Origin of the sequence: Halococcus sediminicola (genome assembly GCF_000755245.1) — an archaeon.
Classification (GTDB): Archaea; Halobacteriota; Halobacteria; order Halobacteriales; family Halococcaceae; genus Halococcus; species Halococcus sediminicola.
In genome coordinates this window covers 51,822-106,904 of sequence record NZ_BBMP01000026.1, presented here as the reverse complement: position 1 = coordinate 106,904, position 55,083 = coordinate 51,822, and the positions used below count along the sequence as shown (strand labels likewise).

Genomic DNA, 55,083 nt, shown 5'->3' with positions numbered 1-55,083 from the left:
GCAGGCAAAAAAGCCGCTTTCGTCCTTCTCGCTGCGGCATCAATCGTCGCCGTGATATACTTCGCAACGGTTGTTGGGGTCTCGGTTCTTCTGGTCGAGGCAGGTTCGTTCAGTGCGGCACTTGCCACTCACCTCTTCGATGTCGGTTTGGTCCATTCATACACGGGATAGCCGTCGATGTGGGTTTCATATCATACGTTCCGCACCGAGAGAACGACGACGACCAGACAGACCGCCACCGCGACCGCCGTCGCTCCCAACAGAACCGGCCAGAGAAATTCGGCCAGTAGAGGGCCACTCCTCTGGGCCACGCTCGTCGTTCGGTCGATGACCGTCGAGGTCGCGCTTGCGATGACGCCGCCGAAGGCCGCGACCACCACGAACAGCAACTGGAGCACCGTCGCGTAGCGTTTCCATCGCGGTTCGTCGGAATCGAACGTGTCGCCGAAGCGTCCCCTGAGTCGCGAGAGCAGCGCCGTGGCGGATGTGTCGCCGTCGCCCATTCTATCTTCCTTCGTGATAACAGAACTAAACAGTATGGGTCGCCCACGCGCCCCACGCCGAACCGACGCGCCCATGCCGCCGCGTATCCCCGAATCGGTATGATCGCCGACCTCGTGGCCGCGCTTCGCGCCGAGGCCCGACGGGCCAACGAGCGCCGCGCGCTGGTGCTCGCGGGCGAGCGCGCGGCGTGCTACGCCGGAGCGCGGGAGGCGCTCGACGGGGCCGGCATCGAGCGCGGAGCGACGACGCTCGTCGCCGACGACGGCGAACGACTCGACTGCGAGCGCGTCACGCCGAAACGCGCCGATACGCTTCTCGGCCGAACTCGGGAGGCGGTCGTGCTCGACTGTCACGACGACTGCCGCCCGAACGCAATCGGGCGCACGGTGGGAGCGGTCGATGGCGGCGGCCTGCTCGTGTTGCTCGTGCCGACACTCGACGAGTGGCCCGCTCGGCGCGACGATTTCGACGCGACGCTCGCCGTGCCTCCCTACGATATCGAATCAGTAACCGGCAACTTCCGCGAGCGGCTGGTCGCCACCCTTCGAGCACACCGAGGCATCGCCATCGTCGACGTCGATTCTCGAACTATCGAGTGCGACGGTCTGACCGACCCGCCACCGCGTGAGCAGCGGATGACTCCCGCTCCACCGGACGAACACGAATTTCCACGAGCAGCCTACGAGGCCTGTCTGACGGCCGACCAGACCGCAGCCGTCCGTGCTTTCGAGAGCCTTCGAGAACAGGACACCGCGCTCGTAGTCGAGGCCGACCGAGGACGGGGAAAATCGAGCGCCGCCGGGCTGGCCGCCGGGGCGCTGGCGGCCGAGGGAACGCGTGTGCTCGTGACCGCCCCCGCCTACCGCAGCGCCGGACCGGCCTTCGAGCGCGCGCGAGAGTTGCTCGACGGTCTCGACGCGCTCGCCGGCGTGGATCAGGACGACGCTCCACAGCACCTCGACACTCTGGGCGGTGGAGCGGTGCGCTTCGCCGAGCCGGCGGTCGCCGTCGAGCAGACCGGATGGGCGGACGTCGTTGTCGTCGACGAGGCCGCCGCGCTCCCCGTCGGCCGGCTCGCGGAATTTCTCGACGCGCCGGCGGTCGCGTTCGTCACGACCGTTCACGGCTACGAGGGAGCCGGCCGCGGGTTCTCAGTGCGCTTTCGCGACCACCTCGCCGACAGCGATTTCTCGGTGGTCGAAGCGCGCCTCGACGACCCCATCAGATACGCCGCTGGCGACCCGATCGAGGTATGGGCGTTCCGCGCGCTCGCGCTCGATGCGCGCCCGCCCGTCGCGCCGCTGGTCGCGGCTGCCACGCCCGAAACCGTCGCGTACGCACAGTTGGACCCTGCCGAGTTGCGCGCCGACGAACACCGCCTGCGCGAGGCGTTCGGGCTGCTCGTCGCCGCCCACTACCGGACGGAACCGAACGACCTCGCGCGCCTGCTCGACGCGCCGAACGTCTCGGTCCACGCGCTCCTGCACGAGGGCCACGTCGGCTCGGTCGCGCTACTCGCGCGCGAGGGTGGGCTTCCGGAGGACCTGCGCCGGGAGGTGTACGAGGGCAGTCGCATCAAGGGCCATCTCCTTCCGGACGTGCTCACGAGTCAGCTCCGCGACGAGCGGGCGGGAGTCACCATGGGCCAGCGCGTGCTCCGCATCGCTACCCACCCCGCCGCCCGCTCGCGCGGTCTCGGCTCGCGGCTCCTCGACGAGCTTCGCGACGGCGTCGACGCCGACTGGCTCGGCGTCGGCTACGGCGCGACGCCCGAACTCGTCCGCTTTTGGCATCGCAATGATTTTTCGACGATCTATCTCGCAACCACGCGCAGCGAGCGCAGCGGCGAGCACTCCGCGCTGATGCTCGCGCCGCTCTCAAAAGCAGGAAAGAAGCTCCGCGACCGCCACGCGCGCCGGTTCGTCGAGCGAGTGGGTGGAGCGCTGTCGGACCCGCTCGCCGACCTCGCGCCCGACGTGGTGCGGGCGGCGCTCGCCGCGACCGACGCCACCGCCAATCTCGATCTCTCCGACCACGAGTGGCACGTCGCCGCCAGCGCCGCCTACGGGCCGAGTCTCGCGGAGATTCATCCGCATGTGTTCCGCGCGCTCGCACTCCGCCACCTCACCGACCCGAACAGCACCCTCCCCGCCCGCGCCGAGCGCCTGCTCGTCATGCGCGTGTTGCAGGGCCGTCCCACCGAGGACGTGGCCGACGCACTCGGCTATCACTCGACGGGCGTGTGCATGCGCGCGCTCGGTGACGCATACAAACCGCTGGTCGAGCGCTACGGGAATAGAGCGGCCAGCGAGGAGCGCGTTCGGTACGTTGAGGACACGGATTAGCCGACCGCACGAGTCAGAAGCCACGCGAGACCGATGGCCGCGAGCGCCCCGAGGAGATTGGCGAGCGCGTTCGCGGCCGCCGCTGTCAGATCGTCCTCCTCGATCAATCGTACGGTCTCGAACGAGAACGACGAGAAGGTCGTGAAGGAGCCACAGGCACCGGTCCCCACGAGCAGTATCACCTCTTCGCCCGCACCCACGAACGTCACCAGCCCGAGCGCGAAACTTCCAATGATATTGACCGCGAGCGTTCCCACGGGATACTCACCCTCAAAGCGCTGGCTCACGTAGGCCCGACAGAGCGCGCCGAGCGCGCCGCCCATGCCGACGAGGTGGGCCGGGTCGAGCGCGGTCATCGACTCCCCCCATCGACGCGCCGGGCGAGCACGCGGCCGGCGAGCACGCCCGAAAAGCCGAGCGCGTAGGTCACGAGTACGTTCGCCAGCATCCAGATCGGTGAATCGAGTAGCGCCGTCTGGAGCGCAAAGGTGCTGTAGGTCGTCAGCGAGGAGAGGAAGCCGGTCGTGAGAACCAGTCGCGCTCGTTCGGTGACGATGTTCGAATACAGCGCCTCGTAGAGGAGGAATCCGAGCGCGAAGCTCCCGGCGACGTTCACGAGGAGCGTTCCGCCCGCGCCCGGAAGCACTCTGGCGACGAAATAGCGCAGGTTCGACCCCGCGAACCCGCCGATGGCGACTAATACTACTGCTTCGAGCGTGCGGAGTGGGTGATCGGACATGGCGGTGCCGGAGCGGTACGATGTGGCGAAACCGCACTGCGAGCGGTCGCTACCGGGCGTGCGCTCCCGCCGTATTTAACCCCGTCAGTCCCGCACGCGGCGTATGGTCGATATCGTCGTTCTCGTGGCGATCGGATTGGCCGTCCTCGGCGTCGTCGGTAGCGTCGTGCCGCTGGTGCCGGGGACGCTGACCTCGCTGGTCGGCATCTACCTCTACTGGTGGTGGAGTGGCTATGCGGAGCCGGGCTCGGTGTTGCTCGCCGCGCTCACGATATTGGGCATGCTCGCGCTCGCCGCCGACTATTTCGGCGGGGCGGTGTCGGCGCGCGCGGGCGGCGCGTCGACGGTTACGACGCTGCTCGCGGCGCTCGTCGGCATCGTCCTCTTCTTCGTCGCCGGCCCGCTCGGCATCGTCCTCGGCGTCGCCGGCACCGTGTTCGTCGTCGAGTTCTACCGCCATCGCGACCCCGAACGGAGCCTGCGGGCGGCGCTCTACGCTGCCGTCGGGGTGCTCGCCTCGACGGTCGTCCAACTGCTCGTGACGGTGACGATGCTCGTCGCGCTCGTGGTCGTCATTCTCCTCTGAGGACAACAGTTGTATGGGCTGGCTTCAAACGGCGAATATGGCCGCGTGTGCTGAGGACGGCTGTGAACGGCCGGCGGCGGTCAGATTGCACGTTCCGTGGGACGCGAACCGAGAGGTCTGTACGGCCCACGCCCGCGCGCTCGTCCAGCAGGACGGAATCGTCGCCGAGCCGCTTTCGGGCGCGGGCGAGAACTGGGAGTGAGTTAGGGTTCGAGCGCTGTCATCACCTCGTCGATGTACTCACCCTCGTACTTGTAGTGGTCCTCACGGACCGCCTCGATCTCGCCACCGTGGGCCTCGAAGAAATCGATTGCGTCCTCGTTGGTCGAAGGGATCGAGTTGTAGAGTTTTTCGTATCCTTTCTCCTCGGCCCAGTCCAACCCGCGGTCGAGCAGGTGGCCGCCGATGCCGTGGCCCTGATACTCCTCCAGCACCCCGAGCGTGAGTTCGGCCGTATGGGAGAGTTTCTCCAGTTCGGGGGATTCGAGATGGATCCAACCCACTACCTCGTCACTGACGGTGGCGACGAAGAACATCCGCGAGCGCACGGGAGAGCTCTGGACGACGGTCTCCTCGTGGTCGATAATGTCGGCGACGCTTTCGGCCACCGTATAGGTCTTGCCGCCGGCGACCTGTCGGATCACCCCGACGAGTCCCGATCGGTCGGTCTCGATGGCCGGTCGGATGGTGAACGACAGTCCCTCGGCGTCGAAGGTTTCCTCGTCGGCCTCGTCGCTGCCCTCGAAGGTCGCCCGGAGTCGCCCGCCGCGCTCCTCAACCAACCCGTCGCGCTTCAGGATGGCGACGTGGTGGCGAAAGCCGCTCGGATCGAGCCGGAGCGACTCACGGACTTCCTCGGCGCTGATCGGACCGTCGCTGTTCTCGATACACTGATAGATGCTCTTGCGGTCCTCATGGGTGAACTCGAACGCCTCCGATACTTGCATGGCCGTCGGTAGCACACCACGTTACTTAACTGTTGACCGCGATTTCGGATATTTGATACGAACGCCGGGTTCCGATACGGGCGGTGAACGGAGCACGGCCGCCGGCTCGTGGGGGTTGCCGGCCTCTGAAAGGGAGTCACTGAAACGGCTGACGGCATACCTTCGGATACAATGAGTGACGCGGCAGCCGCCGACTCCGACGACGTCTCGACGGAACTCGACCGCAACATCGGCCTCTTAGGGGCGCTCGCCATCGGCATCGGGACGATGATCGCCGCGGGCATCTTCGTGCTCTCGGGCCTCGCGGTCTCGAACGTCGGTACGGCGGCCATCCTCTCGTTCGTCCTCGCGGCGCTCATCGCCGCGCTCACCGCGGCAGCCTACGCCGAGTTCTCCTCGGTATACTTCGAGAGCGGCGGCGGCTACATGTACGTCTTCGAGACGTTCAAATCCAACTGGACGTACATCATGGGCTGGACGATGATCGTCGGTTACCCGGCGAGCGCGGCGTTCTATCTGGCGAGTTTCTCCGATTGGTTCTACCGATTCATCTACCCGTTAGTAGGAATCCCGCAGTCGATCCCGTACTGGCTGCCGGGGGTCGCGGTGCTCGGTCTCCTCGTGTTCATCAACAGCCGGGGGAGCGAGGAGTCGAGCCAGTTCCAGATCGTCGTCACCGCGGCCAAGCTCCTGTTGTTGGTGCTGTTTCTCTACGGCGGACTCCAGGCGTTCCAGGCCGACGTCGTGGTGACGTCGTTCGCGGACAACGTCGGCAACATCGTCGGCATCGGCTCGACGAGCGCGCTCGTGTTCATCACGTTCGTCGGTTTCTCGGCGATCGCGACCAACGCCGACGAGATCAAGGAGCCCGGAACGACCATTCCGCGCGCGCTCTACATCAGCATGCTCGTCGTCATCGGCTTCTACGCGCTGGTCGTCGTCGTCATCGTCGTCGCGATCAACGACGGCCAGTTCCTCTCGTTTCTGGCGTCGAACACCGACCTCGGCGGGCTGAGTCCGACACAGTACGTCGCCCAGAACGGCGAGGTCTCGATGGCGTACGCCGCCCAGTACTACCTCGGCTCCGCCGGCTTCTACGTCATCATCGGCGGCGCGCTGTTCTCGATGATCAGCGCGGCCAACGCCACCATCCTCGCCGGCTCGCGAGTGAAGCTCGCGCTCGCCCGCCGGGGCCACCTGCCCAAACAGTTCGAGGAGCTCCACCCCGACTACGGTACCCCCTACAAGTCGGTGTTGCTCACCGGCGGGTTCATTTTAGTGTTCATCCTGCTGTTCACGTTCGTCTTCGGCGAAGCACCGGGCAGCGGCGAGGCGAGCGCCATTCACGCGCTGGCTGGCTTCCCCCTGTTCGGCGTGCATCTCGGTCTCGAAGGCGTCACGAGCGTCGCCAACGTCCTGTTACTCGCTGGGTTCGCGGTCGTCAACGTCGCGCTGATCGCCTCCCGACGGAAGTTCCCCGACCTCGACCGTGGGTTCACGGTCCCGCTCGTCCCGTGGGTCCCGGCGCTCGGGGCGGTGTTGAACGTCGTCCTGATGGCGAGTCTCGGCCTTCGAACCGTGATCTTCGGACTCATCGTGGAGGGGATCGGCGTCGCCTTCTGGCTCGCGTGGAAGGGACGCTCGCCGTCGACCGAGGAGATCGAACGCGAGACACCCACAGTAGTCTCCCAGCGGAGTCCGACCGACCGCGACGAACAGGTGCTCGTGCCGATCGCCAACCCCGAGAACGTCGACCAGCTCCTCCGGACGGCTGCCGACGTCGCCGCCGACCGGGGTGCGGAGGTGCTCGCGATGAGCGTGGTCGAGGTGCCGGAACAGACGCCGCTGTCGCGCGGCAGCGAGTACGTCGACGAGGAGCGCGAGGTGCTCCGGCGAGCCCTGAACACGAGGGCCGACGGCGGGGCGGACACGGGTCCCGAAATAGAGGTCGATGCCGACGAGAGCGACGACCTCCACGGGACGATCGAGGCCCACGACACCGAGGTCCCGATCAGCGCGACGATCCGCATCAGCCACGACGTCGAATCGGCCATCCTCAACACTATCACACAGTACGATACGGATGCCGTGCTCATGGGCTGGGGATCACGAGGGTCGCGCCGCCGCGAAATCGTCTTCGGCAGCGTCGTCGACACGATAGCGGCCGAGGCCGACTGCGACGTCCTCGTCGAGCGCCTCGGTTCGGATGCGACCGGCGACCTCGAGTCGGTGTTGCTGCCGACCGCCGGCGGCCCACACGCCGACCTCAGCGCCGAGATATGCCGGGCGGTCTGTCGGGCAACGGGTGCGCACGCGGAGGTGTTTCGGGTCGTCCCACCGAACGGCGACGCCGACGACGCACGCGAGCGCGCCGAGGAGACCGCGACGCGCCTCGAAGAGCACGGCGTCACGGTCGAGACCACCGTCGTCGAGGACGACGACGTGCTCGACGCCATCACCGACCGGTCGGGTGCACACGACATGACCGTCATCGGCGCGACCCGCGAGGGCGTGCTCCAGCAGTTCGTCTTCGGTGCGATTCCCGAGGAGGTGGCGCGCGCGGCCGAGGACACGGTACTGATAGCGAAACGCAACGAAGGGCTATCCTCACGGGCCCGCTACTCGCTTCGCCGATGGTTCCAGTAGACGACGTCCGGGGCGACGAACGCCCGGTACACGACGAGCGCGCCGAGCGCGAGCGCGACGAACTCACCATCGCGTACGCCCACCATCGGCGCGTCGAGGAACTGGTCGACATCGTGCGCTACTGTCTCGAAGCCATCAGTCTGGAGTTCGACCGCTGGGGCGAGCCACACGTCAGCGGTCCCGGCTTCTATCTGGCCGTCGTTTCGGGCACTTCGGTCGAGGAGTACGCCGATCCGATGGGGGCGAACCGCTGGCCGGTCGAGCGCTGTGCGAGCGTCTTCGGCGACATCGAGGCGTTCCACACGGCGGCGAGGGCGACCGCTCAGCGCATGGACGGCGCGGTCGTCGCGAGCATCGACGGCGTGCTCCAAGAACGGATGGTCCGACTCAAAGACCCCAGTCGAGCGGCGCTCGAAGAGCGAAACGGCGGTCCGATGGCCTACGCCGACTGGATGGGGTCGCGCCACATGAGCGCGCTCGACACCTCGCTGCGCGACGACGTGGTCGCAACCGTCACGCTCAGCGAGGAGAACGGTCGCGTGACGGTCTTCATCGACGGCGCGTTCGACGACTACGACCGAACGGAACTCGGCGGGCGCTGGCGCGCACGGGACTGAGATCAGGACTCGCGCGGCGGCACCTGCGTCAGTAGCTGTGCGGTGTCGCGGATGTTGTGCGTCTCGATGAGGACTTCGGCGGCCTTCCTGATGGTCGTGTCGGGGTCCATCGTGACCCCGTAACACTGCGTGTACAGCGCGAGCCAGTCGTTCGTCGCGCGGTGAAACTTCTCCAACTCCGCGCCCGAAAACTCGACGTCCCAGTCGGCCGTTCGGGCTTCGAGATACAGCGCCACCAGCGGCCCGAGACCTTCCCGAAGAAATCCCATCGCGCGCTCCTCGTCCGGGGGGTTCGAGGGTGGGTCGAACGTCTCTCGATCGTTGGCGGCCCGCGCGGCGAGGGTCTCGATTCGGTCCCGATAGCCCGACGTCATCTATCCGTCGCGGAACTCGACGCCCTTCCCGCCACGGGGATGTTCCCACTGCGTGTCGGCGACGACGGCGCAGGTACCACACTCGACGCAGGGCTGGGTGTCGAGGCTCACGACGCGCTTTTCGTCGCCGTTCGATTGGACGGTCTCCTCGCGATAGCAGCCGCCGCCGAAGTCCGCGGCGCTCACCGGACAGGCCGTCACGGCCGCGCCGCTCGCTTCGAAGGAGTTGTCGTCAAGCGTGATATGTGGGTTGCCCACGTCGGTGTCGTAGGTCAACTCACCGATGCGCTCTTCGAGACTCGGGGGTTCGATATCGTTCACGGCGTCGATTTCCGTTCCGAGCGTTTCGGCGATGGCAGTGGGTAAGGAGACGTACGGCGTCTTCGTGTCGGGCATCATCGTCGCCAGATACGGCGAGCCGTAGGCCCGCCCGAGCAGGCCGCCCCTGTCGGCGACGCGCATGCCGACGTGCCCGAGCGAGGAATCGAGTGCGCGCTCGGCGATGCGGGTGGCCGTGTCGTTCTCGCCGACCGCGCTCGCCACCTCGTAGCGGGTGGGGCGGAGTTTGCCCATCACGCCCTCGTCGTGCAGGCGCTGCTCGTAGCGCTTGCCCGCCGAGTCGGGCTTTCCGCGCGAGCGCGCCTCGACGAACGCCTCCGCGGCGAGTGCACCGGCCGTCACCGCATGGTTCATCCCCTTGATGATGGGGCCCTGTGCCTGCATCTGCCCGGCCGCATCTCCCACCAGGACGAGTCGGCCCTCGTGGGGCGAGGGGTTGGCGGCCTTCTTCGAGTCGGGGACGAGTTTGGCCGAATACTCCCGTTCGTCGTACTCGTCACCGAGCCACTGGGCGAGCAGCGGGTGCGTCAGAAGTGCGTCGAGCAGGTCCTGGACCTCCGCGCCCTCCGCGACGATGCTGTCGAGGTGGAAGACGTTCCCGATCGAGAGGGAATCTTCGTTGGTGTAGAGGAAGCCCCCGCCACGAACATCGTCGTAGAGGTCGCCCGAGAAGAGGTGCGCCTCGCCTTCGTCCTCGGCGATGTCGAAGCGCTCGTCGATGACGTCGCCGGGCATGTCGACGACCGCTTTGACACCCTGGAACCACTCGTCAGGTTCCTCCCAGTCCATCAACCCCGCCTCCCGGGCGAGTTCGGAGTTCACGCCGTCGGCGGCCACGACGAAGTCGGCTCTGATGGGGTCGAGTTCCTCGCAGGTGACGCCAACGATCTCGCCGTTCTCTCGCAGCAACCCATCGACCGTCACTTCAGTGAGCAGGCCACCGCCAGTCTCGCGGGTGAGTTCGTGGACCTGCTCTGCCATCCACGAGTCCATCTTCCGGCGCAGGACTGCATCGGCCCACTCGGTGTCCTGCTCGTGACCCCGTGTGATGTCGAAGGTCTTGACCTTCTCGCCGGCGATGTTGTGGATGTAGTAGTCCGTCACCGGGCGTTCGGTCGCGTGTTCGCGAAAGCCCGGTAGGAGCCCATCGATGGTGTACGGTGCGGACTCCTCGGCGTAGATGAGTCCCCCCGAAACGTTCTTCGCGCCGGCATCGACGCCGCGCTCCAGTACCACGGTTTCGACGCCGTTGCGTGCGAGCGTCGCGGCCGCCGCCGCGCCGCCCGGTCCCGCGCCGACCACCACCGCCTCGTAGTGTTCGTAGTTCTCAGTCATCGTTGTTCCCTCCATCGGCCGCGATCTCGTCGCTGCTCAGTTCGCCCGCCTTCAGCGCCGCCGTGAGTTCCGGAAGTACCTCGAAGAGGTCGCCCTCGACGAAGTAATCCGAGAAGTCCCGGATGCGCGCGTCGGGGTCGGTGTTGATGGCGACGATAGTGCCCGAGTTGTCCATCCCGACTTTGTGCTGGACGGCCCCCGAAATCCCAGCGGCGATGTAGAGATCGGGTTCAACGACCTGTCCGGTCTCGCCGATCTGGCGCTCCTCGGCGGTGTAGCGCTCGACGTGGCCGTCGAACTCGTACGAACCGGTGACGATCCCACGCGAGACGCCGAGTCCGGCGTCGTCGAAGGTTTCGGTGAGTTCGATGCCGAGTTCCATCCCCTCGGTGGGATCGTCGCCGATGCCCCGGCCCATCGCCACCACCACGTCGTGACCGGTGAGGTCGACGCCCTCGTCCAGTCGGTCGTGGTCGGTCACGGAGACTCGAAGCCACTCCTCGTCCAGTTCGAGGTCGTGTTCGATCACTTCACCTTCCCGGTCGTGATCGGGCTCCGGCAGGTCGAAACTCCCCGGGATCACCGACGCGCCCTGTGGGTGAAATTCTCTCGTCGGGTTGTCGAGACAGAGGATGGTCGAATACTCGAACCCCGAGAAGTCCGGGCGCTTCATGTGGAGCACGCGCTCGAACTCCTTTTTCGCGCCCGGCCGACCCGTCTTCGCGGGGTTCGAGATCATCGCCTCCTCGATGTAGAGGTCAGAACAGTCCGAGGCCAGCCCCGAATCGAGTTCGCCCTGTGCGAGCGCCGAGAGGTCTCGCCCGTTGTTCGTCGCCGGAAACACCGTATAGCGGGGTTCGTCGTAGTCGCGCCAGTCGACCTCCGCTTCGCTCCCGCGGCTCTCGCCGGGGGTCGCACCCGCGCGCGCCATGTCACAGAACAGTTCGGTGTAGGGTTTGTGCTGGAATCTATCCAATCTGTCGTCTTCGTGATACACCACCACGTCAGCCCCGTAGGCGATGACGTCCGCGGCGTGTTTTTCGACGTCGCTACCGATGAGGACGGCCACCACACGCTCGTCGGCGCCGGAAGACTCGCTCTGCTCGTCTTCCGAGCCTCCGCTCGCTTCGCTCGCGGAGACCCCGTAGTCGTCGTTGTAGGTATCCATCAACTCGCGGGCCTTCCCGAGCATCTCCTTCGAGACGTCGATGAGGTCGCCCGCCTGTGTCTCACAGTAGACCCACATGTCCCGATAAATACCATCCTCGAGCGCTTTGACGTACTGTTTGTCCGCCGTCGGGTGGTCGAGGTCAGGGTGTTTCTCTTCAGGGGGTATGACCTCGATTTCCTCGGGTTCCTCATTTTCCTGCACCGACTCGATGCGTTTTTGAATCAGGTTCGTCGCCGCACTCCGGCCCTCGCCGCCCTGTTCGGCGTCGAGAACGTCTTGCAAGCGCTCGATGTCGTCGATGCCCTGGAGGGCGTTGCCGAGTTCGGCCGTCGAGAGGTCGGTCGGGTCGATGTCGTCGTCCTCGTCGGCGTCGCTTTCGCTCACCTTCTCGATGCGACTTTCGACGAGCGTTTTGACGTTGTCCCTGTTCTCACCGCTTTGTTCGGCGTCGAGAATCGCCTCAAGTTCGGCGGGGTCGTCGATGTCTTTGATCGCCGGACCGAACTCCGCGATGTCGTACTCACCCGGATCGAGGGCGAGGTCTCCGGTCTCGTCCGCACTGCCTTCCCCTTCGTCCGCTTCGCCCTCGATTTCGTCGGCCGACTCGCGATACTCGCCTTCAGTTTCGGTCCCTTCCTCGATTGCCGTGTCCTCGTCGGTGCTCACCGCGCGCATCCGGGCGCGAATCGCCTCTTGGGCCGATTGTCGCTGCTCGCCGTCCTTTTCGGCGTCGAGCAACCCTTCGAGTTCGCGCGGGCTGTCGATGTTCGCCAACTCGTCCTGCAACTGTTCGACAGTGTGCTCGCCGGGGTCGATATCATCAGTCATGAGTCAGTCACCCGCCGCCCCTGTTCGCCCGCCTGCGAACGGTTCCATCGCGTCGAACACCTCGCCCATCCCCTCGCCATCACCGGGATCGACCATCGTCGCCTCGCGCTCGGCGGGCGCTTTCGGAATCGGGTCGACCGACGAAACGATGGTCGGCGAGCCGTCCAGCCCGATGTAGTCCGGGTCGAGGTTCAGGTCCTCGTGGTTCCACGTCGTCATGAGTTCCTCGTGGTTTTCGGCGCGTTCTTTCGTCTCCGCTCGGAGGTCCTTCAGGGTGAGTCGATGGGCGGCCTTCCGATAGGTGGGTTCGAATTCGGGATCGGCGACGATGAACGCCGGCATCGGCGCTTCGACGGTTTCGATCTCCTCGATGTCGCCCTCGACGAGTCGTTTCGCCCGCACCGTCTCTTCATCCTCGTCGACGTCGAGCGCGACCACGTGCGTGATGATGGGCCAGTCGAGACACCAGCACGCCTGCGGACCCGTGTGGCCGGTCTCGCCGTCGGCGGTCTTGAAGCCCGCAAAGACGAGATCGGGGGTTTCGTCGAGTTTCTGCAATCCCGTGGCGAGCGTGATGGCCGTCGCCCACGTGTCCGAGGCCGCGAGTTCGCGGTCCGAGAGGAGATAGAGGTCGTCGGCGTAGACCGATTCCATCGCCTCGCCGAGCACGTCACCGTAGCCCGGTGGTCCCATGCTCATCACGCTCAACTGGCCTCCGTGACGGACCTTCGTCTGGAGCGCCGTCCGCAGCGCGTGTTTGTCGTTCGGGTTCATCACCGTCGGGGTGTTGCCCCGTTCGAGATGACCGTCCTCGTCGAACGCTACCTGTCCCTCGCGGAAATCGGGTACGCCTTTGGTCAGAACGACTGAATGCATTGGTAGTGGGTCACCTGTGTGGCTCTCTCTGGCATAGGCTCGCGCCGACTATTATTGTATTGGTCTTCCGTGTATTTTTGCCGGTATCGGGCTACGTTCGGCCCGCCCGACCCGCATCGACGTCGATGGCGTCCACCGGACAGACGTCGACACAGAGCATGCAGTCGATACACTGGGCCTCGTGGGTCGGGTCGGCCTTGATCTCGCTTTCGGGGTGGTCGGGCGAATCGACCCACTCGAAGACGTCCACCGGGCAGTCCTCCAGGCACGCGCCGTCGGCGATGCAGATGTCGAAATCCACCGCGACGTGGGTCCCATGAATCCCCAACTGCTCGGGTTCCTCGACGGGACCCCAAACGTCGTGGCCCTCGTGTTCGTCCACCGTCTCGCGGTTCTGTTCGAATTCAGGGTCTATGGCCATCGCTATCGAAGCCCACGACAGGAGTCTACTTAAATCTTCGACCGAACACGGTCGCCCGGCTGGAAACGGACGCGTGTTCAGGGATGGGCGTAGTACGCGACGGTCTCGCCCTCTTCCTGTCGGTCGATACGGGCGAAGCCGACGCGCTCGAACTGCACCATTTCGTCGGAGTTCCGCTCGGCGATGCCGGGTTCGGCACGACCCTCGACGTCGCCATCCATCGTTCGTAAGCGGACTCTGCGGTTGTCGTCGGCCGGCACCCAGTGTACCACGGGCACGCCCTCCTCGCGGACGACATCGATGTCGGTGCCGACGAATTCGAAAGCGTCGCGCGTGTGGCGCACACAGCCGTATCCCTTTAGCCAGACGCGCTGGCCGTTCGCGGGCACGTCGCCGGGTTCGACCAGCACCGCCCCTTCGACCGGAATCTCGCGGACGCCGCGCTCCTCGTGGTTGGGATGGACCGGCGGTTCACCCATCTCCGGACCGCCCATCACCACCTTCTCGACCCCATCCCGAACGAAGAAGGCGCGGTCGGTTTCCTCGTCGATGCGCTCGCGGTTTTCGGCGTAGACCGCACTCATCGCCAGATCGACGTTGCTCGTCGAGGTTCCCAGCGATACCATCGCCGCGGTGATGGCATCCCCTCGAATCCCGCGCCGGCGGAGGCTGGCGACGGTCGGCGCGCGCGGGTCGTCCCAGCCGTCGAGTTCGCCCGCCTCGATGAGTTCCTTGATGGTCGAGGTACTCATCTTCACGTCGTAGGCGTCGAGTTGGATGTGGCCCCAGTGGACGACTTCGGGATACGCCCAGTCGAAGTAGTCATAGAGGAACCGCTGGCGCTTGGCGGAGTCTTGGAGGTCGATACCCCGAATGATATGTGTTATACCGAACAGGTGGTCGTCGATACCCGACTGAAAATCCAGAAGGGGCCAGCAGCGGTACTCGCTGGCTTCTTCTCTGGGGTGCGGCGTATCGACCATCCGGAAGGCGACCCAGTCCCGGAGTGCGGGGTTCTTGTGCTCGATGTCGGTGCGCACCCGCAGGACCATCTCACCGGCGTCGTACTCGCCGGCGACCATCGCGTCGAACTCCTCGCGCGTCGTTTCGGGCGCTTTCCCCCGATGGGGACAGACCTCGCCCGCGTTCTTCAGTTCGGAGAACTCGCCGGCCGGACACGAACAGGTGTACGCGCCACCCAACGCGATGAGTTCGCGTGCGTGCTCGTAGTAGGTCTCCATCCGGTCGGAGGCCCGCACCACTTCGTCGGGTTCGAAGCCGAGATAGTCGATGGCCTCAGTGATGGCGTCGTAGGCAGCGAGGTCGGGGCGTTTGGTCTCGGGATCCGTATCGTCGAATCGGCAGCACATCCAGCCGTCGTACCGGTCCTTGTAGGTGCCGATGACGGCGGGCATGCGGGCGCTACCGAGATGCCACGGACCATTGGGATTGGGTGCCAGCCGCATCCGGACCTCGCCCTCCTCGGCATCCGGCAGGTCCGGTAGGGGGTGGTCGTCGCCCGCGTCGTCGGTTTCGAGGTCGGCGAGCAGGTCGGGTGCGAGCGCTTCAAGGCGTTTTTGGCGGCCCTCGGCGTCGAGTTCGTTCACCTGCGCGACGACGGGGGCGACCACGCCCGGCACCTCGTCGCCGTGTTTCTGGAAGTCGGGATTCTCGCCCATGAGTGGCCCGATGACCGCACCCACGTCGGCCTCCTCGTCGTGTTTGACCGCGTTGAGCAGGGCGTGGCGCTCGGCCTCGTGTTCGATGCGCTCGCGGAGGTCCTCGTTCATTGGTGGTGGCTCAGTCGCCGGCGATGAAAACCCGTCGGGTTTCGGTGGCTCGCGGCGGTGGTGCGGGTGCGGTGGCGGTTGCGGCGCTATGCGGAAGAGTTAGCATCCGCGCGAACAGAGTGAGCGCGGTTCACCGCTCGCGCGGTTTGCGAGCGGGAAGTTTTTAGCGTAGCTTTTTGCAAGGAGTAGTGGCCGACCACAGGGAGGCCACCCGACGCAGTAAAAAGGTACTTAGGCGACGTTATAGCCCTTGTCGCGGAGGAAGTCCTCGATGCGACCCGTGTGGTTGCCCTGGAGTTCGATGGCGTCGTCCTCGATGGTGCCACCACAGGCGAACTTCGATTTCAGGTCCGACGACAAACTGCTCATATCGACGTCCTGTGGGTCGAACCCTTCGACTATCGTTACCTCTTTTCCGTATCTACGCTCGTCGATGCGGATGGTGATCTGCTGGGACTCTCTCGCGACGTCTTCGCAGACGCAGAGTTCCTGGGGCAGGCCGCACGTCGAGCAGACTTCCGACATTACACTGGGATATACGAGATGGCCATATTAAATACTGTCGGGACCACGCTCGCGCGAACGCCGAAAGCGGCCGATGACGGGGGTGCGCTCGGCACGAAGCCTCTCGACCAGCGCCCGCGCCTCGTCGGCGTCCGCCTCGCTCACCGTGCCGCCGTAGTGGGCGCGCTCGAAGATTTCGCCGACTCGTCGGGCGCGCTCGTCGGCTCCGATGGCGGCGAGATACTCCCGCGGGGTTTCGCCGTTCCGTCGGGGACGGTGCTCGTCGGCGAGCAGGTATTCGAGACGCTCGAACGCTCCCTCGACCGTCGCGGTCGGCGACCCGCTCGGCCAGTAGCGCAGCCAGAGCGCGCGGTAGCACCGTTCGTCAAGCCCGAGCCGGCGTGCGCCCGCCACGAGACCGGCGAGCGCGACGAGCGCGAACGCCACCTGCTCGCGCGAGGGTGACGGGAGTTCCGGAAGCGAGGGCGATTCGTCGGCCGGCGATCCGCCCGCACTCGACCCTCCAGCCGGCGTCGTCGTGGAGTCGTTCGTGGCCTCGGCACCCTCCTGTTCGGCGAGTCGTTCGACGCCGCGGGCGTCGGCCGATTCGCTGGCGTTCGCCCCTGTCGCACCGTCGCTTTCGTCGGCGGACGTCGGTTCGGGCGTCGGCGTCCACTCGTCGCCCGCCGATCGGTTGGTGTCGACGTTCGATTCGTTGCCCGCACGTGCGTTTTCGAGGTTGCTCCGCTCGACGGCCGATCGGGGTCCGGCCGGCGTCGGGTCGAAGCGCACCCAGCCGGTCTCGGGGAAGTACACCTCGACCCACGCGTGGCTGTCGAGACCGCGGACCACCCGCTCGTCGGGCGAAACGCGCTGTCCCGGCGTATAGCCCGTCACGAACCGCGCCGGAATACCTTGAGTTCGCAACATCGTCGCCATCGTCGTCGCGTAGTAGGTGCAGTAGCCCGCGCTCATCTCGAAGAGATACGAGTCGGCGATGGTTCCGTCGGGCCGGCTGACGTTGAGCGAGTAGTTCTTCGAGCCTTCGAGCCAGCGCTCGATGGTCCGCGCCGTCTCGTAGGGGCTTTCAGCGTTCGCGGTGAGTCGGTCTGTCCGGCGTGTGACGCGCTCGGGCGTGCTCTCGGGCAACTGTGTGTACCGGCTCCGAAGACCCTCGGGATAGTCCTGCTCGGCCGCGCGCAGTTCGTCGGCCGTCCAGTTCGGACGCTGGCTCTCGACGGTGTAGGTCGTCCCGTTGTCCAACCGACCGCCGGGCTGGAGACCGTCGAGCGCGCTCACGCGGGCGTTCTCGGCCGGGGCACCCGAGAGGCCGGTGGGTTTCCACGCGGCGGGCATGATCGAAAGTGGCGTCTCGACCGTGTAGTTCTGGGTGAGCCGTGTCGCGTCGCCGGGCGGGCCGGCGAGCGAGCCGTTGTACGGCCGGTCGTCGCCGGTTCTGACCCATCCCTGTCCGGTGTAGCGGTCGTAGCTCGCCACACGCCAGTAGTCGCCACGGCTGCTCTCGACGGTGAACCTGACTTTCGGCGAGAGCGATATCGATCCTTGCACACTCACCTCGTCGTCGCCCGCGAGCAGTCCCGCCTCGATGGACTCGGTACCGCCGCCGCCCGAGGATTCGAGCGGGTCGGCGGCACCGCCGGGGACGACGCTCACGAGCGGCGCGAGCACGACCATCGCCGCGAGCACGACGACGAGCGTCTCGGCCTGTCCGACGGACCCCCCGTGGCGTTCGAGGTCGCCGAAACCGATCACACCGGCGGCCCCGACCGCGCCGACGAGCACCACCACCGGACCCGCATCGCCGGTGAGGACGAAAAACGAGAGTGCCACACCGCCGACGAGCGCGCTGGCCACGTAGCGCCGCCGGAGTGCGAGATACCACGTCAGGAACGTCGGCGCGGGCGCGAAGCCGACCGCCCAGACACCCGCCTCCGCGATGCGGAGTATCGAAAGCCCGGTCAAGAGCGCGGTCACGTCCGCACGCACGACGTCGAACGACTGGAGGAGTAGTTCGCCGTTCGGCACCGCCTGCACGTAGCTCCAGAGACCGACCGTGAGCAATCCGGCGGCGAGGACGGGCGCAAGGAACGCCGGCAGGAAGCGCGCCAGCAGCGTCGCCGCGAGCAGGCTGCCGGCGACGAACAGGGTTAGTCTGTCGGTGCCGCCGGCGACGTCCGTGACGTGTCCGAGTACCGAGAGATACGACGCCATCAGCAGCGCCGCCGCGCCGAGGGCGAGCGCGCGCCGCGAGCCGTCGCCGACCCACGACCGACGCACCGTGCTCACGACCGCACCCCGCCGGTCGCGCCGCCGTCGGCCACGGCGCTCGATCCCCCGACCACGTGCTCGAACGGTAACTCACGGTCCTCGACGGTGAGTCGCGTACCGCGGTCGTCGGCGAGCACGCGGACGTCGGCCGCGCGCCCGACGCGGCCCGCCCCCGTCCGCGCGAGCGCGCTCAGCACCCGCTCGCGCTGTGGTTCGCCGCCGGCGCGCTCGATTTCACCGTCCGGGTAGTACAACGAAACGGCGAGACCGGCATCGAGCAGCGAGACGGCGACGCTCGCGGCCGCGCTCGCCATCGCGTCGGCGTGGCCGGCGGTCGCTTCGGCGGCGATACTCACTCCAGTGAGTTCGCGTGTGCCGTCGAACTCCATCACCACGAGGTCGTCGCGCTTCGCGCTCGACTTCCAGTGCACGTCCCGAAGGCTGTCGCCGGGGACGTACTCGCGGAGTTCGTCGAAGCGCTCGCGCTGGTCGGTGTGTTCGACGGGACCGCCGAGAACGCCCCCACTTGCGAGGTCCTCGATCGGGGGATAGACGAGCACGGGCGTGCGTTTCGGGTACTCGAAGGTCTTGGAGAGCAGTCCGAACACGTCCGTCACCGTGAGCGCGAGCGGGCCGAGTCGGTGTTCGCCGCGAGCTTCGAGTTCGACTTCGTATTCGACCGTCGTGGGAACGCTCAGCGTCGTCGACTCGAACGAGGAGCGGAGTCCATCACCGACCTGCTCGTCGATGCGTGCGGTGAGCGGGTCGTCGGTCTCGACGGTGAGTTCGACGTCTCGGACGTCGCCGGGGAAGCCGGCAGCGGGTTGGCGTCGCCTGACGGCGGGACGGTCGGCGACGAGCAGTTGGGCGGCGGCTCCGACGAGCGCGACGAGCGCCGGGACGACGAGCGCGTTCAGCGAGCGCGCGCCGAAGCGGGCGGCGAGCCAGAGCGCGAGCGCGGAGAGCGCGACGAGCCCGAGCGCACGGCGCGTCGGTCTCATCCGACTCGAACCGCCGACAGCGCCGCCCGAATCACGTCCTCACCCGTCTGTTCGGTGTTCGCGACCGGGCGCACGCGATGGGCGAGCGTCACCACCGCCTCGCGCTGGACGTCGTCGGGAAGCACGTAGCTCCGGCCGTCGAGGGCGGCGCGTGCCTGTCCGGCACGGAGCAGGGCGAGCGAGCCGCGCGGACTCACCCCGAGTTGGGCGCGCTCGCGGGTATGATTCGCGAGTCCGGTGACGTACTCCCGTACCGGAGCCTCGACGGTGATCTCGGCGACGGTCGCGCGTGCGGCCCGGAGTTGGTCGAGCGTGGCGACCGGTTCGAGCGTCTCGATCGGGTGGGTTCCCACCACCTCCTCGAGCATCGCCGACTCGTCGTCCGGCGCGGGATAGCCGAGTTCGAGGCGTTTCATGAACCGGTCGACCTCGGCGATCGGGAGTTCGTAGGTGCGATTGCGCTCGACGGCGTTCTGGGTCGCGATCACGGTGAAGGGGTCGTCGAGTGCGTGCGTCGTCCCGTCGACGGTGACTTGGCTCTCCTCCATCGCTTCGAGGAGCGCGCTCTGGGTCTTCGGTGGGGCGCGATTGATCTCGTCGCCGAGCACGACGTTGGCGAAGACGGGACCGGAGCGGAACTCGAACTCCCGGGTCTTTTGGTTGAAGACGCTCACCCCGGTCACGTCCGACGGCAAGAGGTCGGGCGTGAACTGCACGCGAGAGAACGAACACTCGAACGAGCGCGCGACCGCGCGCGCGAGCATCGTCTTCCCAACCCCAGGAACGTCTTCGAGCAGGACGTGTCCGCGCGCGAGCATCGCCGTCACGATGTGCTCGATGGCGTCGTGGCTGCCGACGATGACCTCCTCGGTGTTCCCGATGACGGTCCGAGCGAGGTCGCCGGCCTCCTCGACGGAGAGGCGGGGCCGGTCGGTCGCGGCGGTCGTGGGCCGCCCGGCGTCGGTGCCGGCGTTCGCATCCGTCATGGATGGGGGGAGATGGATACGCTCGGACTGGAAACGGAACACTCGTACCGACCCATGTTACCCGTTCGTGGGGCCGGGCGCTTGTAACGTTGCTGCTTTGATGAGTGTGTATTGCACGCACGGGGGCGAGAGCGAGCCGCGAAACGGTGACCTGATTCCAGAAAGAAGTTATAGCCGCTTGCCATAGCGCCGCCCGATGGCCCTCTCCGAGGAGGCACGGGAACGGCTCGCCGACGTGGTGGCTCTCCAGCCGACGAAGAACGGCGAACTCGAGGAGCGCTGGGGGATGGACAGCGGCAGCGAGGTCCACCAGTACCTCGAAGGCGAACTCAAGGCGTTCTACTACCGCGACGAGGACAGTCTGATCTGCGCGACCGCCGACGCCGCCGACCTCGTGGGGGCCGACACCGACAGCGACGGCCCGCGAACGGTGACGGTTCCCGAACTCCAGGCGCAGGTCTTCACGGTCGTCGCCGACGAGGACGAACGCGCCGAGAGCGTCGTCTCGGTCCTCCACAAACTGCGTGACACACACGACATCGACCCCGCGCCCGAGGACGTGCGCTCGGCGCTGCGCGGGCTCGCCCGCCGCGGCGTCGTCGAGGTCATCCAGAAAACGGTGCCGACCTTCCGGCTGGCCGTCGAGCGCGAGAGCGTGGTCGTCGAGTCACTCGACGAGTAGTCATTCATTGGGTCGCTGGCGTTCGCGCCGGTCGGTCAACAGTCGCCGTATCGCTTTCCCGGGACCGCCCTCGATCGGCCAACCGCGTGATCGCCACGCGGGTGGTTCGGGTTCGAACTGCGGACAGGAGCCCGCACACTCGGTGGCGCTCTGGCGTTTCTCCTTCGCCGTACACCACGGCAGGGCGGTGCGATCCGACTTGCGGAGTTCGAAATGCCGACAGTCGGGGCGCATCGTGTCGATGTACGACCGCCAGCCACGCCCGTAGGCTCGTTCGGCGATGGCGAGTCGTTTCTCGGCCTTCCACTCGCGGCTAGCGAATTCGACGGTCGCCGCATCCCCGTCGCCGCTGGCCCGCTCGGTGATGCGCGTGCCCGACTCGCCGGCGGCGAGCGTTCGGGGATACCACGCGACGCTCGCGGCATCGTAATCCTCCGACTCGACCACCAGAACGCCCGCCTCGACGGGGAAGTCCTCCAGAAGAACGGGTTCGACCGAGTTTCCCGTGCGAGCGGTGGCGACCCAGACCTCGTCGCAGAGCGCGAGCGCGACGTCGCGTTCGATCTGACCCGCGAGGGCGCGCGCGGCGCTCGCGTCGAGGTCGGGTTTGTTCTCGATGGCGACGATCCGCTCGACCCAGTTCGGATAGCGCCACTTGCACCGGAGTTCGATACGGTTGTTCCGCCGTCGGGTTTCGACGATCCCGCGACCGGCGGCTCGATGGACCGCCTCGCGGACGTATCGCCACGGGAAATCGGGTTCGGGCAGCGCGTCCCGATACCACGTCCATGATTCGGGGGCGTTTCTGACGACGCGGAGCAGGTCGCCGTCGAGCGCTCGGGTACCGAAACGGGCGCGCTGGGCGAGTGCCTCCCTGTCGGCCTCGATTATCACCGTGTCCCAGCGCCGGTGTTTGGTGCCGAGCTGGCGCGCGACCACGATTTCGGTGTCGGGGTCGAGTTCGCCGTCGGGCGGCCAGTTGCGCTCGGCCCAGCCACACACCCCGAGTTCGAAGACGAATTCGCTGTCGGCGCTCACATCCCTGCCGCCGGCCGGTCAGTAGTCCGCATCGTCGATGAAGTCGTGGGCCTCCCGGAAGATGTCGCGCGGACCGTCTTGGGTGATCGTGTTGAGCGCCTGTTCGTAGTCGCGCCACTGGTGGTCGCGGTGCTCGTGGGAGAGTTCGGCGCTCGCCTCTTCCGATTCGGCGATGAACAGGTGCACCGTCTTGTGGATGGTTTCGCCGCCGGCCTGAAACACGTAGTCGTACTCGCGGCGGAAGCCGTCGAGGAGCCTGAAATCGCTGATCCCCGCTTCCTCCGTTACCTCTCGAATCGCCGTCTGCTGGAGTTCTTCCTCGCCCTCGACGCCGCCTTTGGGGAACTCCCAGTCCCCGGGACGGCTCTTGAGCAGGAGGTACTCGCGGCGGCCTCTCGTGTCGCGAAAGAGGATAGCCCCCGCGCTCGTCGCTTCGACTGCCATTGCCACGAGTATTCAGGCAGCCTTTAACTGGTTGTTGTTTCGCCCGCTGGCGGGGGACCAACCGAGGGCGTTTTGAGCGGTCGGGAACAGAGCCACGAGCATGCCTTTCGTCACGAAACTCGACCTCACGAGCGGCGATCGGGGTTCGCTCGACCGCGTGGTCGAGGACATCAAGGAAACCGCCGCGCGCAAGGGTGTCGAGTTCGGCGGCCCGCACGCGAGTCAGCCCCGCCAGCAGCGCGCGCCCCAATCGAAACGGCTCTCGACGACCGGCGGACGCTTTCCCGACTGGACCTATACGATCTACTCGCGCACCATCGAAATCGTCGGCCACGACGAGTTCGCCCGCAGCGTCGCCGGTGGCGAGTTCCCGGCCGGCGTCCACGTCGAAGTCGACATCGAACGGGTCCGTTGACACCACCCGAAGTTAAGATTCGGCGGTCCGGAGTCGGGATATGCAGGAAGCCCGCCACGCGGATCTCATCGAGTTGCGCCGTGATCTCCACCGCCACCCCGAACCCGCGTGGCGGGAGTTCTACACCACGAGCCGCATCGTCGACGAGTGCGAACGCATCGGCGTCGACGAACTCTACGTCGGCCCGGACGCCCTCGGCGACGGCGAGCGCACGGCCGTGCCCGACGATGACGAACTCCAGCGATGGTACGACCGTGCCCGCGAGGTCGGCGCACGCGGGGACGTTCTAGATCAACTGAAGGGTGGCTACACCGGCGCGGTGGCGGTGCTCGAACGTGGCGAGGGACCCACGGTCGCGCTCCGAGTCGACATCGACGGCTTACCGCGCGAAGAATCGGAAGACGAAGAGCACACACCGGTCGGGGAAGGGTTTCGCTCTCGAACCGGTGCGATGCACGCCTGCGGGCACGACGCCCACGCGACCATCGGCATCGGGGTGCTCGAAGCGATTGCCGAGAGCGACTTCCAAGGCACGTTCAAACTCCTCTTTCAGCCCGGTGAGGAGATAGTCGCCGGTGGGAAGCCGATGGCCGGGAGTGGTCACCTCGACGACGTGGACTACCTCTTGGCCGTCCACGTCGGCCTCGACCACCCGACGGGCGAGGTCGTCGCGGGCATCGACGACTTCCTCGCGGTCCATCACTTCCGCGCGGACTTTTCGGGTACACCCGCCCACGCCGGCAACGAACCGAACGCGGGCGACAACGCGGTGCAGGCGATGGCGACCGCCGTTCAAAACCTCTACGCGATCCCGCGCCACGGCGACGGTCCCACGAGGGTAAATGCAGGGATGGTCGGCGGCGGCAGCGCGACGAACATCGTTCCCGAGGAGGCGTTCGTCGAGGGCGAAGTCAGAGGTCAGAGCACGGAGCTGATGGAGTACACCCGCGAACGGGCCGAGCGCACGCTCGACCACGCTGCTGGAATCCACGGCTGTTCGCTCGAACTCACAACCGTGGGCGGCGCACCGAGCGCCGAAAGCGATACGGCACTCGTCGACATCGTCCACGAAATCTCTAGTGGGATGGCAAGCGTCGAGACGGCGACCGACCGTGACGCACTCGGCGGTAGCGAGGACGCGACCTATCTCATGCGAACAGTACAAGAAAACGGCGGGCTGGCGGCCTACGTCTGCGTCGGCACCGACCACCCCGGTGGGCATCACACCGCGACCTTCGACGTCGACGAGGAATCCATCGCCATCGGCGTCGATACGCTGACCGATTCGATTTACGAAATCGCTCAGAAAAAGCCGTAGCTCCGCGATTTCTGACGATGATGTGAACGCCAGCGGTCAGTTCGACTGCGGCCGGGGCTGTACCTGCGGGCGCTCGCTGGACGGTATCGACCGCTCGGACTCGTCCAGCAGCCGGCGCTTGGAGTTGTAGACGACGATGAGGCTGCTGACGGCCATCATGAGGGCGGCGAGCAGCGGCGTGATGACGCCCGCGATCGCGAGCGGGATCGCCACCGCGTTGTACGCGCCCGCCCAGAGCAGGTTCTGCTTGATGCGTCCGCGCGTCGCCGTCGCCAGCGAGAACAGTTTGGGCACGGCTTCGAGGCGGTCGTCCATCACGACGGCGTCGGCCGCCTCGATGGCGATCTCGGTGCCGCTCGCGACGGCGATCCCCAGATCCGCGCTCGCAAGCGCCGGCGCGTCGTTCGTCCCGTCGCCGACCATCGTCGTCGTCCCGCGCTCGCGCAGGCCGCGGACGATCGCCCCCTTCGACTCGGGGCGCACGCCCGAGAAGACCTGATCGACGTCGGGATGGTTCGCGAAGGTGCCGGTCATCCGCTCGTCGTCGCCGGTCAGCACGACGATCTCGCGGTCGGCCGCCGCGAGATCGGAGACGACGTCGGCCCAGCCCTCGCGGGGGGTGTCGCGGACCGTCACGAGCCCACGTACCTCCCCATCCCACGCGACCGCCGTCGGATGAGTCCCCGAATCGTAGGCCTCGACGACTGCCTGCTCGATTCCTTCGGACATCGCCCACTCGTCGCCGAACGAATCGGGATGGCCGACGACCACGCGGGTGTCGTCGACGAGCGCCGAAACCGTTCGATCGGCGCGCTCGAAGGCGGAGACGGAACGGGTGGTCGGCGGCGCGGCCGCGTCGATGGCGGCGGCGATCGGGTGGCTCGACCGGCGCTCGACGGCGGCGGCCATCGCGAGCACCTCGTCCTCGTTCTCACCGACGACGTCCGCGAGTTCCATCTCACCAGTGGTGAGCGTGCCAGTTTTATCGAAGACGACGATCTCCGAGTCGTCGATCCGTTCGAGCACGGTCTCGTTGAGCACCAGGATCCGATCGTCGGCGGCGTCGCGGGTAGCCGCCGCGAGCGCGAGCGGCGTGGCGATGCCGAGCGAGCACGGACAGGAGATCACGAGGACCGAAACGCCGGCCAGCATGGCCGTGCTCACGTCGTTGCCGAGCGCGAGCCAGCCGACGGCCGTGAGCGCGGCGATCGAGACCACGAGAGGGACGAACACGACCGCGAACCGGTTGACGAGGCGCTGAACGCCCGAATCGGAGCTCTTGACGCTCCAGAGCAGTTCGACGAGCCGATCGATGGTGCTCGTGGCGTCCGGCCCGACTTCGACGACGATCGCGCTGTCGGTGAGTACCGATCCACCCAGGACGTCGTCGCCGGCGGACTTGCGCTGCGGGACCGATTCACCGGTGACCAGCGCCTCGTCGATGGCCGCGGTGCCCTCGACGATGGTCCCGTCGACGGGGATGCGCTCGCCGGGTTTGACGAGCAGGCGATCACCCGGTTCGCAGGCGTCGATATCGATCGTCTCGGTACTCTCGCCGACCATCCGGCGTGCCTCGCTCGCGCGCGAGTCGGTGAGTTCGGTCCGGTTGCCGAGCGCGGCGCGCTTGACGCGCGACTCGATGTGGTTACCGATGGTGACGACGACGAGCACCATCACCGCGACGTCGAAGTACGGGTCGCGCCCGCCGGTGAGGAAGGTGATCATCGAGTAGCCGTAGGCCGCGAGCACGGCGATGGCGATGAGCACGTCCATGTTCGGCCGGCCGACGCGCAGGCTCACGTAGGCTCCTCGGAAGATGGGGTAGCCGAGACCGATGAGGATGAGGGTGCTCCAGACCGCGAGCGGGCCGAACACCATCGTCTCGATCGTCGAGCCGTAGAGGAAGCTCTCGGGATAGATGCCGAGATACACGGGATAGATGAACAGGGTGTAGGGAATCAACACCGGCATCATCACCACGGCGGCGAGGATGGCCCGATATTTCCCGAATTCGACGCGCGAGCGCAGCGAGTCGTCCTCCTCGTCGGGTCCGCTCGCCCGATAGCCGAGGCGACTCACCGCTTCGGCGAGCGCGTCGCGATCGGTTTCGTCGGGATCGTAGACGACACGGAGCATCTCGGTCGCGTAGCTCGCACGCGCCTCGTGAACACCCTCGGCCTCCTCGGCGAGCAGTTCCATGAATCCCTCGCAGGTCTGGCAGTGCATCCCGTCGACGGAGAGATAGGCCGTCTCCGCGCCATCGGGAACCGAGAGTTCGGGATCGTCCTCAGTGGCGCGCTCGCGGATGGCCGTGATCGAGAGGTCGGTCTCCTCGCCTTCGTCGACGAGGCGGGCGACTTCGAGACAGCCACGACAGCAAAAGTCCCCGTCGACATCCGGGGCCGTGATCGGCTTCTCGACGGGGAGTTCACAGAGCGTACACGCCGCCATTCAGGCGCTCCCACCCGGTCCGAGCGGCTGGTAGTAGGGGATGTCCGGCAGCGGGAGGGCGACGCCGAAACGCATGAAACCCATCGCCAGTAGTACGTAACCAAGCCCGATAAAGAGTACGCCAAGACCGTAGTGGACGACCTGTCGCTGGCGCGCGCTCACCGACTGGATGACCGTCCCGTAGAGGAAGACGCTCGGAATCGTGCCGCAACCGAGCGCGCCGAGCGCGAGGAATCCATGCAGGGGTGAGCCCTGTGCGAATGCGTAGAGAAAGGCAGGATAGAGCAGCATGCACGGGAGCAGACCGTGAAGCGCGCCCAGTCCCACGATGCCGACGCCGTTGACCCAGCGGTCGATGCGCGTCGAGATGGCCGTGTAGCTCCGGGCGAACAGCGAGCCGAGACCCGTGCCGGCGACGATCCCCTCGACCGCGCCCTGTCGGTAACCCGCCAGCCGGGTGACACCCATCGCGACGATCGCGCCACCCATCACGATACCGATCGCGCCCTGGATCGGGCCGAGCACGCCCGCGAGTTCCACGGTTCCGTAGAGGAGTGCGCCGGCGAGTCCGAACAAGCCGCCGATGAGCGCGTAGCTGATCGTGCGCCCGAGGTTGAACAGCGCGTGCTGGCGTACCTCGTAGAGGGTGAGCGCGCCCGACCAACGGTCGTCGGTCTCCATGCGCTCGGCGTAGGTCGCGACCAACGGTCCGCACATCCCGATGCAGTGTGCACCACCGAAGAGTCCGATGAGAAAGAATACCGCCAGCCCGTAGCCGCCCGTCGTGACTCCCGAGAGCTGACCGGAAATCCCCGTCCCGACGGCTGCGAGCGGGCTGGCAACCATTGTGAACCGATAGGAGCCAGCCGAGGTAATGGGTTCTGGTTCGGTGGTCGAACGGCGAACGTGAATTTTGGCGGCCCCGGCCGCCCGGCGGTGGCGGCTGCGGTGCGGCGGCGGTCCCCTGGCGGATGAAGGGCGAGGCGCGCGAGCGAACGAAGTGAGCGCGCGCCGAGGGCTTCGGCGGTGCTGTGCGGTTTGTGGCAGAGCAGCATCCGCGCGAGTGGAACGAGCGCGGTTCACCGCGAGCGCCGGAGGCGCGAGCGGGAGTTTTTAGTCCAGGTTTTTGCGACGAGCGGTCGGCGAACGGAGTGAGCCGACCCGAGGAGTAAAAAAGTGGAGGTCCGCTATTGGAACGTCCGACCGACCTCGCGCTCCTCGGTGGCGGGTTCGCCGCTGTCGAAGCGGTCTTCGATCTCGTCGTACCGTTCTTTCGTCTCGGCGGTGACGCTCGGGGTGACTTCGGTGAGCGCCTGCTCGAAGTGGTCGTCGTCGATGCGGACGTTGCCGACGCTGCTCGCCATGTCCTCGGGACCGACGCTCTCGATGAACTCGCGGGTGGCGGCCATCGCGGCCTCGCGGGTGACGGCCTCGATGTCCGCGCCGACGTAGCCCTCCGTCCGCCGGGCGAGGTCAGCGAGATCGACGCTCTCGGCGAGCGGTTTGTCGCGCGTGTGGACCTCGAAGATGGCCTCGCGGGCGTCCCCGTCGGGCACCGGCACGTGGACGTGCCTGTCGAGGCGGCCCGGGCGCAACAGTGCGCTGTCGATCAGGTCGGGTCTGTTGGAGGTGGCGATGACCACGACGTCCTCCAACTCTTCCAGCCCATCGAGTTCCGTGAGGAGCTGGGAGACCACACGTTCACCCACCCCGGAGTCGCCCATGTTGCGGCCGCGCTCGCCCGCGATGGCATCGATCTCGTCGAAGAAGATCACCGTGGGGGCGTTCTCGCGTGCCTTCGAGAACACCTCTCGCACTCCTTTCTCCGACTCGCCGACGAACTTGTTGAGCAGTTCGGGACCCTTGATCGAGATGAAGTTCGACTCAGCCTCGTTGGCGACGGCCTTCGCCAGCAGGGTCTTGCCCGTGCCGGGCGGGCCGTACATCATCACGCCCTTGGCGGCGTTCATGTCCATGGCCTCGAACACCTCGGGATAGTCGAGCGGCCACTGCACCGTCTCACGGAGGCGCTCTTTGGTGCCTTCCAGGCCACCGACGTGCTCCCACGTCACATCAGGGACCTCGACGAAGACCTCGCGGAGCGCGCTCGGCTCGATGCCCTTGAGCGCCGCCTTGAGATCGTCGCGGGTGACCTGCATCGATTCGAGCACCTCGGCGTCGATCTCCTCTTCGTCCAAGTCGAGTTCCGGACGAATCCGTCGGAGTGCGTTCATCGCCGACTCCTTGGCGAGGGATTCGAGGTCGGACCCGACGAACCCGTGCGTGTTCTCGGCGTAGGTGTCGAGGTCGATGCCGTCCGCGAGCGGCATGCCGCGCGTATGGACCTGCAGGATCTCCTTGCGACCCTCTTTGTCGGGGACACCGATTTCGATCTCGCGGTCGAAACGCCCGCCACGGCGCAGCGCGGGGTCGATCGCGTCGACACGGTTGGTGGCAGCGATGACGGTGACCTGCCCGCGCTCTTCGAGCCCGTCCATCAGGCTGAGCAGTTGGGCCACGACCCGGCGCTCGACGTCACCCGACGTCTCGTCGCGTTTCGGCGCGATGGAGTCGATCTCGTCGATGAAGACGATCGCCGGCTCGTTTTCTTCCGCTTCGTCGAACATCTCGCGGAGCTGTTCTTCGCTCTCGCCGTAGTATTTCGACATGATCTCCGGCCCGGAGATCGTCTCGAAGTGGGCGTCGATCTCGTTGGCGACCGCCTTGGCGATCAGGGTCTTGCCAGTGCCGGGCGGGCCGTGCAGGAGAACCCCTTTCGGCGGGTCGATGCCCAACTGTTGGAACAGTTCGGGGTGGCGCATCGGCAGCTCGATCATCTCGCGGACCTGTTCGAGTTCGCGGTCCAACCCGCCGATGTCCTCGTAGGTCACTGAAGGGGCGCTCGCGCCGCTGCCGCTGCCCGCAGCGTCGGAGACGATCTCCTCGGCGGGCTTCTCGCTGATCTCGATGTCGGTGCTCTCGGCGACGATCACGGTTCCGTCCGGGTTCGTTTCGGCGACTTTCAGGGGAATGCGCTGGCCGGAGCCGCCCGAGAACGGCCCGAAGCCCAGCGAGAAGGGGATGGTCTGACCCTGCGTGATGGCCTGTCCCGAGAGTTTGTCCTGGACGTAGGGGCCGATGTTGCCCCGGATGCGGAGGTTCTGGGGCAGCGCCACGGTGACTGACTGGGCCGGTTTGACCTCCGCCTTCTCGACGGTCACGCGGTCGTCGATGCCCACTTGGGCCTCGCCGCGGAGCTGGCCGTCGATGCGGATCACGTTCTGGTTCTGGTCGTCGGGATAGCCGGGCCAGACGCGCGCGATGGCGCGGCCCTCGCCGGCCTCGATGAGGATGTAGTCGCCGTTTTCGAGGTCGAGTTCGTCCATCGCCGCGCGGTCGACCGCCGCCAGTCCGCGCCCGGCGTCCTTCTGTTTGAGCGGTTTGACGGTGAGTTTCATCGTGCCACCTCGACGGTGAGCACGCCGTTTTTGATAATCGCTTCGGCCGTTCCCGACTCGGCGATCTCGAAATCGGCCTGCTCGTCGCCGCTGACGATCATCACGGTGCCGTCCACGACGTCGACCGTCGTCTCGTCGGCCTCGGTGCCGATGTCGGCCGCGTAGACCACGCTGTCGTCGTACTCGTACCGCCGCAGCGCGTCGCCGTCGCGGTCGTCGAACTGCTGGAGTTGTGGTGTCATCCTAACTCTGGGTTAGTTCTACTACTATATAACTGTTTCTCTGATTTTGACCCACCGTGCGGGCTTCGAGCGCCGAGCGGTGGGATTGCGGTTCAGGGTCGATTGGTACTCGTCGTGAAAAACGATATCGGTGTTCGGAGATCGGATCGAGACCGGCATGTCGTCCGATGTGCCACGGTACGCCGTCGGGAGGCAAAGGCACGCTGCCGGCACGTGCACCGTCGGGACGGCGAAGCCACTGTCGGGGCTGTGTCGTGGAAAACCGGTGAGACGAGGCGTTACGAGATGAACTCGTTGTTGCGCCAGTCGACGCCCTTGCTCGCGGCCGGTCCTTCGGAGGGATCCTCGACGACTTCGAGCGAGGCGGGGCGGTCCTCGCCGTCGACGATGCGGGTGGCGGTGAGGTCGCCGTCGCGGGCGGTGATCGCTGTGAGAGTTCCTTTCTCGGCGATGCGGGCGATGTCCCGGAGCACCTCGAACATCGCGTACTGGACGGCGGTGTTCTGGAGGACGGTCTCTCGATCACCTTTGAAGCAGGCGTACTCGACGAGTTCGGAGGGTGGCATCTCGTCTTCCTCGCCGGGACCGCCCCAGCGCGGGCCGCCGGCGGGCGGTTTCTGCTCTTCGGGTGGCTCCTCGTAGACCCGGTTTTCGGTCACGCTGGCTTTCAGCTGTGCCGTCGGCGTGTATTTACTGAGGGAGTCGTCGTCGGCGACGGCACTGACGATGAGCGTGTTGTTCCGGCGCGTGAGGTCGATCGATTCGAGTTCCTCGGGAAGGGGTGGGTCGTCGAGGAACTCGTGGAGGTCTTCGAGGGGCAGTTCGAGCGTCGAGTGGAGTTTGAATACACAGTCGTTCATGGTATCACCGGCAGTCGGGCGTGCTGCCGACGCTGCCCGTTCGTCGGTTCGTACGTGTCCGGTACGTATATTCCCTGTCTTTCATCGGCCCCATCACTCGCCGGCCAGCGCCGCTTCAAGGTCGCCGCGCTCATCGAGTTCGGCGAGCACGTCGCTGCCACCGATGAACTCGCCGTCGACGTACGTCTGGGGGGTCGTCGTCCAGCCGCTGTGGGCTTCGAGCGCGGTTCGATACTCGTCGATGGATTCGAGCACGTCCACCGTCGCGAAATCGTCGCGGTACTGGGAAATCAGCCCGAGCGCGCGGTCGGAGTAGCCACACTGAGGCATCAGTTCGTTGCCCTTCATGAACAGTACCACCTCGTTCTCGTCGATGGCTCCGTCGACGCGCTCGGTGACTTCCGTCTGATCAAGTCCGCTCTCCGGTTGGAACGTCATAGTCCTACTAGGAGGCGTCCGGGCAAATGCGTTTTGCCACCGAGGTCGCGAAGAACGGTGCCGACGGTGGCCCGACGACCACACCGGCACTCGGCCGGTGGCTCGTTATCCCGCCACTTCGGCCTCGTTGCGCTCGCGCAGCGCCTTCTTGTCGGTCTTGCCGATATCGGTCAGCGGAACGCGCTCGACGAACTCCACCGCGGAGGGCACGGCGTGCTTTGCGACCTTCCCCTCGAGATACTCGACGACCTCCTGCTCGGAGAGTGCGCCGTCGTAGCCGGGATCGGTCTCCACGTAGACCTTCACGCGCTCGCTGCCCGGCCGTTCGGGGTCCGGAACGCCCACCGTTGCCGGCCGTTTGATACCGGGGTGACCGAACAGGACTTCATCGACCTCCTCGGAGTAGACTTTCAGTCCGGAGACGTTGATCATGTTCTTCACCCGGTCGACGACGTAGAAACGGCCGCTCTCGTCGATCTTTACCACGTCGCCGGTGCTCACGAACCCCTCGTCGTCGAAAGGCTGTTTGTCCGTGTTGAGATAGCCCTGCATTCGCTGCGGGCCGTCGAGATACATCTCGCCCTCGCGTTCGTCCTCGATCGCCTCGTCCAGTGGGATGGGTTCTCCGGAGTCGACGTCGACGAGTTTTACCTCCGTGTCGGGGACGGGAACGCCGATGGTCGGCTGATCGAACCCGCTTCCGTCCGATTTTCCGCCGGCCATCATGTCGAGCAGGCCGCGAGTATTGAAATGGGTTATCGGCGACATCTCCGAGAGACCGTAGCCCTGCGAGACGCCCGTGCTCTGCTCTTCGAAGGCGTCTTTGGTCTCGCTTGCGAGCGGTGCCGACCCGGAGATGCCGATGATGTCCTGGCCGAGTTCCTCGTCGACGATCTCCATGAACTGGGTCGGGACCCCCATCATGATGACGGGGTCGTACTCTTCGATGAGGTCACGCATCGCGCCGGTATCGCGCGCGTCCGGCACGGTGAGGACGTCCAATCCGAGTTCGACCAGCGAGTGAATCACCGAGTAGCCATAGGCGTGATAGAGCGGCAGCGCCATCAGCGCCGTCTCGCCGCCGCGCATCAGTTGAGCCATCCGACTCATGTTCGCCGTTCCCTGCAAGGCGTTCGCGGTCACGTTCCGATGGGTGAGCAGACAACCTTTCGGCTGGCCGGTCGTGCCGCCGGTAAACAAGAGGGTGTGGACGTCCTCAGCGGGATCGAACTCGATGTCGGGCGGCGTGTCGTCGGCGCTTTCGATCACTTCAGGCAGCCACTCGACACCGGTGACGTCGTCGTAGTCGGTGGGCGGGTTCGCGGAGTAGTCGGCGATGTCGGTGAGGATCAGGTGCTCGATGTCGAGGTCGTCGCGCAGCGAGAGCAGCAGGTCGCGGTGACTGTCCTGTCCGATGAGCACCTCGGGATCGCCCTGTTCGAGACGGTAGCGAAGGTCGTCGTCGGCGTCCAGGAAATCGTTCGGGATGTGGACGCCGCCGGCCCGCGAGATCGCATAATCGGCGAGCACGAACTGGATGGAGGTCGGCAGGATGGTCGCCACGCGATCGCCCTTCCTGACGCCACGGTCGGCGAGCGCGCTCGCCAGCCTGTCGACCTGTTCGGCGAGTTCGGGATACGTGACCTTCTCGCCGAGTTGAACGAGACCCTGTTCGGGGTGGGCCGCGGCGCTCTCGTAGAGAAAGGCATGTGCCGGTTCGTCGGGGTACGGTTCGAGGCTCTCGGGGATGCCGAACTGCTCGTACTCGTCGAACCACGGCGCTGACTCGGGCATGGTTCGTGGTATCTCGCCGCTCGCCTAAACCCGTCTGCGGCTATGCCCGGCCATTCAAGTCGTCGCGGTAGTCACTGTGGCCGATTCAGTCGTCGGCCGGTGCTGGTTGACCACCGTCCGCCTCGATGCTTGGTGGGTACTTCCCGCGGTCGATCTTCAGGTCCGAGAGCGGTCGCGCCATGCAGGTCAGCGCGTACTCCTCGGACTCGCGCTCGGAGAGACCGCGCGCGGCGGGCTGGGTCACGTCGCCCTCGACGATCTTCGCCGAGCAGGCAAGACACATCCCGACCCGACAGGAGTACTCCTGTGCGATACCCTCCTCCAGACAGCGCGAGAGGATGGTCTCCTTGTCCGAGACAGTGATGGTGTCGCCGGTCGAGACGAACTCCACGGTGTAGTCGGTCATGGTGTCACTCCAGCCGGCCCCGACAAAACCCTTTACCTATTCGAGCGCGCGATGGCGGCCACGGCGCGTTGGAAGGGTTTTTCCACGCGCCCCGCAATCGTCACCCAATGACGACACACGAACCCGACGTGACCATCGTCGGCGCGGGGACCGCCGGCTGCTACGCCGCTGCGACCCTCGGGCGGGCAGGCTACGACGTCACCATCGTCGAGCGCAAAACGGCGGACGAAGCGGGCCACATCGCCTGCGGCGACGCGCTCAAGGGAGCCGACGCCTTCCCCGAGGCGATCCCGAAATCGCACATCGAACCCTCGTTTACGAACACGGAAGTCGACCACGGGCGCTTCGAGATCCCACAGGAGGACGCGGTCCTCGACATTCCCGTCCCGGGCGAACTCGCGGTCATCGACCGACTGGAGTACGGCAAACTCGTCATCGAGGGGGCCGAGAACGCCGGCACGGAGTTCCACTACGATACCGTGGTGAACGACGTCGAGCAAACCGACGGGCGCGTGACCGGCATCGATGCCAAACGGCAGGGCGACCCCGTCGAGTACCGCAGTGAACTCGTCATCGACGCCGCCGGCGCGCTCTCGGTCCTGCAGGACAAAGCCGATCTCGCGGACGCGACGTTCGACACGAACGTGAACTACTCGCAGTTTTCGTCTGCGTACCGCGAGGTCGTCGAGGTCGACGAACCGGTCGAGTGGCAGGACGCGCTCGTGCTCAAGCCGACCCAGCGCGCGGCGGGCTATCTCTGGTACTTCCCGCGCACGCCCACCGAGATCAACGTCGGACTCGGCTTCCAGATGAGCGAGGAGCCGATGGAACTCGTCCAAGCGCTGCGACAGGACCTGCGCGAACGCCCGGAGTTCAAAAACGCCACCGTCAAAGACAAACTCGGTGCGGCGCTACCGACGCGCCGACCCTACGATTCGGGCGTCGCCCCGGGCTTCATGGCCATCGGCGACGCCGCCGCCCACGTCAATCCCACGACCGGCGGGGGCATCGCGGGCGCGGCCTACGCCGGAAAGTACGCCGGCGAGGCGGCCATCGACGCCATCGAGGACGGCGACGTGAGCGAGGCGGCGCTCTGGGAATACAACGAACGTGTCATGGAGCACTTCGGCGGGCGCTACGCGGCGCTCGACGTCTACAACATCTTCGTCACGGCGACCGGTCTCAACAATCTCACGGGATTGTTGGCTGCACTCCCGGCCGCGAAACTCTCGGACGCGCTCTATTCGGGCAGTGCGACCATCGGATTGCCGCTCAAACTGCGGACTGCAGTCAAGAGCTTCGGCCACTGGAAGACGGTCTTCGACCTCTACGAGACCAAACGCGAGGCCGACCGCCTGCTCGACCATTACGAGGAGTATCCCGACAATCCCGACGAGTTCGAGTCGTGGCAGTCCCAGCGCGACGGGCTGATGGACGTCATCTACGCGACGACCGGCGCGAGTGCGAAGTACTAATCGAGCCGTTCGGCCGCATCGCGTTCGAGCAGCGGCGTCGCATTGACCGCGGGCAACGTCACCACGTCCTCGCTCGCGAGCCGGTAGGTCCGCTCGTCCGCGCCGAACACCTCGCCGACGTCGCGCGTGATGCGAACGGTCGTCCGCTCGGTGTCCCTCTCCGGCGTTTCGCCGCCCGCATCGTCCCCACCGGCCGGTGCGCGCTCGGCCGAAGCCGCCGAATCGGCGGCCACCGGTTCGTCGGCCGATTCATCCGTTGAGTCCGTCGATTCAGCCGTGTCAGGCGTCTCGCCGCCCATCACGTCGGCCGCGCTGACGCCACCCTCGGCCTCGCGCGCGGGTTCGCGCCCACTCGTCCCGTCCGCGCCCTCGGGTTCGACCGATTCGGGCGTCTCCGGCGGTGACGTATCGGCCGCTCCGTGCGCGCTCTCGTCGGCCGTGTCGGCCGTCTCGGTGGCTGTCGCCGGTCCGTCGGTGGCGGCGGTTTCGTCGGTCGTGTGGCCGCTCCCGGCGAGCACGTCGTCGAGGACGTGCTCGCGGTTCGATTCGATGGCCGCGACGAGCGTGCCGAACAGATCGCGTTCTTCGCCCGTGAGACCGTCTTTGTCCGCGGGCATGCCGGCGGCGGCGAGACTGGCGAGTTTGACGAGTTTGCCGACGCGGCGCTCGTAGATGGCCTCGACGGTGTTCTCGGCGGTCTTGATGTCGTCTGTCAGTCGGCGGACCTCGGGCGCGTCGAAGGGGTCGTCGGCGGCCTCGGCCGCGCGCTCGCGTTCGGTCCTGAGTTCGGCAACGAAGGCCCCCACATCGGTATAGAAATCCTCGCGCAGTTGCTGGAGGCTGTCCTTCTGGCGCTCCTTGCTCCGCGTCGACTGGAGGTCTCCGAGGTTCATTCTTCGCCCTTCTCGGCGTTGCCGCGTGTCATGAGGAACACGCCGACGTACTCCGGGACGTGAGATGTCCCCGCCGGCACCGTAAAGCTATCGCCGGCGAGTTCCACAGTTGAATCCTCGTCGCAGTCGACAGTGATGTCTTGTCCACGGAAGGTTTCGGGAATCGTATCCGAAAGCGGGTCGAACCCCTCGATTTCCTCGCGCGCGAGCCGTTCGACACGGAGTCCGCTCCCACCGTGAAGACTGCCCGGCAGGCGGATCAGTCGATTGGTGTCCGTGGTGACGGGTTCGTCGATAGGTGCGTTGTCCGCCGCGACCACGTCGGGAATCAATCGCTGAGAGAGCGCGTAGAAAGCCGGATGAACGTCGATGTTCCCCGCCTCGATCTCGTCGTAGTTGGTGCGCGCGGCGCGCAGCGCGGCCGCGGCCTTCCCCTCACCGATGCCGTCGAACTCTTCGAGACGGGCGAGCGCAGCCTCTTCGTCCATGGCGAGCAGTTCGTCGACGAACGCCACGAGGTGGCGGTGGGCACGTCGACTCCAGCCGCCGGTCGTATCGAGCGTGCGCTTTCTGGCCGGACTGGCCCGTCCTGCTGTTCCGCCGACCGCTTCGTGGGAGACAAGCGCGTCGATGTCGAGACCGATTCCCCGGACGTAGTCGACGATCTCGCGGCGCGCATCGCTTTCGAGCGGCTGGACGCCCCTCTCCCGAACGTGGACGTGATAGCCACGCCCGCCGGAGAAGACGATCGTGAGGTCACGGAAGCCGAAGTCGTTTTCCAGAAAGTCGAGCAGGCGCAACAGTGCGGCCTTACACTTTTCGAGCATCTCTCCATAGGTATCCTCGCCGAGTTCCACACTTGGAAGGTGGTCGGCGTCGAGATCGAAGATCAGGTCCGAGCCGCGCCAGTCCTTTTCGGCCATCGACCCCGCGCCGGGATCGTCGTATCGCCCCGCTGAGAAGTAGACGTGGCGGGGGCGCTCGCGCGCGAGGAAATCCGAGAGGTCGCCCAGATCGAGCGTCGAGTTGTGGCGCACCATCGTGGTTCCCGGACCCGCAGTCCACGGGATGTGGCCCCACTCGCGCGCGTCGGCGTCGGGCGGGAGCGTCGGCTCCGTCCGGCGGTAGTGATCCCGAAAGCGCCCCCGGAGATACGCGCGCGTGCGCTCTTCCATCGGGCGACTCCTTCGAGAACACCACGCAAAACGTTGCCGTCTCGGTAGCGTGTCGCTTCATCGGTCGGACAGCACGGCGAGGTGATGACACTAACCGTCTGTGGTGAGTGGTGGCTCGGTAAAGGGCCTCGTCACACGGGGCTCGGCGGGGGTAACGGCTCGTCATCGCCACCACACGAATCCAGCGCGCCGGCGGGCAAAAGCGCTTTCACACCGCCGGGGTCGGCCGCGGTCCGCCCTCACTCGTAGCGGAGCCACACCAGCAGTCGTCCGTTCTCCCGCGTCCGCACCGAGACGTTTCGTGGGGCGGTCTCGAACGACTGCAACCGGCCGAACGCGACCCGGTTCTCGTGGCCCTGTAGCCGCAGCCACGATCGGACCGAGTGTGGCTGGAGCATGGTCACCTTGTGTGCCTGCCCGAGCCGTTTGGGATGGGCATCGAGTTTCGTCGGAATCCCGGCGACGGCGACGGGCGTGTCGGCATCGACCCCACTCACCGAATCGTTGATTTCGGCGAGTGCCGACCGGGAGACGTCGCTCGTCGCGCCCCAGCCCGTGTCGGTATGGACGAGCGGCGACGCCGCGAGCGAGGGGAGCAGGAGGACGACCACGGCGGCGACCACCAGCGCGTCGGTGTCGCGCCCCACCAAGCGCCACTCGTTGAGGGAGGGAAGCGCGCCGTCGAGATACGTCGCGGCCAGCGCGAGCAGCGGGATGGCGAAGAAGTACGCGTCCCGAAAGGCGAACTGCCGGGCGAGGAAGAACAGGGGAAGCGGCGAGAGCAGCCAGAGGACGAAAAACCCCGTCGAGCGGCGGGTGTCGAGTGCGCGTGTCGAGGCGAGTGCGCCCACCAGCGCGCTCGTGGCGGCGACGATGAAGACGATGCCGGCGGTGTACCAGCCGACGTGCTCGACGCTTTCGACCGACGAGAGTGGCGAAGCACTCGGGAACCGAACGGCGACGACGAGCGCGCCGAACCCGGCGACCGCGAGGACGATCGGAAGGGCGTGACGCGGAGTGAGGTCGTCGGGCGAGCGCTCGCGGGCGAACGACAGGAGGAGCGCGAACGGGGCGGCGGCCACGACGATGACGACGAGCGGTACCGAGAAATCCCGAATGGCGGCGAGGACGTCGGCCTGATAGACGAGCGAGAGGGCGTACTCGACCGGGAAGAGCAGTGTCTGAGCCAGCGGCGGGTCGTGCGTGTAGCCGCCGACGCCGCCGAGCACCGCAAAGCGAACTAGTACATAGGCTCCCGCGACGGCCGCGAGCGGGGACACCGCGACGATGGCCCGGCGATACGTCGAGACACGGCGGAGTGAGGGGCCGTCGAGCAGCACCCAGAGGAAGGCGAGTGGGCCGACGACGGCGGCGGGTTCCTTCGAGAGCAGCGCGAGCGCGTAGGCCACGGCCGCCCCCGCGCGCAGTCGTCTGCTGTCTCGGCGGACGCTCTCGACGAACAGCCAGAGCGCCAGCAGGCCGAAGAGCGCCAGCAGGACGTCCTGCCGTCTGGAGATCGCCGGCACGACGTCGGTACCGAGGGGATGGATGGCGAAGAGAGCACCAGTGAGTGCCCCGATGCGCAGCGAGTCGGTCAGCGAGCGGATGGTGAGTACGACGAGCGCGGCGACCAGTCCGTGCAGCAGCAGGTTCGTGAGGTGATAGCCGAGCGGGTCGGGTCCCCAGAGCGCGTACTCGCCGGCGTAGACGAGGTTGACGACCGGGCGATAGAATCGGCCTGCTTCGACGTAGGAGGTGCCGTACAGCAGCGGTTTCGTCAGGATGACTCGCAGGTCGGCGAGCGAGGCGATCCGACTCGTCTCGACGAGTGCGATCGAATCGTAGGAGGTGAACCAGTAACCGAGCGATTCGACGTGTGCCAGCACGCCGAGTGCGAACGCCAGCGCCGCCGCGAGCACGAGTTTGTGCGACCTCTCCATATCAGTTCACCACCGCCGCGCGCGACGGTACGTTCGTCACACCTGGCCGCGCGCTCGCCGTTCTCGACAGTCGTGTGTCGTTCACGGCCCGCTCGACCCAGACGGCGGTCAACCGCTCGCGCTCCTCGGTTCGGAAAGCGAGTTCGGGGATTTCGGAGACGGTCGCCGACCGGACGAACCGAACCTGTGGGTCCCTCATTCCGTCGAGTTCAAGCCACGCCTCGACCGAGTAGGGGCGCAGCGGCGTCACCGACTGGGCGTGCGGGGTTGGTTGGTGACTGTTGTCGAAGCCCTGCGGGAAGTTCACGACGTATATCGGTTTGTCGCCCGACACGCCGTCGAGCGCGTCGTCCAGTCCCGACAGCGAGCGCTCGTTGAGATCGCCCGCCGACCGCCAGCCGTCGCCGGCGTACAGGAGTGGCGATGCGCCGAGCACCGGAAACAGGAGGAGGCCGATGGCGGCGATGCAGGCCATGTCGCCGGCGTTCGGGGCCGAGTTGCGTTCGTCCGTAAGCGCGTCTCGGAGGGCCGCGAGCACGCGCCGTAGCGAGGGCACCACCACCAGCGCGAGCGCGGCCATCGCGGGCGCGGCCGCGAGGTAGCCGTTGCGCATCCCGAAGCCGAAGGTCAGCGGCTTGCTCGTGACGAATCCGCGCGTCACGAGCAGCGAGAGCGGCACGAGCACCCAGCAGGCGAAAAACGCCAACTGTCGACGTCTGTTCCCACCGATCGGGACGCCCCCCGCGAACAGCGCGGTGGCGAGACCGGCGAGACAGGCCCCGACGAACAGCACGCCGACGAGATAGCCGCCGAGAGGGTTCTCGATTGCGGGCAGCGCAACCGCCCCGAGCGACTCGCCGGCGAGCACGAGCGGTATCGCCGCGAACCCGACGACGCTCGCAACCGGCGAGAGCGCCCGCAGCCGGCGGAACCGTCCCCGATGAAAGTAGCCCTGCCGCAGCAGCGCCATCACCACGAGCGCACCGACGAGCAACACGCCGGCGACGCCGACGACGAGCGACGGTGTGCCCGCGGCACGCAGTGACGGCAGCCCCAGGATGGCGTTCTGCGGATAGACGAGCCAGAGGAGGTACTTCACGCCGAAGAGCGATCTATCGAGAAGGGTCGCGCTCGTGGGTACGCGATAGCCCCCGAGACCGTCGAGGACGGCGACACGAACCGCGAGATACGTGAGTGTGACGGCGGCGAACGGACCGACAGTCCCGAACAGCGTTCGGAAGAGCTGTCGCGGTCGGTCGCTCTCACGATGGAGGAGGACCCACACCGTAGCCATCACAGGAACGACGACGGCCGTCTCCTTCGCGCCGAGAGCGAGCGCGTAGGCGACCAGCGCACCCCCGAGCGGGCGATGGCTCGCCCAGCGCCAGGGGAACCGCTCGGCCGGCGCGGTCGCGCGATACCAGCGGACGAACAGGACGAGCGAGAGCAGGACGAAAATAGTGAGGAGTGTGTCCTGTCGCCGTGCGGTCACGGGGACGACCTCGGCGGTGACTGGATGGATAGCGAACAGAGCGCCAGCGAGCACGCCGACCGCTCGCCGGCGCGTGATTTGTACTGTGCAGACGGCGACGAGCGCCGCCGCGGCGGTGTGCAACAGGAGGTTCGTGAGGTGGTAGCCGGCGGGATTCAGTCCCCAGAGCGCGTAATCGATGGCGTAGGTGAGCGTCGAAACCGGGCGGTAGAACAGCGCAGTAGTGGTGAAATCCGAACCGGCCATCAGCGGCTGGGTGAACAGCGCGACGAACCCGGCCGGGTCAGTGACGCGGCTCGTCGCGACGAGCGGGAGCGTGTCGCTGGCGACGAACCAGTACTCGAGCGTCTCGGCGTGGGCGACGAGCGCCAGCAAGACGACCGGCAGGAGCCACCGGCCCCCCGACCACGAGCGCATTCGTCGAAGCGACTCGGTCGGTGCGCATAAATGAGTCGAAGTCACTCACACGATGACAACGGCTCTCGAAGGGCCGTCCCGAACGACGATTCAACAGTGCTCCGACCGTTATCGACGAGCGCGGGCGAGCCGATCGACCAGCATTCTTATCCCCACGATGGGCGATTGGCCGACGCGCATGCGATTGAGGCGAGTGCTCGACGCGCTCGAGACGGTGGGAAAGCGGCGGCTGGGCGCGCGCCGACTGCACGTGTTGCTTGGCCGACGAGTGGCCGTCACGCTGACCACCGCGGTGGCGCTGCTGTCGATCCTCACCGGCGTCGCCGTGCTCGGCTCGCCGAAAACGTTCGGCCCGCTGACCGGTCTCATCGCCAGCGGCGTCCGGCGGACGGCCGGATTTACGGCCGTCCTCACGGGATTTCTCCTCCTCATCAGCTCGCTCGAACTGCGCACCGGGCGGCGAGCGGCGTGGTACGCGGCCGTCCTCTTGCTCTCGGTGACGGTCTTCGAGGCGATCGTCCAGTCGAGCGTCGTCTCGTTTCCGGTCGCCGCCCTCTCGGTGGCGACGCTCTCGGTGCTGGTGCTCACCCGTAACCGCTTCGAGCGGGAACTCGACCTCTCGGCGACGCAGGTCGCGGCGTTCATCGCCGTCAGCGGCGCGCTGCTCTACGGCACCGTCGGGGCCTACACCCTTCGGGAAGCCTTCCGCGGCGTCGAGACGCTCACCGACGCCTTCTACTACACGATCATCACCGCCAGCACCGTCGGCTACGGCGACGCGACGCCCATCACCGAACAGGCGCGGCTGTTCACCGTCTCGGTCATCGTCGTCGGGACGGCGAGTTTCGGGCTCGCGATCGGTGCATTGGTGGCCCCGGCCATCGAGGACCGTCTCACGCGCGCGCTCGGAACCATGACCGACTCACAACTCGCCGAACGCGACGACCACGTGCTCGTGCTCGGCTACGGCGGCCTGACCGAATCAGTCCTCGACGAACTCGACGTGGACGACCTGGTGCTCGTCGTCTCCGAGGCAAACGAACCGAAACTGCCGCCGGCCGCCGAGCGCGACATGCCGGTCTTCGTCGCCGACCCGACCGACGGCGCGGCGCTCGCCCGCGCCGGCATCGACCGCGCCCGGGCGGCCATCGTCGCCAGCGACAGCGACGCGACCGACGCGCTGGCCGTGCTCACCGTGCGCGAACACCGCCCGGACATCCGCATCGTCGCCGCCGCCACCGAGGCCGAGAACGCCCCGAAACTCGAACGCGCCGGCGCGAACGCCGTCGTCAGCCCCGCCGCCATCGGCGGCCGACGGCTCGTCGAATCGGCGCTCGCCGGCGAGTGAGCGCGAAACGATAATCGCTATACGCGGGGCGACGGTAGCGATCACATGACCGAGCACGTCCTCGTTCCCATCGACGGCTCGCCGCGTTCGGAGCACGCACTGGAGTACGCACTCGGCATGAGCGACGTCGAGTGCACCCTCGTGACCGTCATCAACCCCTTCGACATCGACCCGAACACGGTCGGCTTGCAGTCTCCAACTGGTATTCCCGGCATGCCCGGCTACTCCGAGGAGTGGTACGAGGCCGCGCGGACGGACGCCGAGGAACTGCACACGACGGCGAGCGAGCAGGCTGCCGAGGAGGGTGTCGCAGTGTCGAGCGAGATCGCGGTCGGTGACCCCGCACGGCGCATCCTCCGCTACGTCGAGGAGGGCGATATCGACCACGTGGTCATCGGCAGCCACAACCGCTCGGACCTCACGCGCATCCTGCTCGGCAGCGTCGCCGAGCGGGTGGTGCGGCGTTCGCCGGTTCCCGTGACGGTCGTCCGCTAGTTAGAGGTCGAACGCGTCGGCGAGCAGTTCGTGCGAGCGAAGCACGTCGTCGGGGTCGGCGAGTTGGCTCTGGACCATGACCCGCTCGACGCCGGCCTGTGCGGTCATCTCCTCCAGCAGGTCGCGAGCGGTTGCGGGACTGCCCGAAATCTGGCGCGGCCACTCGCCGGGTTCGAGCGGCCGCTCGGTCGGCTCCGGCACGCCGCCGAGTTCCTCGATCGCCTCCTCGGTCGAACGGATCGGCGGCGCGTCGGCGAGACCGCGCTCCAGTCGCTGGCGTGAGGCTTCGGTCGTCGCGCGCAGTCGTGCGGCCTTCTCGTCGGTTTCCGCGCAGGTGACGTTCACCGCGAGCATCCCTTCCGGACTGTCGGGGCCGGCACCGAACGACGACGGCTGGAAGCGCTCGCGGTAGGTCTCGAACGCTTCAACCGCTGGTCCGGGCCTGATGAACGACGCGAAACAGTAAGGCAGTCCCAGTTCGCCGGCGATGGCCGCACTCGACGGACTCGACCCGAGCACCCACACCTCGGGGACCGACTCTGCCGAGCGGGCGATGTCCAACTGGCTGAACTGGTGGTCGTCGGGGAAGCCGTCGTGGAGGTGGGCGGCGGTCTCGTTGATCTTCTCGGCGTGGTCGTCGCTGCGGCGGCGCTGGCTGCGGTCGGCTTGGAGGGCGTAGTCGCCAACCGGGTTGCCGGTCGCCCGGCCGAGTCCGAGATCGATGCGATCGGGCGCGAGCGCGTCGAGTACCCCGAAGGTTTCGGCCACCTTGTACGGGCTGTAGTGATTGAGCAACACTGTGCCGGAGCCGACACGAATGCTCGACGTGTTGGCCGCGAGATGCGCGATGAGCACCTCGGGCGTGGTGCTCGCCAGCCGGTCGGTGAAGTCGTGATGTTCGGCCACCCAGAAGCGCGAGTAGCCGAGTTCCTCGGCGTGCTGGGCGCGCTCGACCGTATTCTCGAACGCCTCGGTCGCCGACCCGTCCTCGGGTACTGGTGCCAGATCGACTATCGATAGCTCCACACGACGACTGCGTGCGGCGGACGAATAAGCGGTGTCAATCGGTCCGTTAGCTGCGATAAGGGAGGGGGAGGCTCCGCGGCGTCAGCGGGTGTTCAGAGGAAGTCGCTCACGCTGACGCCCTGACCGGCACTACTGCTCTCGCCGCCCGCATCGCCCCCGTCGGGGTTGATCTCCTCGTAGGGCTGGACGATGACGAACCCGTCCTGGCCGGCGAATTCGAGCTGGAAGCTCTCGCCGGACGACCGCCCGATGAAGCTCTTGATGTTCAGGTCGCGCTTCGCGCTCGGCGAGACGTTCGCGCTCCAGGCGACGGTCGCGTTCGGGTCGGTCCGGACCGGCGTCGGGAGCACCAGCGGCTCGCCGTGGGTGGTGATGGCGATGTGGCCCGGCCCCTTCAGATAGACGTTGAACAGGCCGCCCGAGGCGGACCCGGCGATGGAGCTCATCATCTTGATGTCCCAGTTCACCGATTCCTCCAAGGCGAGGACGTCGTTACCGTTCACACTCACCTCGTCGTCGGCGTCGAGTTCGAGGATCTGCACCTCCTTGCCGGCGTCGGCGAGATAGAGGTGGCCGTTGCCGGAGGCACGCATCATTACGGTCCCCTCGCCGGTCACGCGCTTTTTGAGCATCCCCTTCAGCCCGCCGGAGGACTTGCGCTCGAAGGAGATGTCGCCAGTGTAGCCGATCATCGAGCCGGCTTTGGCCATGATACTCCCGTCGAGGGAGATGTCGAGCATCTTCGAGCTTTCGCGTTCGAACGCTTCCGTGTTCTCTTCGGGTCCGTGCGACCGGACGAATTCGTCGAAATCCATTGTGTACTCCGAGCCACCGAGTGACTCGACCCCAGAGAGGCCGGCGGGGAGAATATAGCCACCGTGTGCAATCGTCCCATATCGTGAAACCGTCCCACACCATGCGACGAACCCACGCGATGGCTATAACCTGCGTTCGTGCCTCTCTCAGGACGTTGGCGGGGCCGCCGCCGGCGTTCGTGCGGACGAACGGAAACGAAACCACAGGAGACCACAGATGGCAAGCAGCACACAAGACATCGGTATCGAACAGGAATCACCGGCCGCCGAGAGCAGCTCCGGACTCGACAGCACCACCGCGGGGGCGCTGTCGTATCTGTTCGGGTTCGTCTCGGGGCTGCTGTTCTATCTCATCGAGCGCGACGACCGGTTCGTCCGCTGGCACGCCGCCCAGAGCATGGCCTTCACCGGCCTGCTCGCCGTCGCCTACATCGCGCTGACGTTCCTCGGAACGGTCGTCTCGATGGCGACGTTCAGCGGGAGCTCCGGAATGTTCCTCGCGGGCAGCCTCTTCGGGCTGATCCTCGGACTGGTCTGGCTCGTCGTCGCCGTCGGCAGTTTCGCCGCGTGGGTGTACATGATGGTCAAAGCCTACCAGGGCGACGCCGTCAGGATGCCCATCGCCGCGAAGATCGCCGACCGGCTGGCGTAACTCCCTCCCGATCCCCGCAGCGCACCACGAACAGCCAGCCGCGGCGCGAACGCCCATCGACGGCGGCGAGCGCGTCGACGAGCACACCCCGACAGCGAACGATGACACACGCCACAGCCGAGCCGACATTGGAAGCCTACGAGGACGAGGAGCACGGTTATCGCCTCGCCTACCCCGCTCACTGGTCGGTCGACGCCGACGCCGACGGCGCAACGTTCGAGGCCCCCGACAGCGACGTCGGCGCGGCCGTGTTCGTCGAACGGGGTGGCCAAACCACCGCGGCCGCCGTGGCGGCCTTCCGCGACGAACTCGATGCCGACGCGTACGTCACCGAACTCGACGTGCTCGGTGACGGGACCGTACGGGTGGCGAGCGACGAGTCGGGACGGCTGCTCGAATGTACCTACCTCGACGACGCCGGCGAGCGCTGGCGGCTGTGCTACCTGTTCGTGACCACGACCGACGCCGGCTACACGCTCGGTATCGACTGGCACGACGCCATCGCCTTCGCGCCGACCGCGGCCGCGATGGTCGAGTCGTTCGGCGTGGCGACGTAGATCCAGTCCTGTCTTCATTCCTCCCGCTGCCCTCGAACGGCATCGGCGACCGCCTCGACGGTCTCGACCGGGACGTCGTGCTCGTCGGCAATCGCGCCGAGTTCCGCTGCCGACGGCGCGCGAACCGTCCGCTCCGTGTCCGTGGTGCTCTGTCGGTCGTGGTCGTGGGTACGAGCCGGCTCGTATCGTCCGTCGTGTAGCTCCAGATGCACCGCATCCCAGCGGGTGTAGTGGCCCATCGCGTCGAAGTAGGCCTTCGTGGCCCGGCGCTCGTCGCGCTCGAACTCCGCCGTGAGTAACGTCTCCTCGCCGATTGCCGGGCCGGCCTTGACGACGCCCGCCGGGTTGACGAGCATGCTGCCGCCGGCGGCGACGTTGAAGCCGAGTTCGTCCGCGCCGAACGACTCGATGACGTCGTCGCTCATGTAGGCCGAACAGGAGGCGACGAACGATTGGGTCTCGAAGGCGTACTCGCGCACCGCGGGATAGATGTCACAGGTCTCGGTCGCACTCGCGTCCGCGGCGCGAGTTTTATCGCCCGGATGGCCGTTTTGTTCCCAGAAACCGGGCCAGACCGCGGCATGGATCTCCTCGCCCCTCGCCGTCAGCGCGGCCTTCGAGAGCGTCATGTGGTTCTCGTAGCAGATCAGCCCGCCGAGCCGGCCGATGTCCGACCCGTAGGTCCGCAGGCTCTCCGGGTCGCCCCGGCCCCAGACGGCGCGCTCCTCGTGGGTCGGCATGAGCTTGCGGTGGCGGCCAACGAGGTCGCCCGAACGGTCGAAGTAAAACAGCGAGTTGTAGAGGGTCTCGCTGCCCGCGCGGTCGCTCATCTCGTTGGTGCCGAGCACCACGTGGACGTCCGCGTCGGCGATCGCGTCCCCGAGCACGTCGATCGCGTCGTCGGCGACGTGAAGGCTGTTCTTCTGGAGGTCGACCATCAGTTCGGTCCAGCGCGGGATCGAAACGCTGCCGCGCCAGTACGGATAGCCCGGAAAGTACGTCTCCGGGAAGACGACGAGGTCCGCGCCCTTCTTCCCTGCCCGCCGTATCCAGCGACACGTCTTGTCGAGCGTCGCCTCCTTGTCGTGATAGACCGGTTCCGCCTGTGCCGCCGCGAGCGTGAACGATTCGGCCGACATGCGGAGCGATAGCGGCCGGCCGTATAAACCGCTTCGCCACGTGGGAACGAATAACAATCATATCCCACGCCGATCACGTGGCAGCGAACCCACACCGATGTTCGGAGATGGACGCCGCCGACCGAAATGGGTCATTCGTCCGCTCGTGTGGGCAGCTAGCGTTTTCACGCGCTCGGCCGATGCGGAGCCATGCGAGCGTACAAGGCGAAGTCGGTCAAGCGCATCGAACTCCCCGACCGGGCGGCGCGCGAGCGCCACCTCCGCGAGGCGGGTCACAACGTGTTCAACCTCGACGCGAGCGCGGTGTTCATCGACCTGCTGACCGACAGCGGAACCGGCGCGATGAGCGACGAACAGTGGGCGGCGCTCCACTGCGGCGACGAGTCCTACGCCGGCAGCGAGAGTTTCCGGAATCTCGAAGCCACAGTCGAGGAGGTGATGGGTTTTTCCCGCATCGTCCCTGCCCATCAGGGCCGCGGCGCGGAGAACGTCCTCTACGGCGCGCTCGTCGCCGAGGGCGAGTACGTCCCGAACAACACCCACTTCGACACGACGCGGGCGCACGTCGTCAACGCCGGCGGCGAACCGGTCGATTGCCCGGTCGAGAGCGGTCCCGACGACCCATTCCAAGGGAATCTCGACGTCGATGCGGTCCGTGACCTCGCCGAAGAAGTCGGCGCGGAGCGGATTCCGGCCGTCGTCGTCACGATCACGAACAACTCCTTGGCCGGTCAGCCCGTCAGCATCGAGAACCTCCGGGCGGCGCGCACGGTTGCAGACGACCTCGATGCACGGCTCGTGATCGACGCCTGCCGCTTCGCCGAGAACGCCTATTTCGTCGCCCAGCGCGAGGCGGAGTTCGAGGGCGAGAGCGTCGCCGCCGTCGCCCGCGAACAGCTCTCGATGGCCGACGCCGTCGTGATGAGCGGGAAGAAGGACGGCCTCGTCAACGTCGGTGGGTTCGTCGGCATCCGGGAGGGTGACGACGAACTCTACGAGCAGGCTCGCCAGCGCGCCATCCTGTTCGAGGGTTTCACCACCTACGGTGGGATGGCTGGCCGCGACCTCGAAGCGATGGCGGTCGGGTTGGGCGAGGCGGTCGAGGAGCACTACATCGAATCGCGCGTCGAACAGGTCGCCGAACTCGGCGCGCTCCTTCAGGAGGTCGGCGTCCCGATTCGCACGCCGACCGGCGGCCACGCGGTCTACGTCGACGCCGGCGAGTTCCTGCCGTCGATTCCCCGCGAGGAGTTCCCGGGCCAGGCGCTCGTCTGTGCGCTCTACCGCGAGGGCGGCGTGCGCGCCGTCGAACTCGGCGAACTCGCCTTTCCGGGGACCGAACGCCCCCAACTCGTCCGGCTCTGTCTTCCCCGACGAACGTACTTCCGCGACCACCTCGAACACGTCGCCGAGACGTTTGCGGCGGTCGCCGACCGGCGTGAAGCGCTGTCGGGCTACGAGATCGTCGACGAACCCACGATGGCCGAACTCCGCCATTTCAGCGCCGAGCTCCGGCCGCTCGCTTGATTCGGCCAGCGATCACGTTCACGAACCGCGGAGCAGGTGTGTCACGCCGGCGGTCTCGGCGACGACCCACGCGACGAACAACCCGTAGCCGGCAAGCAACACGTACGATTCGAGCGTAGTGAGCGAGAGTCCGGTCCGGAGGACGGTGAAGAGGAGGACTGTCGCCAGCGTGAGCACGCCCAGCATCGGCACGGCGACGGCGAAATCGATGGGCACGCTGCCGACGATGAGGACGCCGACCGGAATCGCCACCAGCAGGTCGAACGTGTTCGAGCCGAGTACGTTGCCGAGGCTCGTGGTCGAGTTGCCCGCACGGGCCGCGCGCACGCTCACGAGCAGGTCGGGCAGGCTCGTCGCCGCCGCGATGACGGTGACGCCGGCGAGAAATTCGGGCACGCCGAAGGTCGCCCCGAGCGCCTCGACGCTGCCGACGAGCTGCTCGACGGTCACGAGGATGACGGCCAGCCCGGCGGCGAGTTTGCCCCACGCGCGCCCGATGTCGGCCTCCCTCTCGATGGTGGCGTCGTGGTCGCTCACGTCCTGCCACTGGATGAACAGGTAGAGCCCGTAGAGGAGGAGTGGAATCGCCGCGAGCGGGCGCGTGATGCGGCCGACGAGCGTCTCTCCTGCAATCGGAGCGTAGATGACCGCGAGCGAGAACGTGACGACGAGCGTGGCGACCGCGAGCATGTAGAACTGAGCCTCCTTGTAGACGATTTCGCGATTCGCGTCGAGGTCGGTATCGACAGCGATGCCCGACAGCGCGGGGATCATCAGCACGTTGAACACCGCCGAGCCGACGATGGCCCCGACGCCCATGTCGAAGACGCCGGCGAGCGCCGTGAACACCACACTCGAGAGTTCGGGAAAACTCGACCCGACCGCGACGACGACCGAGCCTTGGACCACCGCGGGCAGACCGTAGTGGGCGGCCAGCCGTTCGGCCGACTCCTCCAGCCAGCCGCTGCCGAGCCAGATGAAGCCGGTCGCCGCGACGATCACGAGACCATGGACGACCGGTGTGTCCGGAAGGATGCCGCCGAGTACCATCGGCGGCCCTTCAGCCATCGGACGAATGAAGCCGTCGATAGCCCGCCGGGGAAAATCAGTTCGAGCGCTCAGTCGGTCGTCTCCGTGGCATGGCTGGAGAAAACTCCCGAAAGATTTTGCCGGCGAGCGCAGCGGCCCGACTGTCGTCGCGGTCGTTGACCCCCACGACGTCGAAGCGCTCGGCAAAGACGGGAATTCGTACGCTACATTTCGTCGCCACGGTTAAGGACGTGTGACCAGAAATCTCGTTGTGCCATCGCGGCACACGAGGTGACACCAATGGGCAAACTCAAAAAGGTCAGAAAGGCGTGGCGAAAGCTGCCGCACAAGGCACAGCGACGCATCAAGCGCAAGGCGAAACGAACGCTCAAACGCGACTCGAAGAAATAACGCGCTCGCGCGATTCAGTCGGCGGCTCGCACGGCGTGGCTGTAGACGAACTCTCGGAGCAGTTTTCCCGCGAGCGCGGCGGCCTGGCCGTCGTCGCGGTCGTTGACCTCCACGACGTCAAACCCCGTCGAGCGGGGAGCGACCGCCTGGACAACGCGGCGTATCTCGCGGGGGGTCAGCCCGAACGGCTCCATCGTCCCTGTACCCGGGGCGAATCCGGGGTCAGCGGCGTCGATGTCGACGCTCAGATACACATCACCGTCGAATTCGGGGTTCCAATCCGGTACGTCCGCGGGCGGCACCACCGTGACGTCGTCGCGGTCGGCACGCTCCCACTCCTCCTTGCTGCCAGTGCGTGCGCCGAGGATTATCGCCTCGTCGACGACGTCGAGGGTGCGCCGGGTGACGGTCGCGTGGCTCAGTTCGTTTCCTGCATATTCCTCGCGGAGGTCGAGGTGGGCATCGAGACAGACGAAGACATCGGGGTCGGTTGCACGCACACCCGCGGCGCTGACGGTGTGTTCGCCGCCGACGAGCAGCGGCACGCTTTCCTCGTCGAGAATATCCGAAACCATCCCCGAAAGAAATTCGAGGTACTCGGCGGCGTCCTCCCAGCCGTCGAGGTCGCCGGCGTCGTGAACGCCGATATCGGTGAATTCCTTGCCCGTGCGGCGGTCGTAGTCGTCGAAGGTGTGGGCGTGGTGGCGCACCTCGCGGGGCCCGAAGCGCGTGCCGGGCTGAAAGCTCGTCGAGACGTCGAGCGGCGCACCGAGAAGAACGTAGTCGGCCGTTTCACGCGCCTCGTTCGCGCCGGGAAAGCCCATTCAAACGATCTTTCGCTGCTCGTCCATCTCCAGATACTCGATCTCGTCGTCGGGCGACAGCCCCTCGCCGTCGGGCGTCTTGATGGTGAACGTCTGGTAGGTGTCGAGGTCCATCACCTGTGCGACGTCCTCGCTCTCGACGCTGACGACTTGGCCCTGTTTGCGCTGGATGATGGGTACCCAGACCTTGGCGTCGACGGGTTGGGTGAAGTTGCGCTTGTTGTCGTCGAAGACGCCCTTGCCCTCGACGCGGGCCTTCGCGCTGCCGTGTTTTCCCGGTTTCGCCGTGCTGTAGGCGGTGATCTTGCACGGTGCGTCGTCGATCATCACGTAACTCCCCTCGTCGAGGTCGCGGACTTGATTCTGCTGTCTGGCCATATGCGCGATTGCTGACGGGGCTGTATAAACGGTTTGGAAATCGCGGGACCTATCGGACACTCGTCAGTCTGCGTGTGCGTCGATGACGCGCCCGACCCGCTCCAGTCCCTCTACCAACTCGTCGGTCGGCAAACCGAAGCCCAGCCGGAAGCGGTCGTCGAAGCCGAACAGGTCGCCGGGCGCGAGCACCACCGACTCCTCCTCGACGACCGTGCGACAGAACTCCTTCGAGCCATCGAAGCTCTCGGGAATCGTCGGAAAGGCGTTCACGCCGACTGGTTCGTGCCAATCGAGTCCGTGTTCTTCGAGGAACTCGCCAACGCGCTCGCGGTGGTCGCGCGCGAGCGCCCGGTTCTCGTCGAGAATCGTCTCCTCGTCGGCGAGGGCTTGTCTGGCGACGTGTTGGCCGAAGATCGACGGCGAGATCGTCGTATAGTCCTTCCAGCGGCGGGCAGCGTCGACGATTTCGGGCGGGCCAGCGAGCCAGCCGAAGCGCAGGCCCGCCAGCCCGTGGGCTTTCGTCAGACTCGTCGTGCTGATTCCTCGTGATCCCATGCTCGCCACCGGCGGGATGGGGTCGTCGGCGAGCAGGCGATACACCTCGTCACAGAGCAGGTAGGCGTCGTTGTCGGCCGCGAGATCGTAGAGCGCCGCAACGCTCTCCGCGGAGTGGTAGTTCCCGGTGGGGTTGTTCGGGTTGTTCAACACGATCAGTTCCGTTTCGGGTCGGATGGCATCGGCGACGGCATCCACGTCGAGAGCCCAATCAGGAGAATCGAGTTCGACCGTCGAGACGTCCGCGATCGACCGGGGCAGCGCGTGCAGCGACTGGTAGGTCGGTGTGACGACGACCGCGTGGCTCTCGTCGCCGAGGGTTGCGAGCATCGCCAGTAGGTTCGCCTCCTGGGTACCACAGGTGAACACCACCTCCTCGGCCGAGCGGTCGTAGCGTTCGGCCACCCCCTCTCGAAAGTCGGGGTCGCCGTCGGTCGGGATCACGTAGCCCAGTTTTCCGGGGTCGGTGTCGAAGCGCGAGGCGGGCAGGCTCCGGATGCCGCTCTCGGCGAGCATGATGTCGGCGTCGTGTTCGTACTTTCCGAACCAGCGTTCGAGTTCGAACGGTTCGATTCGCATGGCTTGGCTACAACAGCAGACATGATAACGATACGGTCAGGAGAACGGATGGACCGACTTTTCATGCCGGCCGTCGACCGCCTGATATGGCCAAACAGCCACACTTGCTCGTCGAACCGGGCGACCTGAACGACGTTGCCCTGCTGCCGGGCGACCCCGGTCGCGTCGACCGCATCGCGGGCCACTGCGAGAACCCCACGACGGTGGCCGAAAACCGCGAATACAAGATCGTCAACGCGACTTACGAGGGTACTCCCGTGACCATCTGCTCGACGGGCATCGGCTGTCCGTCGGCCGCCATCGCCGTCGAGGAACTCTCGAACGTGGGCGTCGAGAGTCTCATCCGCGTCGGAACCACGGGCGCGCTCCAGCAGGACATCGAGGTCGGCGACGTGGTCGTGGCCACGGGAGCCGCCAAAGACGAGGGGACCACCGGAAGATACGAGCGCGACACCCTTCCTGCGGTGCCCGACTACGACGTGCTCTCGGGACTCGTCGAGGCGGCCGAATCCCGCGAGGAACCCGTTCATGTTGGTGCGATCGCCTCGGACGACGCCTTCTACGCCGAAACCGACGAGTACATCGAGGCGTGGGAGCGGGCGGGCGTGCTCGCCGTCGAAATGGAGGCCGCGGCCATCTTCACGCTTGCTCGCCGGAAGGGTCTCCGTGCGGGCGCGCTCTGTACGGTGGACGGCAACCTCGTCGCCGGGACACAGAAGGGCGAAACCGACGGCGAGGAACTCCCCGCAAAGGCAAAGGACAACGTCGAGCGCGCCATCGCCATCGCGCTCGATGCAACCACCGACCTCTGAATCGGCCGCTCAACCACCGCTCACGGGTGGAAACGCAGCGAGTTCGTCGTCCGCGTCGAGTTCCGTATCGAACCCGTCGCCGACGGTGAAGGGGTCCTCGCCGTTTCTCAGGAGGTTGATGTGCTCGCGCACGTCCCCATCCCGAACGATCTCGTCTTCGAGGGCGGGGTGGCGCTCGAACAGCGCCGCAAGCGCGTCGTCGAGGGTCGCGTTCGGTTCGACGTCGATGTCGACCTCGCGCTCGCCGGCCGTCTCGGCGAGCGTGGCAAACAGTTTCCAGTGCATACTCGACGTACGGGCGGCACCCCCAAAGGCGGTTCGCCCAACAGACACGAGGACTAGCGGAGCTATCGGATGCGCACGATGCCCGACCGGAAGACGCGGTCGTTCGGGACGATGAACTCCTCGCCGTCGTCCTCGACGTGGGTGACGAGGACGTCGACCTCCTGGACGATGCCCGCACGCCCGTCGATACGGACCTCGTCGCCGATGGCGATGGGTTCGGCGAGCAGGAGATAGAACCCGGCGGCGCTCGCCGAGAGGAGATCCCGGCAGGCGAGCCCACCGAGGAAGACGACGGCGAATGCGTAGGCCGCGAGCAGAATGAGGAGGGCGACGTTCGCCACGCCGAGCTGGCCGAGCGCGAGCAACACCGCGACGTAGATGATGCTGTATTTCACCAGTAGCGCGAGCAGCCCGATCTCGGGGAGTTTGACGCTTCGCAGGCGCTCGGAGACGAGCAGTTCGGCCTTGTCGGCGACGACCAGACCGAAGACGACGACCAGCGCGGCGACGAACAGTTGCGGAAGGAAGTTGATGAACTGACGGAGATACAGCCGCGCGTCGAGCACGGCGGCGACGGTGAGCGCGAGCACGACGAACACCAACACGACGAACAGCCCGAACAGCCCCGCGAGCACCGACACCGTCGAACTGCCGAGTCGTCCGGCCGCGCGCTCGAACGTGGTGCCCTCGACGGCCTCGCCGACGCCGGCGGCCGTGAGCGTCCGTTTGCCCACCCGCACGACGAGATAGCCCACCAGCACGCCGACGATCAGCACGACGAGGACCAACACGAGGTCGAGTCGACCGCTCAGAAGACCGCGAACGAGCGTACCGAGGTCGGCCATCAGTATTCCTCCGGATCGAGTTCGAGGATCAGCTCGCCGCCCTTGAACGCCCGCACCAGCCTGTCGCTCTCGCTCAGTACGACCGCCGTCGCGTTCGTATCTCGGGTCACTGACGCCGCGGCCATGTGGCGGGTGCCGAGACCCTTGGGGATGTCGACGCCCTCGGCGTTCGGTTCGAGATACCGGTAGGCCGAGACGATCTTGCCCGAGTCACTGATGACGAAGGCTCCGTCGAGTCTGGAGAACTCCTTCAGCATCACGTTCACGATGGGGTCGCCGACGTGGACGTGTGATTTCTCGAAGGGATTGTAGGAGAGCGGTCGGGACTTGTTCATCACCTTGCCGGCGTCACCGACGACGAACAGCGCGCCGACCGGTTTGCCCTTCTGGCCCTTCTGGCCGAGTTCGACCGCCACGTCGACGACGGCGCTGATGACCTCCGGGTCGGCCCTGGAGGCCGTAAAGAGGTCGTACACGCCGGAGTGATTGAGTTCACCCACCCGCACCCGACAGACGCCGTCGATGACGTCGTCGAACAGTTTCAGCGCACAGACCACTTCGTCACCCTCG

Annotated in this window: 54 protein-coding genes (2 of these 54 running past the window's edge); 16 read left to right on the top strand and 38 right to left on the bottom strand. The window is 66.5% G+C overall.

The genetic code is table 11. The annotated features are described in order from the left end of the window. Positions 1–171, top strand: the final stretch of a protein-coding gene (locus ACP97_RS16960) for a hypothetical protein (RefSeq protein ID WP_049999023.1). The gene continues 249 nt to the left of window position 1, outside the view; the window shows 171 of its 420 coding nt (coding positions 250–420); its start codon lies beyond the left edge, outside the window; its stop codon occupies positions 169–171. A gap of 20 nt (positions 172–191) precedes the next feature. On the opposite strand, the gene ACP97_RS16955 is transcribed toward ACP97_RS16960, so the two are convergent. Then, positions 192–503, bottom strand: coding sequence for a hypothetical protein (locus ACP97_RS16955; RefSeq protein WP_049999022.1), 312 nt, complete (start codon positions 501–503; stop codon positions 192–194). Between the two features lie 99 nt (positions 504–602). Here ACP97_RS16955 and tmcA point away from each other — a divergent pair, with 99 nt between their 5' ends. Continuing rightward, a complete protein-coding gene (gene tmcA / locus ACP97_RS16950) occupies positions 603–2,849 on the top strand; it encodes a tRNA(Met) cytidine acetyltransferase TmcA (RefSeq protein ID WP_049999021.1) in 2,247 nt (748 codons plus the stop codon). Here the strand turns inward: tmcA and crcB are convergent. Both crcB and ACP97_RS16940 read right to left on the bottom strand, forming a co-directional pair. Beyond that, positions 2,846–3,205, bottom strand: coding sequence for a fluoride efflux transporter CrcB (crcB, locus tag ACP97_RS16945; RefSeq protein ID WP_049999020.1), 360 nt, complete (start codon positions 3,203–3,205; stop codon positions 2,846–2,848). The genes tmcA and crcB overlap by 4 nt on opposite strands. After that, positions 3,202–3,588, bottom strand: coding sequence for a fluoride efflux transporter FluC (locus ACP97_RS16940; RefSeq protein WP_049999019.1), 387 nt, complete (start codon positions 3,586–3,588; stop codon positions 3,202–3,204). Before ACP97_RS16940 ends, crcB begins: the two co-directional genes overlap by 4 nt. Before the next feature lie 103 nt (positions 3,589–3,691). On the opposite strand from ACP97_RS16940, the gene ACP97_RS16935 reads away from it, so the two are divergent. Both ACP97_RS16935 and ACP97_RS20575 read left to right on the top strand, forming a co-directional pair. After that, positions 3,692–4,174: a DUF456 domain-containing protein gene (locus ACP97_RS16935; RefSeq protein WP_049999018.1), complete on the top strand. Its 483-nt coding sequence runs from the start codon at positions 3,692–3,694 to the stop codon at positions 4,172–4,174. A gap of 37 nt (positions 4,175–4,211) precedes the next feature. Beyond that, positions 4,212–4,376, top strand: coding sequence for a hypothetical protein (locus ACP97_RS20575; RefSeq protein ID WP_202593654.1), 165 nt, complete (start codon positions 4,212–4,214; stop codon positions 4,374–4,376). Position 4,377: 1 nt separating this feature from the next. Here the strand turns inward: ACP97_RS20575 and ACP97_RS16930 are convergent, their stop codons facing one another. Beyond that, complete coding sequence (locus tag ACP97_RS16930) at positions 4,378–5,121, bottom strand: GNAT family N-acetyltransferase (RefSeq protein WP_049999017.1); 744 nt, start codon at positions 5,119–5,121, stop codon at positions 4,378–4,380. A gap of 171 nt (positions 5,122–5,292) precedes the next feature. Between ACP97_RS16930 and ACP97_RS16925 the strand changes: the two genes are divergently transcribed. Together ACP97_RS16925 and ACP97_RS16920 are read left to right on the top strand one after the other, a co-directional pair. Continuing rightward, positions 5,293–7,767 carry an amino acid permease gene (locus ACP97_RS16925; protein ID WP_049999016.1) on the top strand — a complete coding sequence of 825 codons (2,475 nt, stop codon included), beginning with the start codon at positions 5,293–5,295 and terminating at the stop codon, positions 7,765–7,767. Next, entirely contained in the window at positions 7,755–8,384 is a 630-nt protein-coding gene (locus ACP97_RS16920) for a diadenylate cyclase (RefSeq protein ID WP_202593653.1), read from the top strand. Before ACP97_RS16925 ends, ACP97_RS16920 begins: the two co-directional genes overlap by 13 nt. A 2-nt stretch (positions 8,385–8,386) precedes the next feature. On the opposite strand, the gene ACP97_RS16915 is transcribed toward ACP97_RS16920, so the two are convergent. The 10 genes from ACP97_RS16915 to ACP97_RS16870 all read right to left on the bottom strand — a co-directional run bounded on the left by ACP97_RS16915 (position 8,387) and on the right by ACP97_RS16870 (position 20,298). Next, positions 8,387–8,758, bottom strand: a complete 372-nt coding sequence (locus ACP97_RS16915) for a hypothetical protein (RefSeq protein ID WP_049999015.1) — start codon at positions 8,756–8,758, stop codon at positions 8,387–8,389. Next, entirely contained in the window at positions 8,759–10,432 is a 1,674-nt protein-coding gene (locus ACP97_RS16910) for an FAD-dependent monooxygenase (RefSeq protein WP_049999254.1), read from the bottom strand. Beyond that, complete coding sequence (locus ACP97_RS16905; protein WP_237561227.1) at positions 10,425–12,431, bottom strand: electron transfer flavoprotein subunit alpha/FixB family protein; 2,007 nt, start codon at positions 12,429–12,431, stop codon at positions 10,425–10,427. Before ACP97_RS16905 ends, ACP97_RS16910 begins: the two co-directional genes overlap by 8 nt. A gap of 3 nt (positions 12,432–12,434) precedes the next feature. Next, the gene (locus ACP97_RS16900) at positions 12,435–13,307 is read right to left on the bottom strand and encodes an electron transfer flavoprotein subunit beta/FixA family protein (protein WP_049999014.1); all 873 of its coding nucleotides are present in this window, start codon (positions 13,305–13,307) and stop codon (positions 12,435–12,437) included. Positions 13,308–13,398: 91 nt separating this feature from the next. Next, positions 13,399–13,728 carry a 4Fe-4S dicluster domain-containing protein gene (locus ACP97_RS16895; protein ID WP_007742457.1) on the bottom strand — a complete coding sequence of 110 codons (330 nt, stop codon included), beginning with the start codon at positions 13,726–13,728 and terminating at the stop codon, positions 13,399–13,401. Positions 13,729–13,805: 77 nt separating this feature from the next. Further along, complete coding sequence (locus ACP97_RS16890) at positions 13,806–15,518, bottom strand: glutamate--tRNA ligase (protein WP_049999013.1); 1,713 nt, start codon at positions 15,516–15,518, stop codon at positions 13,806–13,808. 231 nt (positions 15,519–15,749) lie between these two features. Continuing rightward, positions 15,750–16,043, bottom strand: coding sequence for a stress response translation initiation inhibitor YciH (gene yciH / locus ACP97_RS16885; RefSeq protein ID WP_049999012.1), 294 nt, complete (start codon positions 16,041–16,043; stop codon positions 15,750–15,752). Between the two features lie 27 nt (positions 16,044–16,070). Next, a complete protein-coding gene (locus ACP97_RS16880) occupies positions 16,071–18,329 on the bottom strand; it encodes a transglutaminaseTgpA domain-containing protein (RefSeq protein ID WP_049999011.1) in 2,259 nt (752 codons plus the stop codon). Continuing rightward, complete coding sequence (locus ACP97_RS16875; RefSeq protein WP_049999010.1) at positions 18,326–19,312, bottom strand: DUF58 domain-containing protein; 987 nt, start codon at positions 19,310–19,312, stop codon at positions 18,326–18,328. The genes ACP97_RS16880 and ACP97_RS16875 overlap by 4 nt, the downstream gene beginning before the upstream one ends. Continuing rightward, on the bottom strand, positions 19,309–20,298 hold the full coding sequence (locus tag ACP97_RS16870; RefSeq protein ID WP_049999009.1) for an AAA family ATPase: 990 nt from the start codon (positions 20,296–20,298) through the stop codon (positions 19,309–19,311). The genes ACP97_RS16875 and ACP97_RS16870 overlap by 4 nt, the downstream gene beginning before the upstream one ends. 196 nt (positions 20,299–20,494) lie before the next feature. Here ACP97_RS16870 and ACP97_RS16865 point away from each other — a divergent pair, with 196 nt between their 5' ends. Continuing rightward, positions 20,495–20,980, top strand: a complete 486-nt coding sequence (locus ACP97_RS16865) for a DUF5797 family protein (protein ID WP_049999008.1) — start codon at positions 20,495–20,497, stop codon at positions 20,978–20,980. Here ACP97_RS16865 and ACP97_RS16860 read toward each other — a convergent pair whose 3' ends face one another. Together ACP97_RS16860 and ACP97_RS16855 are read right to left on the bottom strand one after the other, a co-directional pair. After that, positions 20,981–22,018, bottom strand: a complete 1,038-nt coding sequence (locus ACP97_RS16860) for a DUF5787 family protein (RefSeq protein ID WP_049999007.1) — start codon at positions 22,016–22,018, stop codon at positions 20,981–20,983. Positions 22,019–22,036: 18 nt separating this feature from the next. Then, positions 22,037–22,462 (bottom strand): bis(5'-nucleosyl)-tetraphosphatase, encoded by a 426-nt coding sequence (locus ACP97_RS16855; RefSeq protein ID WP_049999006.1) that lies wholly within the window; start codon positions 22,460–22,462, stop codon positions 22,037–22,039. A 100-nt stretch (positions 22,463–22,562) separates the two neighbouring features. Between ACP97_RS16855 and ACP97_RS16850 the strand changes: the two genes are divergently transcribed. Together ACP97_RS16850 and ACP97_RS16845 are read left to right on the top strand one after the other, a co-directional pair. Beyond that, on the top strand, positions 22,563–22,877 hold the full coding sequence (locus tag ACP97_RS16850; RefSeq protein WP_049999005.1) for an uS10/mL48 family ribosomal protein: 315 nt from the start codon (positions 22,563–22,565) through the stop codon (positions 22,875–22,877). A 40-nt stretch (positions 22,878–22,917) separates the two neighbouring features. After that, positions 22,918–24,195, top strand: a complete 1,278-nt coding sequence (locus ACP97_RS16845) for an amidohydrolase (RefSeq protein ID WP_049999004.1) — start codon at positions 22,918–22,920, stop codon at positions 24,193–24,195. A 36-nt stretch (positions 24,196–24,231) separates the two neighbouring features. Here ACP97_RS16845 and ACP97_RS16840 read toward each other — a convergent pair whose 3' ends face one another. From ACP97_RS16840 to ACP97_RS16805, 8 genes are all read right to left on the bottom strand, one after another. Then, entirely contained in the window at positions 24,232–26,646 is a 2,415-nt protein-coding gene (locus ACP97_RS16840; RefSeq protein ID WP_049999003.1) for a heavy metal translocating P-type ATPase, read from the bottom strand. Further along, positions 26,647–27,492 carry a sulfite exporter TauE/SafE family protein gene (locus tag ACP97_RS16835; protein WP_079977695.1) on the bottom strand — a complete coding sequence of 282 codons (846 nt, stop codon included), beginning with the start codon at positions 27,490–27,492 and terminating at the stop codon, positions 26,647–26,649. It abuts the gene before it with no gap. A gap of 341 nt (positions 27,493–27,833) precedes the next feature. Continuing rightward, positions 27,834–30,104, bottom strand: a complete 2,271-nt coding sequence (locus ACP97_RS16830) for a CDC48 family AAA ATPase (RefSeq protein WP_049999002.1) — start codon at positions 30,102–30,104, stop codon at positions 27,834–27,836. After that, positions 30,101–30,346, bottom strand: a complete 246-nt coding sequence (locus ACP97_RS16825; protein WP_049999001.1) for a DUF7127 family protein — start codon at positions 30,344–30,346, stop codon at positions 30,101–30,103. The genes ACP97_RS16830 and ACP97_RS16825 overlap by 4 nt, the downstream gene beginning before the upstream one ends. A 278-nt stretch (positions 30,347–30,624) precedes the next feature. Next, positions 30,625–31,206 (bottom strand): DUF7110 family protein, encoded by a 582-nt coding sequence (locus ACP97_RS16820; RefSeq protein ID WP_049999000.1) that lies wholly within the window; start codon positions 31,204–31,206, stop codon positions 30,625–30,627. A gap of 93 nt (positions 31,207–31,299) precedes the next feature. Further along, on the bottom strand, positions 31,300–31,644 hold the full coding sequence (locus ACP97_RS16815; protein ID WP_049998999.1) for a glutaredoxin family protein: 345 nt from the start codon (positions 31,642–31,644) through the stop codon (positions 31,300–31,302). A gap of 105 nt (positions 31,645–31,749) precedes the next feature. Further along, positions 31,750–33,438 carry an AMP-binding protein gene (locus ACP97_RS16810; RefSeq protein WP_049998998.1) on the bottom strand — a complete coding sequence of 563 codons (1,689 nt, stop codon included), beginning with the start codon at positions 33,436–33,438 and terminating at the stop codon, positions 31,750–31,752. 85 nt (positions 33,439–33,523) lie between these two features. Beyond that, a complete protein-coding gene (locus ACP97_RS16805) occupies positions 33,524–33,844 on the bottom strand; it encodes a 2Fe-2S iron-sulfur cluster-binding protein (RefSeq protein WP_049998997.1) in 321 nt (106 codons plus the stop codon). Positions 33,845–33,951: 107 nt separating this feature from the next. Between ACP97_RS16805 and ACP97_RS16800 the strand changes: the two genes are divergently transcribed. Then, on the top strand, positions 33,952–35,319 hold the full coding sequence (locus ACP97_RS16800) for a geranylgeranyl reductase family protein (RefSeq protein ID WP_049998996.1): 1,368 nt from the start codon (positions 33,952–33,954) through the stop codon (positions 35,317–35,319). Here the strand turns inward: ACP97_RS16800 and ACP97_RS16795 are convergent. The 4 genes from ACP97_RS16795 to ACP97_RS16780 all read right to left on the bottom strand — a co-directional run bounded on the left by ACP97_RS16795 (position 35,316) and on the right by ACP97_RS16780 (position 41,236). Next, positions 35,316–36,212 (bottom strand): hypothetical protein, encoded by an 897-nt coding sequence (locus ACP97_RS16795; protein WP_049998995.1) that lies wholly within the window; start codon positions 36,210–36,212, stop codon positions 35,316–35,318. The two genes, ACP97_RS16800 and ACP97_RS16795, sit on opposite strands and share 4 nt — an antisense overlap. Next, positions 36,209–37,387, bottom strand: coding sequence for a DNA primase small subunit PriS (gene priS, locus ACP97_RS16790; protein WP_049998994.1), 1,179 nt, complete (start codon positions 37,385–37,387; stop codon positions 36,209–36,211). Before priS ends, ACP97_RS16795 begins: the two co-directional genes overlap by 4 nt. Positions 37,388–37,626: 239 nt before the next feature. Further along, a complete protein-coding gene (locus ACP97_RS16785; protein WP_049998993.1) occupies positions 37,627–39,327 on the bottom strand; it encodes a glycosyltransferase family 39 protein in 1,701 nt (566 codons plus the stop codon). Between the two features lies 1 nt (position 39,328). Then, complete coding sequence (locus tag ACP97_RS16780; protein ID WP_049998992.1) at positions 39,329–41,236, bottom strand: hypothetical protein; 1,908 nt, start codon at positions 41,234–41,236, stop codon at positions 39,329–39,331. A gap of 178 nt (positions 41,237–41,414) precedes the next feature. On the opposite strand from ACP97_RS16780, the gene ACP97_RS16775 reads away from it, so the two are divergent. Together ACP97_RS16775 and ACP97_RS16770 are read left to right on the top strand one after the other, a co-directional pair. Further along, the gene (locus ACP97_RS16775) at positions 41,415–42,584 is read left to right on the top strand and encodes an NAD-binding protein (protein ID WP_049999251.1); all 1,170 of its coding nucleotides are present in this window, start codon (positions 41,415–41,417) and stop codon (positions 42,582–42,584) included. A 45-nt stretch (positions 42,585–42,629) separates the two neighbouring features. Then, positions 42,630–43,079 (top strand): universal stress protein, encoded by a 450-nt coding sequence (locus tag ACP97_RS16770; protein ID WP_049998991.1) that lies wholly within the window; start codon positions 42,630–42,632, stop codon positions 43,077–43,079. Here the strand turns inward: ACP97_RS16770 and ACP97_RS16765 are convergent, their stop codons facing one another. Then, complete coding sequence (locus ACP97_RS16765; protein ID WP_049998990.1) at positions 43,080–44,105, bottom strand: LLM class flavin-dependent oxidoreductase; 1,026 nt, start codon at positions 44,103–44,105, stop codon at positions 43,080–43,082. It abuts the gene before it with no gap. 92 nt (positions 44,106–44,197) lie between these two features. Next, on the bottom strand, positions 44,198–44,920 hold the full coding sequence (locus ACP97_RS16760; protein ID WP_049998989.1) for an AIM24 family protein: 723 nt from the start codon (positions 44,918–44,920) through the stop codon (positions 44,198–44,200). A gap of 217 nt (positions 44,921–45,137) precedes the next feature. Between ACP97_RS16760 and ACP97_RS16755 the strand changes: the two genes are divergently transcribed. Further along, positions 45,138–45,572, top strand: coding sequence for a DUF4870 domain-containing protein (locus ACP97_RS16755; RefSeq protein WP_049998988.1), 435 nt, complete (start codon positions 45,138–45,140; stop codon positions 45,570–45,572). Between the two features lie 101 nt (positions 45,573–45,673). Then, positions 45,674–46,129: a hypothetical protein gene (locus tag ACP97_RS16750; protein ID WP_049998987.1), complete on the top strand. Its 456-nt coding sequence runs from the start codon at positions 45,674–45,676 to the stop codon at positions 46,127–46,129. A gap of 14 nt (positions 46,130–46,143) precedes the next feature. Here the strand turns inward: ACP97_RS16750 and ACP97_RS16745 are convergent, their stop codons facing one another. Further along, positions 46,144–47,268 carry a carbon-nitrogen hydrolase family protein gene (locus ACP97_RS16745; RefSeq protein WP_049998986.1) on the bottom strand — a complete coding sequence of 375 codons (1,125 nt, stop codon included), beginning with the start codon at positions 47,266–47,268 and terminating at the stop codon, positions 46,144–46,146. A gap of 189 nt (positions 47,269–47,457) precedes the next feature. On the opposite strand from ACP97_RS16745, the gene ACP97_RS16740 reads away from it, so the two are divergent. Then, the gene (locus ACP97_RS16740; protein WP_049998985.1) at positions 47,458–48,795 is read left to right on the top strand and encodes a tryptophanase; all 1,338 of its coding nucleotides are present in this window, start codon (positions 47,458–47,460) and stop codon (positions 48,793–48,795) included. A gap of 18 nt (positions 48,796–48,813) precedes the next feature. On the opposite strand, the gene ACP97_RS16735 is transcribed toward ACP97_RS16740, so the two are convergent. From ACP97_RS16735 to ACP97_RS16720, 4 genes are all read right to left on the bottom strand, one after another. Continuing rightward, positions 48,814–49,845, bottom strand: a complete 1,032-nt coding sequence (locus tag ACP97_RS16735; RefSeq protein ID WP_049998984.1) for a sodium:calcium antiporter — start codon at positions 49,843–49,845, stop codon at positions 48,814–48,816. A gap of 404 nt (positions 49,846–50,249) precedes the next feature. After that, complete coding sequence (gene speB, locus ACP97_RS16730; protein ID WP_049998983.1) at positions 50,250–51,059, bottom strand: agmatinase; 810 nt, start codon at positions 51,057–51,059, stop codon at positions 50,250–50,252. Next, positions 51,060–51,437 carry a translation initiation factor IF-5A gene (locus ACP97_RS16725; RefSeq protein ID WP_049998982.1) on the bottom strand — a complete coding sequence of 126 codons (378 nt, stop codon included), beginning with the start codon at positions 51,435–51,437 and terminating at the stop codon, positions 51,060–51,062. A 63-nt stretch (positions 51,438–51,500) separates the two neighbouring features. Then, a complete protein-coding gene (locus ACP97_RS16720) occupies positions 51,501–52,571 on the bottom strand; it encodes an aminotransferase class I/II-fold pyridoxal phosphate-dependent enzyme (RefSeq protein WP_049998981.1) in 1,071 nt (356 codons plus the stop codon). An 86-nt stretch (positions 52,572–52,657) separates the two neighbouring features. On the opposite strand from ACP97_RS16720, the gene ACP97_RS16715 reads away from it, so the two are divergent. Next, entirely contained in the window at positions 52,658–53,383 is a 726-nt protein-coding gene (locus ACP97_RS16715) for a nucleoside phosphorylase (protein WP_049998980.1), read from the top strand. 9 nt (positions 53,384–53,392) lie between these two features. Here ACP97_RS16715 and ACP97_RS16710 read toward each other — a convergent pair whose 3' ends face one another. The 3 genes from ACP97_RS16710 to dacZ form a co-directional block, all read right to left on the bottom strand. Beyond that, positions 53,393–53,668 carry a ubiquitin-like small modifier protein 1 gene (locus tag ACP97_RS16710; RefSeq protein ID WP_049998979.1) on the bottom strand — a complete coding sequence of 92 codons (276 nt, stop codon included), beginning with the start codon at positions 53,666–53,668 and terminating at the stop codon, positions 53,393–53,395. A 62-nt stretch (positions 53,669–53,730) separates the two neighbouring features. Further along, a complete protein-coding gene (locus ACP97_RS16705; RefSeq protein ID WP_049998978.1) occupies positions 53,731–54,513 on the bottom strand; it encodes a mechanosensitive ion channel domain-containing protein in 783 nt (260 codons plus the stop codon). Further along, on the bottom strand, positions 54,513–55,083 hold the 3' portion of the coding sequence (gene dacZ, locus ACP97_RS16700; protein ID WP_049998977.1) for a diadenylate cyclase DacZ. 242 nt of this gene lie beyond the right edge of the window; only the last 571 of its 813 coding nucleotides appear in the window; its start codon lies beyond the right edge, outside the window; it ends in the stop codon at positions 54,513–54,515. The genes ACP97_RS16705 and dacZ overlap by 1 nt, the downstream gene beginning before the upstream one ends.

Bases quoted from the DNA above. Each gene is read 5' to 3' on its own strand.
- crcB (WP_049999020.1), bottom strand. From the start codon at position 3,205: ATGACCGCGCTCGACCCGGCCCACCTCGTCGGCATGGGCGGCGCGCTC.
- priS (WP_049998994.1), bottom strand. From the start codon at position 37,387: ATGGAAGAGCGCACGCGCGCGTATCTCCGGGGGCGCTTTCGGGATCAC.
- ACP97_RS16895 (WP_007742457.1), bottom strand. From the start codon at position 13,728: ATGGCCATAGACCCTGAATTCGAACAGAACCGCGAGACGGTGGACGAA.
- ACP97_RS16910 (WP_049999254.1), bottom strand. From the start codon at position 10,432: ATGACTGAGAACTACGAACACTACGAGGCGGTGGTGGTCGGCGCGGGA.
- ACP97_RS16865 (WP_049999008.1), top strand. From the start codon at position 20,495: ATGGCCCTCTCCGAGGAGGCACGGGAACGGCTCGCCGACGTGGTGGCT.
- ACP97_RS16900 (WP_049999014.1), bottom strand. From the start codon at position 13,307: ATGCATTCAGTCGTTCTGACCAAAGGCGTACCCGATTTCCGCGAGGGA.
- ACP97_RS16710 (WP_049998979.1), bottom strand. From the start codon at position 53,668: ATGCACTGGAAACTGTTTGCCACGCTCGCCGAGACGGCCGGCGAGCGC.
- ACP97_RS20575 (WP_202593654.1), top strand. From the start codon at position 4,212: ATGGCCGCGTGTGCTGAGGACGGCTGTGAACGGCCGGCGGCGGTCAGA.
- ACP97_RS16720 (WP_049998981.1), bottom strand. From the start codon at position 52,571: ATGCGAATCGAACCGTTCGAACTCGAACGCTGGTTCGGAAAGTACGAA.
- ACP97_RS16745 (WP_049998986.1), bottom strand. From the start codon at position 47,268: ATGTCGGCCGAATCGTTCACGCTCGCGGCGGCACAGGCGGAACCGGTC.
- ACP97_RS16805 (WP_049998997.1), bottom strand. From the start codon at position 33,844: ATGACCGACTACACCGTGGAGTTCGTCTCGACCGGCGACACCATCACT.
- ACP97_RS16760 (WP_049998989.1), bottom strand. From the start codon at position 44,920: ATGGATTTCGACGAATTCGTCCGGTCGCACGGACCCGAAGAGAACACG.
- ACP97_RS16845 (WP_049999004.1), top strand. From the start codon at position 22,918: ATGCAGGAAGCCCGCCACGCGGATCTCATCGAGTTGCGCCGTGATCTC.
- ACP97_RS16835 (WP_079977695.1), bottom strand. From the start codon at position 27,492: ATGGTTGCCAGCCCGCTCGCAGCCGTCGGGACGGGGATTTCCGGTCAG.
- ACP97_RS16915 (WP_049999015.1), bottom strand. From the start codon at position 8,758: ATGACGTCGGGCTATCGGGACCGAATCGAGACCCTCGCCGCGCGGGCC.
- ACP97_RS16830 (WP_049999002.1), bottom strand. From the start codon at position 30,104: ATGAAACTCACCGTCAAACCGCTCAAACAGAAGGACGCCGGGCGCGGA.
- ACP97_RS16935 (WP_049999018.1), top strand. From the start codon at position 3,692: ATGGTCGATATCGTCGTTCTCGTGGCGATCGGATTGGCCGTCCTCGGC.
- ACP97_RS16725 (WP_049998982.1), bottom strand. From the start codon at position 51,437: ATGGCCAGACAGCAGAATCAAGTCCGCGACCTCGACGAGGGGAGTTAC.
- ACP97_RS16825 (WP_049999001.1), bottom strand. From the start codon at position 30,346: ATGACACCACAACTCCAGCAGTTCGACGACCGCGACGGCGACGCGCTG.
- ACP97_RS16890 (WP_049999013.1), bottom strand. From the start codon at position 15,518: ATGAACGAGGACCTCCGCGAGCGCATCGAACACGAGGCCGAGCGCCAC.
- ACP97_RS16775 (WP_049999251.1), top strand. From the start codon at position 41,415: ATGCGATTGAGGCGAGTGCTCGACGCGCTCGAGACGGTGGGAAAGCGG.
- ACP97_RS16930 (WP_049999017.1), bottom strand. From the start codon at position 5,121: ATGCAAGTATCGGAGGCGTTCGAGTTCACCCATGAGGACCGCAAGAGC.
- ACP97_RS16850 (WP_049999005.1), top strand. From the start codon at position 22,563: ATGCCTTTCGTCACGAAACTCGACCTCACGAGCGGCGATCGGGGTTCG.
- ACP97_RS16770 (WP_049998991.1), top strand. From the start codon at position 42,630: ATGACCGAGCACGTCCTCGTTCCCATCGACGGCTCGCCGCGTTCGGAG.
- ACP97_RS16875 (WP_049999010.1), bottom strand. From the start codon at position 19,312: ATGAGACCGACGCGCCGTGCGCTCGGGCTCGTCGCGCTCTCCGCGCTC.
- ACP97_RS16800 (WP_049998996.1), top strand. From the start codon at position 33,952: ATGACGACACACGAACCCGACGTGACCATCGTCGGCGCGGGGACCGCC.
- ACP97_RS16925 (WP_049999016.1), top strand. From the start codon at position 5,293: ATGAGTGACGCGGCAGCCGCCGACTCCGACGACGTCTCGACGGAACTC.
- ACP97_RS16940 (WP_049999019.1), bottom strand. From the start codon at position 3,588: ATGTCCGATCACCCACTCCGCACGCTCGAAGCAGTAGTATTAGTCGCC.
- speB (WP_049998983.1), bottom strand. From the start codon at position 51,059: ATGGGCTTTCCCGGCGCGAACGAGGCGCGTGAAACGGCCGACTACGTT.
- ACP97_RS16715 (WP_049998980.1), top strand. From the start codon at position 52,658: ATGGCCAAACAGCCACACTTGCTCGTCGAACCGGGCGACCTGAACGAC.
- ACP97_RS16920 (WP_202593653.1), top strand. From the start codon at position 7,755: ATGGTTCCAGTAGACGACGTCCGGGGCGACGAACGCCCGGTACACGAC.
- ACP97_RS16815 (WP_049998999.1), bottom strand. From the start codon at position 31,644: ATGACGTTCCAACCGGAGAGCGGACTTGATCAGACGGAAGTCACCGAG.
- ACP97_RS16810 (WP_049998998.1), bottom strand. From the start codon at position 33,438: ATGCCCGAGTCAGCGCCGTGGTTCGACGAGTACGAGCAGTTCGGCATC.
- ACP97_RS16785 (WP_049998993.1), bottom strand. From the start codon at position 39,327: ATGGAGAGGTCGCACAAACTCGTGCTCGCGGCGGCGCTGGCGTTCGCA.
- ACP97_RS16820 (WP_049999000.1), bottom strand. From the start codon at position 31,206: ATGAACGACTGTGTATTCAAACTCCACTCGACGCTCGAACTGCCCCTC.
- ACP97_RS16905 (WP_237561227.1), bottom strand. From the start codon at position 12,431: ATGACTGATGATATCGACCCCGGCGAGCACACTGTCGAACAGTTGCAG.
- ACP97_RS16855 (WP_049999006.1), bottom strand. From the start codon at position 22,462: ATGGCAGTCGAAGCGACGAGCGCGGGGGCTATCCTCTTTCGCGACACG.
- ACP97_RS16705 (WP_049998978.1), bottom strand. From the start codon at position 54,513: ATGGCCGACCTCGGTACGCTCGTTCGCGGTCTTCTGAGCGGTCGACTC.
- ACP97_RS16780 (WP_049998992.1), bottom strand. From the start codon at position 41,236: ATGCGCTCGTGGTCGGGGGGCCGGTGGCTCCTGCCGGTCGTCTTGCTG.
- ACP97_RS16755 (WP_049998988.1), top strand. From the start codon at position 45,138: ATGGCAAGCAGCACACAAGACATCGGTATCGAACAGGAATCACCGGCC.
- tmcA (WP_049999021.1), top strand. From the start codon at position 603: ATGATCGCCGACCTCGTGGCCGCGCTTCGCGCCGAGGCCCGACGGGCC.
- ACP97_RS16795 (WP_049998995.1), bottom strand. From the start codon at position 36,212: ATGAACCTCGGAGACCTCCAGTCGACGCGGAGCAAGGAGCGCCAGAAG.
- yciH (WP_049999012.1), bottom strand. From the start codon at position 16,043: ATGTCGGAAGTCTGCTCGACGTGCGGCCTGCCCCAGGAACTCTGCGTC.
- ACP97_RS16740 (WP_049998985.1), top strand. From the start codon at position 47,458: ATGCGAGCGTACAAGGCGAAGTCGGTCAAGCGCATCGAACTCCCCGAC.
- ACP97_RS16735 (WP_049998984.1), bottom strand. From the start codon at position 49,845: ATGGTACTCGGCGGCATCCTTCCGGACACACCGGTCGTCCATGGTCTC.
- ACP97_RS16750 (WP_049998987.1), top strand. From the start codon at position 45,674: ATGACACACGCCACAGCCGAGCCGACATTGGAAGCCTACGAGGACGAG.
- ACP97_RS16955 (WP_049999022.1), bottom strand. From the start codon at position 503: ATGGGCGACGGCGACACATCCGCCACGGCGCTGCTCTCGCGACTCAGG.
- ACP97_RS16870 (WP_049999009.1), bottom strand. From the start codon at position 20,298: ATGACGGATGCGAACGCCGGCACCGACGCCGGGCGGCCCACGACCGCC.
- ACP97_RS16840 (WP_049999003.1), bottom strand. From the start codon at position 26,646: ATGGCGGCGTGTACGCTCTGTGAACTCCCCGTCGAGAAGCCGATCACG.